Origin of the sequence: Ruegeria jejuensis (assembly GCF_041537905.1) — a bacterium.
Taxonomy (GTDB): Bacteria; Pseudomonadota; Alphaproteobacteria; order Rhodobacterales; family Rhodobacteraceae; genus Ruegeria_C.
The window spans coordinates 1-55036 of record NZ_JBGRUO010000001.1 but is presented as its reverse complement, the minus strand read 5'-3'; the positions used below and the strand labels follow the sequence as shown (position 1 = coordinate 55036).

General features: G+C 61.9%; 57 protein-coding genes and 1 pseudogene (1 of these 58 cut by a window edge). 28 read left to right on the top strand and 30 right to left on the bottom strand.

Annotated elements, in window-relative coordinates; genetic code table 11:
- From speB to speA, 5 genes are all read right to left on the bottom strand, one after another.
- Positions 1-180: the 5' portion of an agmatinase gene (speB, locus tag AB1E34_RS00290; protein ID WP_372570339.1), read on the bottom strand. The gene continues 666 nt to the left of window position 1, outside the view; 180 of the gene's 846 nt are visible here — the first part of the coding sequence; its start codon is at positions 178-180; its stop codon lies off the left edge, out of view.
- Positions 177-1346: a carboxynorspermidine decarboxylase gene (nspC, locus tag AB1E34_RS00285; protein ID WP_372570338.1), complete on the bottom strand. Its 1170-nt coding sequence runs from the start codon at positions 1344-1346 to the stop codon at positions 177-179. The genes speB and nspC overlap by 4 nt, the downstream gene beginning before the upstream one ends.
- Before the next feature lie 98 nt (positions 1347-1444).
- Positions 1445-2659: a saccharopine dehydrogenase family protein gene (locus AB1E34_RS00280; protein ID WP_372570337.1), complete on the bottom strand. Its 1215-nt coding sequence runs from the start codon at positions 2657-2659 to the stop codon at positions 1445-1447.
- Between the two features lie 72 nt (positions 2660-2731).
- The gene (locus tag AB1E34_RS00275; RefSeq protein WP_372570336.1) at positions 2732-3388 is read right to left on the bottom strand and encodes a lysozyme inhibitor LprI family protein; all 657 of its coding nucleotides are present in this window, start codon (positions 3386-3388) and stop codon (positions 2732-2734) included.
- A 5-nt stretch (positions 3389-3393) separates the two neighbouring features.
- Entirely contained in the window at positions 3394-5283 is a 1890-nt protein-coding gene (gene speA, locus AB1E34_RS00270; RefSeq protein WP_372570335.1) for a biosynthetic arginine decarboxylase, read from the bottom strand.
- Positions 5284-5553: 270 nt separating this feature from the next.
- Between speA and AB1E34_RS00265 the strand changes: the two genes are divergently transcribed.
- The 3 genes and pseudogenes from AB1E34_RS00265 to AB1E34_RS00255 all read left to right on the top strand — a co-directional run.
- Entirely contained in the window at positions 5554-6279 is a 726-nt protein-coding gene (locus AB1E34_RS00265) for a hypothetical protein (protein WP_372570334.1), read from the top strand.
- A gap of 96 nt (positions 6280-6375) precedes the next feature.
- Positions 6376-7440 carry a Hint domain-containing protein gene (locus AB1E34_RS00260; protein WP_372570333.1) on the top strand — a complete coding sequence of 355 codons (1065 nt, stop codon included), beginning with the start codon at positions 6376-6378 and terminating at the stop codon, positions 7438-7440.
- Between the two features lie 44 nt (positions 7441-7484).
- Positions 7485-7541: pseudogene (locus AB1E34_RS00255) on the top strand (hypothetical protein); the annotation flags it as partial.
- A gap of 27 nt (positions 7542-7568) precedes the next feature.
- Here AB1E34_RS00255 and AB1E34_RS00250 read toward each other — a convergent pair.
- Positions 7569-8588 carry a ribose-phosphate pyrophosphokinase gene (locus tag AB1E34_RS00250; RefSeq protein WP_372570332.1) on the bottom strand — a complete coding sequence of 340 codons (1020 nt, stop codon included), beginning with the start codon at positions 8586-8588 and terminating at the stop codon, positions 7569-7571.
- A gap of 108 nt (positions 8589-8696) precedes the next feature.
- Between AB1E34_RS00250 and AB1E34_RS00245 the strand changes: the two genes are divergently transcribed.
- Together AB1E34_RS00245 and AB1E34_RS00240 are read left to right on the top strand one after the other, a co-directional pair.
- The gene (locus tag AB1E34_RS00245) at positions 8697-9299 is read left to right on the top strand and encodes a 2-hydroxychromene-2-carboxylate isomerase (RefSeq protein ID WP_372570754.1); all 603 of its coding nucleotides are present in this window, start codon (positions 8697-8699) and stop codon (positions 9297-9299) included.
- Positions 9296-10105: an alpha/beta fold hydrolase gene (locus AB1E34_RS00240; protein WP_372570331.1), complete on the top strand. Its 810-nt coding sequence runs from the start codon at positions 9296-9298 to the stop codon at positions 10103-10105. The genes AB1E34_RS00245 and AB1E34_RS00240 overlap by 4 nt, the downstream gene beginning before the upstream one ends.
- 272 nt (positions 10106-10377) lie before the next feature.
- Here the strand turns inward: AB1E34_RS00240 and AB1E34_RS00235 are convergent, their stop codons facing one another.
- The 3 genes from AB1E34_RS00235 to AB1E34_RS00225 form a co-directional block, all read right to left on the bottom strand.
- Entirely contained in the window at positions 10378-10782 is a 405-nt protein-coding gene (locus AB1E34_RS00235) for a GFA family protein (protein ID WP_372570330.1), read from the bottom strand.
- A 75-nt stretch (positions 10783-10857) separates the two neighbouring features.
- Positions 10858-11301, bottom strand: a complete 444-nt coding sequence (locus AB1E34_RS00230) for a MaoC family dehydratase (RefSeq protein WP_372570329.1) — start codon at positions 11299-11301, stop codon at positions 10858-10860.
- A 105-nt stretch (positions 11302-11406) separates the two neighbouring features.
- A complete protein-coding gene (locus tag AB1E34_RS00225; protein WP_372570328.1) occupies positions 11407-12282 on the bottom strand; it encodes a TIGR01459 family HAD-type hydrolase in 876 nt (291 codons plus the stop codon).
- 142 nt (positions 12283-12424) lie between these two features.
- Here AB1E34_RS00225 and AB1E34_RS00220 point away from each other — a divergent pair, with 142 nt between their 5' ends.
- Positions 12425-13438, top strand: a complete 1014-nt coding sequence (locus tag AB1E34_RS00220; protein WP_372570327.1) for a DUF3500 domain-containing protein — start codon at positions 12425-12427, stop codon at positions 13436-13438.
- Positions 13439-13445: 7 nt separating this feature from the next.
- Here the strand turns inward: AB1E34_RS00220 and AB1E34_RS00215 are convergent, their stop codons facing one another.
- A complete protein-coding gene (locus tag AB1E34_RS00215) occupies positions 13446-14270 on the bottom strand; it encodes a LysR family transcriptional regulator (protein WP_372570326.1) in 825 nt (274 codons plus the stop codon).
- Positions 14271-14350: 80 nt separating this feature from the next.
- Here AB1E34_RS00215 and AB1E34_RS00210 point away from each other — a divergent pair, with 80 nt between their 5' ends.
- Positions 14351-15337: an aldo/keto reductase gene (locus AB1E34_RS00210; protein WP_372570325.1), complete on the top strand. Its 987-nt coding sequence runs from the start codon at positions 14351-14353 to the stop codon at positions 15335-15337.
- 19 nt (positions 15338-15356) lie between these two features.
- Here the strand turns inward: AB1E34_RS00210 and AB1E34_RS00205 are convergent, their stop codons facing one another.
- The 9 genes from AB1E34_RS00205 to AB1E34_RS00165 all read right to left on the bottom strand — a co-directional run bounded on the left by AB1E34_RS00205 (position 15357) and on the right by AB1E34_RS00165 (position 24774).
- Positions 15357-15686 carry a cytochrome o ubiquinol oxidase subunit IV gene (locus AB1E34_RS00205; RefSeq protein ID WP_372570324.1) on the bottom strand — a complete coding sequence of 110 codons (330 nt, stop codon included), beginning with the start codon at positions 15684-15686 and terminating at the stop codon, positions 15357-15359.
- Positions 15679-16311 (bottom strand): cytochrome c oxidase subunit 3, encoded by a 633-nt coding sequence (locus AB1E34_RS00200; RefSeq protein WP_372570323.1) that lies wholly within the window; start codon positions 16309-16311, stop codon positions 15679-15681. The genes AB1E34_RS00205 and AB1E34_RS00200 overlap by 8 nt, the downstream gene beginning before the upstream one ends.
- Positions 16308-18398, bottom strand: coding sequence for a cbb3-type cytochrome c oxidase subunit I (locus AB1E34_RS00195; RefSeq protein WP_372570322.1), 2091 nt, complete (start codon positions 18396-18398; stop codon positions 16308-16310). Before AB1E34_RS00195 ends, AB1E34_RS00200 begins: the two co-directional genes overlap by 4 nt.
- Entirely contained in the window at positions 18395-19354 is a 960-nt protein-coding gene (locus AB1E34_RS00190) for a cytochrome ubiquinol oxidase subunit II (protein ID WP_372570321.1), read from the bottom strand. The genes AB1E34_RS00195 and AB1E34_RS00190 overlap by 4 nt, the downstream gene beginning before the upstream one ends.
- 109 nt (positions 19355-19463) lie before the next feature.
- Positions 19464-20798, bottom strand: coding sequence for an NAD(P)/FAD-dependent oxidoreductase (locus AB1E34_RS00185; protein ID WP_372570320.1), 1335 nt, complete (start codon positions 20796-20798; stop codon positions 19464-19466).
- Positions 20795-21610, bottom strand: a complete 816-nt coding sequence (locus tag AB1E34_RS00180) for an ABC transporter permease (RefSeq protein WP_372570319.1) — start codon at positions 21608-21610, stop codon at positions 20795-20797. Before AB1E34_RS00180 ends, AB1E34_RS00185 begins: the two co-directional genes overlap by 4 nt.
- Positions 21607-22497, bottom strand: a complete 891-nt coding sequence (locus tag AB1E34_RS00175; protein ID WP_372570318.1) for an ABC transporter permease subunit — start codon at positions 22495-22497, stop codon at positions 21607-21609. The genes AB1E34_RS00180 and AB1E34_RS00175 overlap by 4 nt, the downstream gene beginning before the upstream one ends.
- Complete coding sequence (locus tag AB1E34_RS00170) at positions 22497-23624, bottom strand: ABC transporter ATP-binding protein (RefSeq protein ID WP_372570317.1); 1128 nt, start codon at positions 23622-23624, stop codon at positions 22497-22499. The genes AB1E34_RS00175 and AB1E34_RS00170 overlap by 1 nt, the downstream gene beginning before the upstream one ends.
- A gap of 61 nt (positions 23625-23685) precedes the next feature.
- Positions 23686-24774, bottom strand: coding sequence for a polyamine ABC transporter substrate-binding protein (locus AB1E34_RS00165; protein ID WP_372570316.1), 1089 nt, complete (start codon positions 24772-24774; stop codon positions 23686-23688).
- Between the two features lie 153 nt (positions 24775-24927).
- On the opposite strand from AB1E34_RS00165, the gene AB1E34_RS00160 reads away from it, so the two are divergent.
- The 8 genes from AB1E34_RS00160 (at position 24928) to AB1E34_RS00125 (ending at position 31713) form a co-directional block, all read left to right on the top strand.
- Positions 24928-25578 (top strand): GntR family transcriptional regulator, encoded by a 651-nt coding sequence (locus AB1E34_RS00160; protein ID WP_372570315.1) that lies wholly within the window; start codon positions 24928-24930, stop codon positions 25576-25578.
- 167 nt (positions 25579-25745) lie between these two features.
- Positions 25746-27140 carry an aspartate aminotransferase family protein gene (locus tag AB1E34_RS00155; RefSeq protein ID WP_372570314.1) on the top strand — a complete coding sequence of 465 codons (1395 nt, stop codon included), beginning with the start codon at positions 25746-25748 and terminating at the stop codon, positions 27138-27140.
- Between the two features lie 4 nt (positions 27141-27144).
- Complete coding sequence (locus tag AB1E34_RS00150) at positions 27145-28440, top strand: NAD(P)/FAD-dependent oxidoreductase (RefSeq protein WP_372570313.1); 1296 nt, start codon at positions 27145-27147, stop codon at positions 28438-28440.
- Between the two features lie 303 nt (positions 28441-28743).
- Positions 28744-29175 (top strand): hypothetical protein, encoded by a 432-nt coding sequence (locus tag AB1E34_RS00145; RefSeq protein WP_372570312.1) that lies wholly within the window; start codon positions 28744-28746, stop codon positions 29173-29175.
- Positions 29172-29837 (top strand): MotA/TolQ/ExbB proton channel family protein, encoded by a 666-nt coding sequence (locus AB1E34_RS00140; RefSeq protein WP_372570311.1) that lies wholly within the window; start codon positions 29172-29174, stop codon positions 29835-29837. Before AB1E34_RS00145 ends, AB1E34_RS00140 begins: the two co-directional genes overlap by 4 nt.
- Positions 29838-29862: 25 nt before the next feature.
- Positions 29863-30195 (top strand): ExbD/TolR family protein, encoded by a 333-nt coding sequence (locus AB1E34_RS00135; RefSeq protein WP_372570310.1) that lies wholly within the window; start codon positions 29863-29865, stop codon positions 30193-30195.
- Between the two features lie 4 nt (positions 30196-30199).
- On the top strand, positions 30200-30577 hold the full coding sequence (locus AB1E34_RS00130) for an ExbD/TolR family protein (protein WP_372570309.1): 378 nt from the start codon (positions 30200-30202) through the stop codon (positions 30575-30577).
- Entirely contained in the window at positions 30574-31713 is a 1140-nt protein-coding gene (locus tag AB1E34_RS00125; protein WP_372570308.1) for an energy transducer TonB family protein, read from the top strand. The genes AB1E34_RS00130 and AB1E34_RS00125 overlap by 4 nt, the downstream gene beginning before the upstream one ends.
- Positions 31714-31788: 75 nt before the next feature.
- On the opposite strand, the gene AB1E34_RS00120 is transcribed toward AB1E34_RS00125, so the two are convergent.
- Positions 31789-33300: a caspase family protein gene (locus AB1E34_RS00120; RefSeq protein ID WP_372570307.1), complete on the bottom strand. Its 1512-nt coding sequence runs from the start codon at positions 33298-33300 to the stop codon at positions 31789-31791.
- A gap of 192 nt (positions 33301-33492) precedes the next feature.
- Between AB1E34_RS00120 and AB1E34_RS00115 the strand changes: the two genes are divergently transcribed.
- Positions 33493-34548 carry an OmpA family protein gene (locus AB1E34_RS00115; protein WP_372570306.1) on the top strand — a complete coding sequence of 352 codons (1056 nt, stop codon included), beginning with the start codon at positions 33493-33495 and terminating at the stop codon, positions 34546-34548.
- An 18-nt stretch (positions 34549-34566) separates the two neighbouring features.
- On the opposite strand, the gene AB1E34_RS00110 is transcribed toward AB1E34_RS00115, so the two are convergent.
- Positions 34567-35835, bottom strand: coding sequence for an MFS transporter (locus AB1E34_RS00110; protein WP_372570305.1), 1269 nt, complete (start codon positions 35833-35835; stop codon positions 34567-34569).
- Between the two features lie 188 nt (positions 35836-36023).
- On the opposite strand from AB1E34_RS00110, the gene cyoA reads away from it, so the two are divergent.
- From cyoA to AB1E34_RS00080, 6 genes are all read left to right on the top strand, one after another.
- Positions 36024-37094, top strand: a complete 1071-nt coding sequence (cyoA, locus tag AB1E34_RS00105) for a ubiquinol oxidase subunit II (protein ID WP_372570304.1) — start codon at positions 36024-36026, stop codon at positions 37092-37094.
- Positions 37095-37112: 18 nt separating this feature from the next.
- Complete coding sequence (cyoB, locus tag AB1E34_RS00100) at positions 37113-39146, top strand: cytochrome o ubiquinol oxidase subunit I (protein ID WP_372570303.1); 2034 nt, start codon at positions 37113-37115, stop codon at positions 39144-39146.
- A complete protein-coding gene (cyoC, locus tag AB1E34_RS00095; RefSeq protein ID WP_372570302.1) occupies positions 39146-39778 on the top strand; it encodes a cytochrome o ubiquinol oxidase subunit III in 633 nt (210 codons plus the stop codon). Before cyoB ends, cyoC begins: the two co-directional genes overlap by 1 nt.
- Positions 39775-40134: a cytochrome o ubiquinol oxidase subunit IV gene (gene cyoD / locus AB1E34_RS00090; protein WP_372570301.1), complete on the top strand. Its 360-nt coding sequence runs from the start codon at positions 39775-39777 to the stop codon at positions 40132-40134. Before cyoC ends, cyoD begins: the two co-directional genes overlap by 4 nt.
- Entirely contained in the window at positions 40131-40829 is a 699-nt protein-coding gene (locus AB1E34_RS00085; RefSeq protein ID WP_372570300.1) for an SURF1 family protein, read from the top strand. The genes cyoD and AB1E34_RS00085 overlap by 4 nt, the downstream gene beginning before the upstream one ends.
- Before the next feature lie 150 nt (positions 40830-40979).
- Positions 40980-42557 carry an FMN-binding glutamate synthase family protein gene (locus AB1E34_RS00080; RefSeq protein ID WP_372570299.1) on the top strand — a complete coding sequence of 526 codons (1578 nt, stop codon included), beginning with the start codon at positions 40980-40982 and terminating at the stop codon, positions 42555-42557.
- Here the strand turns inward: AB1E34_RS00080 and AB1E34_RS00075 are convergent.
- The 6 genes from AB1E34_RS00075 to AB1E34_RS00050 form a co-directional block, all read right to left on the bottom strand.
- Positions 42554-42763, bottom strand: a complete 210-nt coding sequence (locus AB1E34_RS00075) for a hypothetical protein (RefSeq protein ID WP_372570298.1) — start codon at positions 42761-42763, stop codon at positions 42554-42556. The genes AB1E34_RS00080 and AB1E34_RS00075 overlap by 4 nt on opposite strands.
- Positions 42760-43818, bottom strand: a complete 1059-nt coding sequence (locus AB1E34_RS00070) for a threonine aldolase family protein (RefSeq protein WP_372570297.1) — start codon at positions 43816-43818, stop codon at positions 42760-42762. Before AB1E34_RS00070 ends, AB1E34_RS00075 begins: the two co-directional genes overlap by 4 nt.
- Entirely contained in the window at positions 43818-44288 is a 471-nt protein-coding gene (locus tag AB1E34_RS00065) for a YcgN family cysteine cluster protein (RefSeq protein ID WP_372570296.1), read from the bottom strand. Before AB1E34_RS00065 ends, AB1E34_RS00070 begins: the two co-directional genes overlap by 1 nt.
- Positions 44285-45217 (bottom strand): bifunctional riboflavin kinase/FAD synthetase, encoded by a 933-nt coding sequence (locus tag AB1E34_RS00060; RefSeq protein ID WP_372570753.1) that lies wholly within the window; start codon positions 45215-45217, stop codon positions 44285-44287. The genes AB1E34_RS00065 and AB1E34_RS00060 overlap by 4 nt, the downstream gene beginning before the upstream one ends.
- Before the next feature lie 327 nt (positions 45218-45544).
- A complete protein-coding gene (locus tag AB1E34_RS00055) occupies positions 45545-46378 on the bottom strand; it encodes an amidohydrolase family protein (protein WP_372570295.1) in 834 nt (277 codons plus the stop codon).
- A 41-nt stretch (positions 46379-46419) separates the two neighbouring features.
- Entirely contained in the window at positions 46420-47145 is a 726-nt protein-coding gene (locus tag AB1E34_RS00050; protein WP_372570294.1) for a GntR family transcriptional regulator, read from the bottom strand.
- An 89-nt stretch (positions 47146-47234) separates the two neighbouring features.
- Between AB1E34_RS00050 and AB1E34_RS00045 the strand changes: the two genes are divergently transcribed.
- From AB1E34_RS00045 to AB1E34_RS00025, 5 genes are all read left to right on the top strand, one after another.
- Positions 47235-48755, top strand: coding sequence for a D-arabinonate dehydratase (locus AB1E34_RS00045; protein WP_372570293.1), 1521 nt, complete (start codon positions 47235-47237; stop codon positions 48753-48755).
- Complete coding sequence (locus AB1E34_RS00040) at positions 48755-49492, top strand: SDR family oxidoreductase (protein WP_372570292.1); 738 nt, start codon at positions 48755-48757, stop codon at positions 49490-49492. Before AB1E34_RS00045 ends, AB1E34_RS00040 begins: the two co-directional genes overlap by 1 nt.
- A gap of 21 nt (positions 49493-49513) precedes the next feature.
- The gene (locus AB1E34_RS00035; protein ID WP_372570291.1) at positions 49514-50356 is read left to right on the top strand and encodes a fumarylacetoacetate hydrolase family protein; all 843 of its coding nucleotides are present in this window, start codon (positions 49514-49516) and stop codon (positions 50354-50356) included.
- A 108-nt stretch (positions 50357-50464) separates the two neighbouring features.
- The gene (locus tag AB1E34_RS00030) at positions 50465-51697 is read left to right on the top strand and encodes a lytic murein transglycosylase (RefSeq protein ID WP_372570290.1); all 1233 of its coding nucleotides are present in this window, start codon (positions 50465-50467) and stop codon (positions 51695-51697) included.
- Positions 51698-51733: 36 nt separating this feature from the next.
- A complete protein-coding gene (locus AB1E34_RS00025) occupies positions 51734-52333 on the top strand; it encodes an HAD family hydrolase (RefSeq protein ID WP_372570289.1) in 600 nt (199 codons plus the stop codon).
- A 15-nt stretch (positions 52334-52348) separates the two neighbouring features.
- On the opposite strand, the gene AB1E34_RS00020 is transcribed toward AB1E34_RS00025, so the two are convergent.
- Positions 52349-53311, bottom strand: a complete 963-nt coding sequence (locus tag AB1E34_RS00020) for an acetyl-CoA carboxylase carboxyltransferase subunit alpha (RefSeq protein ID WP_372570288.1) — start codon at positions 53309-53311, stop codon at positions 52349-52351.
- Between the two features lie 125 nt (positions 53312-53436).
- Here AB1E34_RS00020 and AB1E34_RS00015 point away from each other — a divergent pair, with 125 nt between their 5' ends.
- Positions 53437-54270: an AraC family transcriptional regulator gene (locus tag AB1E34_RS00015; protein WP_372570287.1), complete on the top strand. Its 834-nt coding sequence runs from the start codon at positions 53437-53439 to the stop codon at positions 54268-54270.
- Position 54271: 1 nt separating this feature from the next.
- Here AB1E34_RS00015 and AB1E34_RS00010 read toward each other — a convergent pair whose 3' ends face one another.
- Together AB1E34_RS00010 and AB1E34_RS00005 are read right to left on the bottom strand one after the other, a co-directional pair.
- Positions 54272-54868, bottom strand: a complete 597-nt coding sequence (locus AB1E34_RS00010) for a LysE family translocator (protein WP_372570286.1) — start codon at positions 54866-54868, stop codon at positions 54272-54274.
- A gap of 45 nt (positions 54869-54913) precedes the next feature.
- Positions 54914-55036, bottom strand: a 123-nt coding sequence (locus AB1E34_RS00005) for a transposase (RefSeq protein WP_372570752.1), incomplete at its 5' end; no start/stop codon positions are given.

The window sequence follows — 55036 nt, the reverse complement described above, 5'->3', positions numbered from 1 at the left end:
GGGTTCGTGACCCCGGCAAAGCCGTTCCAGCTCGTTTGAGGCCTCGATGATCGCCTCGGGGCCGCGCGCGGTGCCTGCGCCGTAGGATACCGTGCGCTCCAGCGGTACCGGGATCACCCGGAACCGGGCGGCCTCGCCACGCTCAGTCTCGGTCAATTCGCTGTCCAAAAAGATGCTCACGAGAGGCGCTCCTTGAAATCGTCATAGCCAAACTGTTTCACGACCCGCAGATCGTCGGTCTCGGAATTCCACAGCGCGATGGCGGGCAGGGGGACGCCGTTGAACGTGTTGGTCTTGACCATGGAGTAATGCGCCTGATCGAGAAAGGCGAAGCGCTGTCCGACCTGAAGGGGCGTGTTCCATGTGTAATCCCCGATCACATCCCCGGCGAGGCAGGACGGCCCGCCCAGGCGATAGGTATGGCCTGTTTCGGCCTCATCCATCAGCGCCGGGCGGTAGGGGGCCTCGATCACGTCGGGCATGTGGCAGGTGGCCGAGATATCGGTGATCGCAAGGTCCATGCCATTGACCGGCAGGTCGAGGATTTCGCCCACCAGAATGCCCGCATCCAGCGCCACCGCTTCGCCGGGTTCCAGATAGACATCAACGCGGTATTTTTCGCGGATTGTGCGGATGAAGGTGATCAGCGCCTCGCGGTCATAATCATCCCGCGTGATATGGTGGCCACCGCCGAAATTCAGCCATTTCAGATTACCCATGAACGGGGCGAGTTTTGGTTCCACCGCCGCCCATGTCCGTGCCAGAGGCGCGAATCCCTGTTCGCAGAGCGTGTGCATGTGCAGCCCGTCCACCCCGGCAAGCGTATCAGTGGTGAGCCGAGACACCGGCGTGCCAAGCCGGGAGCAGGGCGCGCAGGGGTCGTATTTGGGCACCTCGCCTTCGGAATGTTCGGGATTGATGCGCAGCCCGACCTGCACGCCTGCGGACTGGGCCCGGGCAAGAAACCGGTCCTTCTGGGTCGGGCTGTTAAAGATGATGTGATCGGACAGGGCGAGGATTTCGTCGATATCGCTGTCCTTGTAGCCAGCGCAGAAGGTGGCGACCTCGCCGCCATATTCCTCGCGCCCCAATCGAGCCTCGAAAATGCCGCTGGCGCAGGTGCCGCCCAGATGTTGGCGGACAAGCGGGGCCAGCGCAAACATGGAAAACGCCTTGAGCGCGCTGAGAACATGCGCGCCAGAACGGGTGCCGATATCGGCAAGGATCGTCAGGTTCCGTTCGACAGCCTTTTCATCGACAACGAAACAGGGCGAGGGGACACGCGAAAGGTCGAAGGTCCGAAAGGCGCCAGCATCACCAGCCTGTGTGGTCATCATGTCGGACATGTCCGGCGTCTCCGTTTAGTGGAGAGGCCGGGGGCGCTGCCCCCGGACCCCTGCCGTATTTGTAACAAGAAGAAGGGACGAACGCCTCGTTACCTGTGTCAGAAATTCACCGGGCCGTCGAGTTCGTGGACCTGCCAGGGCAGCCCATGGGTGTTGAGCATGTCCATGAAATCATCCGGGTCGAGCTGTTCCATGTTCCAGACGCCCGGTTGCACCCAGTTGCCTTTTAGCACCTGCGCCGCGCCGATCATGGCCGGGACCCCGGTGGTATAGCTGACCGCCTGGCTGCCCACCTCGGCATAACATTCCTCGTGATCGCAGATGTTGTAGATGTAATAGGTCTTTTCGCCCGAGCCGTCCTTGGCCTGACCCGTGGCGATATCGCCGATACAGGCCTTGCCCTTGGTTTCCGCGCCCAGATCACCGGGATCGGGCAGCAGGGTTTTCAGGAACTGGATCGGAATGATTTCCTTGCCGTCATGCATCACCGGATCGATGCGGGTCATGCCGACATTCTCAAGCACTTTGGCGTGCATGATATAGGCGTCCCCGAAGGTCATCCAGAAACGGGCGCGCTCGATCTCGGGGAAGTGGGTCGTAAGCGATTCCAGTTCCTCGTGATACATCTGGTACATGTTCTTGGGGCCGATGGCGGGAAAGTCGTATTCGACCTTGGTGGTCATGGCCGGGCTGGTCTGCCAGGCGCCGTTTTCCCAGTGACGGACCTCGGCCAGAACCTCGCGTAGGTTGATCTCGGGGTTGAAATTGGTGGCAAATTCCTGGTCGTTGCTGCCGCCATTGGCGTCCAGCACATCGATCTGGCGGATCGTGTCGAGCTTGTGTTTCTTGAGCCATGTGGCAAAGACCGAGGTGACACCGGGATCAAAGCCCGAGCCGAGAATGGCGGTCAGACCGGCCTCTTTGAAGCGGTCCTGATAGGCCCATTGCCAGTGATATTCGAACTTGGCCACGTCTTCGGGTTCGTAATTGGCGGTGTCCAGATAGTGGCAGCCCGCCTCAAGACAGGCATCCATCAGCACCAGATCCTGATAGGGCAGGGCGAGGTTCACGAGGATTTCGGCCCCGGTTTCGCGGATCAAGGCGACGGTGGCAGAGACGTCATAGGCATCGAGCGCGGCGGTCTTGATCTCGACGCCGACGCGCTCTTTCACCGCCGCCGCGATGGCGTCGCATTTCGACTTGGTTCGGCTGGCCAGAGTGATTTCGGTGAAGATGTCGGAATTCATCGCCATCTTGTGCACAGCCGCGTGGGATACGCCGCCCGCGCCGACAACCAGTGTTTTTCCCTTCATCTATTCCTCTTTTCTAAAGGTCTTTGCGGTGCAAAGAGGTTAGGCCGGCGCCAGATGGCTCGGCGTTGCGTATCAATTTTTTCGAGCCGCGGTTGGCTGACAAGTCAGAATCGCACCTTTTCCATCCTCATAGGCAGAGGCAGCGCCTCCGTCGAGATACCGAAAGCGGCGCCCGGTTTCGGCGTCGTGAAACGCGATGGCCCATTGTCCCGCTGCGTCAAGCTCGGTGGCGGTTAGGACGCTGCCCAGCCCCGCACGAGAGAGATACATCATCTCGGGTTCAGTTCGAATGGCCAAGTACCAAAACCCGCCATTCTCGGCACCGCAGTTAAAGGTAATCGGACCGCTCGTGATATGCTGACCCAGATATGCGGTCTCGCTGTTATGGGCTATGGCTGCAAGTTGCGCGGCGTAGCTTTTGATCAGGCAATCCGGGGCTGCGGCGTCGGTTTTGGCGCAGATATCGCGCTGGGCAAGCCAGGTTTTCTGGCTGTCATAGAGGGCCTGACCGGCATCGCCATCGCTTGCGGATTTGTCGATCATTGCAGCGCTGTAGACCGTGCTCATTTCACGATCAAGCGCCGACAAAACCGGGTCACCGCAGATGGCGGTTTCAACCGGTGTTTCAGCCTTGAGGCAATCAAAGGACGGGCCATCCGCTGGAACAGCTGTCGGGATCGCAGCAAAAAGCGCAATCGCCGCGTATCGTGTCATACTCCTCTGGGTCATCGCCCTCACTCGTAGTAGGTATAGCCGTTGATGCTGTCGCGATAGGCGCTCATCAGGGTTCTGCGGTCCTTGGATTGCAGAGTACCGGTTGAAATGGCCTCGTCCACCATTTTGCGGAAGGCGGCGACGCAATCGGCGGGGTCGAACTCCACATAGGACATCACTTCGGAGATCGTATCGCCCTCTTGTTCATGCAGCAGGTCGAACCCGCCATCACCCCGCAGGTCGATGGTCACCACATTGGTGTCGCCAAAGAGGTTGTGCAGATCGCCCAGCGTTTCCTGATAGGCGCCGACAAAGAAGACGCCCATGTAATACTCGTCCGTCTCGGGCAGGGTATGCACCGGCAGGCTGGGCGAAACGCCATCGGACAGGATGAACCGGTCGATCTTGCCATCGCTGTCGCAGGTGATATCGCTGAGCACCGCGCGCCGGTCCGGGGCCTCGTTCAGCATCTGCAAGGGCACGATCGGGTGCAGCTGGTCGATCGCCCAGACATCGGGCAGCGACTGGAACAGCGAGAAATTGCAGTGATATATATCAGCGAGGGTCTTTAGCTCGTCATCGACATCGGTTTCACCCTCGGCTGCCGCCACCAGCGCCTTGATCCGCGCCATCAGCGACAGGTAAATGCGTTCGGCCCGCGCCATCTGGCGCAGATCCACATAGCCGCGGCGAAACAGCGCGCGCAACTCGTTGCGGTAGAAGGAGGCATCGTTCCAGCATTCCTGCAACCGCTCTGCACTCAGGTATCCGTTCACGGCGGCCAGATCGGACAGCAGGTGGTGATCGTCGGGTTCCACCTCTGGCGCGCTGGGCGCGTCATAAAGTGTGCTTTCCAGCACGTTGAACACCAGCATCGATGAGGTCGCCACCACCGCGCGCCCGCTTTCGGTGACCAGCGTCGGGTGGTCGATTCCGGCCTCGTCCATGGCATAGCCCACGGTTTCCACCACATTGGCGCAATATTCCTCGACCGTGTAGTTGATCGAGTTCTCGGTGGCTTTCTTTTCGCCGGTATAATCCACGCCCATGCCGCCACCCAGATCGAGATGGGTCAGCGGCACGCCCTCGCGGGTCAGTTCGGTGAAATAGCGGCAGGCCTCGCCCACCGCCCGGCGCACATCGTTCACATCCGGCACCTGACTGCCCAGATGCGAATGCTGCAGCTTCAGGCAATGGCTCAGCCCGGCATCGCGCAGCTTGTCGACCACCGCCACCAGTTGATCGGTGTTCATGCCAAAGGCGGAACGATCGCCCGAGCTTTCCTCCCATTTACCGCTGATCTGGTTGGTCAGTTTCACGCGCACGCCCAGCAGCGGCTCGATCCCCAACTCCTTGTAGACCTCGATGACGGTATCGGCCTCACGCGGGCTTTCCAGCACGATCACCGTGTTGAAACCGATCTTGCGGCTGAGGATGGCAAGCTGGATGAATTCGGCATCCTTGACGCCGTTGCACACGATCAGCGCCTCGCGCGCCAGACGATGCGCCAGCGCGATCACCAGTTCCGGTTTCGAGCCCGCTTCCAGCCCATAGCTGTATTTCTTGCCAAACTCGACGATCCGGTCGATCACCTGCGCCTGCTGGTTGACCTTGATCGGGAAGACACCGCGATAGCTACCCTTGTAGCCCACCCGCGCGATCGCCTCGGCGAAGCTTTCGTTGATATGTGCGATCTCGTTTTCCAGATAGGAACTCACGCGCAGGATCATTGGCGCCTTGATGCCGCGCTGGTCCAGATCCTGTAGGATACCCGGCAGGCTGATGGCGGGGGTTTCGGGGGAGAGCGGGTTCTTCAGCCCGATCTCACCGGCATCGGTGACCACGATCAGCCCCTTGCCCCATTTGTCCACCGCATACACGGAATGCGCTGGGTCCTGATTCTGTTGCAACTCGCGCGTTCCTTCTGTTCAGCGGCCATCTTGCCCGCGCGTTTAAGCGAGGGAGAGCGATTCTTCCAATACCCAAACCACGGGCAGCGCGCGTCAGTCTTGCGGCCTCCGACCCGGAAAAACTGCGCAAATAAGGCAGTTATGGGGCGCTTATTGGTGCTGACCCTGCGTCAATCTTCGCAGCTGTTGCCAAAATACACTAGTGAGAGGTCAACCATTCCTTTAGAAAACTGAGGTCCAAAGGGGGCACAACAGAATAGGGAATTGAATATGTTGCGCCGTTTCATTGCCCCTTTGGCGGTAATCTTCCCGCTATGCGCTGCTGCGCAGTCAGAAGTGCCCCTCACCGGCAGCGATGCCGTGATCACCGTGTCACGAAATGCTCAGGATGTCGGGCTGCTTTATCCTCTCGACGACCTGGCGCGCATCGCGCCGCCAAAATCGGAAGCGACCTGGTTCAACCCTCTGCAGAAGCTCGGCTTGCGAAACAAGAACGAGCCGACAGAGCCGGAACTGTCCAGGCAAGCAGCCACTCGCGCCGAGGTGGATGAGACGGTTGCGGCGGCTGACCCCGTAACCACCACCACCGAATCCGCAGGCTGGTTCGCCAAGCTGCTCAAGCGCGACGATACGGCCACGACACTGCGCTTCCGGCCTTTCGCCAAGCTGCGCGCGCGGGACACCACCGACCAACAAGACCCCGCAACGCAGTTCACATTGGGCGGCAACCGCTCGGGCGCGTTGCTGGCACCGGATGGCGAGGCGGGTATGAACTACAACGCCTTTCTGGGGGCCGATCTGGGCTCTGGCGTCAGGCTGAGCAATGATGTCGCGCGCAACTCGGGCGTTCTGAGCCTGCTGGAGGCAGAGCCAAAGCATGACTGGCCGGGCAAAGCACCTTCTGCCGCCTATGGGCCAGCCTCGCGCGGGCATGGCATCGACACGGGCAAGGAAGAGCCCCGGATGGCGCCTCTGGGCATAAAACTGAGGTTTTGAGGGCACGTCGCCCCATTCCCTGACACGAAAAGCTTTGTCAGACCGATCTGTGCTGTTAACCTTTTGTGAATAACAATAACAGCAGGCAATCAGGCAATGGATACGGGCTTTAGCGGCACGTTTGTCATCTCCTGGGCACAGACGGAACTTGATGGCCTCACGGCCGCACCACTGGAAACACTGACGGTCGGGGCGGTTTGGTCATGGCGCGGCGAGGCCGTGCGGGTGGATGAACCCAATGGTCTGTGTGACACAGGGCAGGCAGGCGATAACGACGCAGATCGCAGATACGCAGCACAACAGGTGCAGCGGATGGTTGGTGCGGCGGTCGAGCAAAACACCAACATGGGCGTCGCGGATTCGGCTGATCCGCTGATGGATCGCAGTTTTGTGGTCAGTGACGGAGCGCGGTGTTTTACCGCCACGCTGATCGAAGCCGGCGATACAGCACGGCCGCTTCTGATGTTCCATGACGGGCTGCCGCCACGCAATGAGGACCTCCATGTCGTGCAGCACAGGTTCGACGCCTGGCCGGGACCAAGCATAACCCCGGTCGCAGGTGGCGTCATCTGTTTCACTCCCGGCACGCGAATTCGCACGCCCGACGGGTTCCGTCTGGTCGAGGACTTGCGGGAGGGCGATCTGGTGCAGACCCGCGACAGCGGCGCGCAGAAGGTCCAATGGATCGGCCAGCGCCGGATGAGCGGCGCGCGGCTCTTTGTGATGCCGGACCTGCGCCCGATCCGTTTCGCCGCCGGAGCGTTTGAAACCGACCGGCCCGATGCGGAACTTCTGGTCTCGCCCGAACACCGGATGCTGTTGAAAGGACCCGCCGCGCAGGCGCTGTTCAACACGCCCGAAGTGCTGGTGCCCGCGCGGCAGCTGGTCAACGGATCAAGCGTCCGCGTGGATATGGGCGCGCGCGAGGTGACCTATGTGCACCTGCTGCTGCCCGCGCATCAGATCATCTGGGCCAACGGTGTCGAAACCGAGAGCTTTCACCCCGCCAGCGCCGCGCTTTCGGCCCTGACCGAGCAGGACCGGGCCCGTTTGCTGCAACTCCGGCCCTCGCTGGAGAGCAACCCCCACAGCTACGGCGATTTCGCCCGCCGCCCGCTTTCGGACAGTGAGGCAGCACTGTTGCGGCACGAGGTCGCTTAGCCCGACCCCTGCTGCCGCCCGAGCTACGCTAAAATGCCGACAGCCTGACGATGGCCTCGCACGTGGTGGCGGCCAATTTCCAGAGCGTCGCGCAGGCCAATGGTTACTGGAGGGTCCGACCCGCAGGGTCAGTCCATGTGGTAGAGCGACTCGTAGATCGGGGTCAGCGTCTTGTCCTCGAACAGCGAGGAGACCGAGGTGCCGTTCCAGATGTTCAGGATCGCCTGGGTGAAGATCGGCGCGGTGGGCACCACGCGGATATTGCCGGCCTTCTGGATTGGCTTGGTCGGCTGGATCGTGTCGGTCAGGACCAGCGATTTCATCACCGAATTGGTCACCCGTTCCACTGCCGGGCCGCTCATCACGCCATGGGTGATGTAGGAATGGACCTCCTTCGCGCCCTTGTCCATCAGCACCTGCGCCGCCTTGCAGAGCGTCCCGGCGGTGTCGCAGATATCGTCCACGATCAGGCAGATCTTGTCTTTGACGTCACCGATCACGGTCATCTCGGCCACTTCACCGGGGTTTTCGCGGCGCTTGTCCACGATCGACAGCGGCGCGTTGATGCGCTTGGCTAGCTCGCGGGCGCGGGCCACGCCGCCCACGTCCGGCGATACCACCATCAGCTCGTCCATCTGATCCTTGAACTGCGTCTTCACATCCAGCGCAAAGATCGGGCTGGCATAGAGGTTGTCGACCGGTATGTCGAAGAAGCCCTGAATCTGCGCCGCATGCAGGTCCATGGTCAGCACCCGCTCGATCCCGGCACCGGTCAGCATGTTGGCAACCAGCTTGGCCGAGATTGGCGTGCGGGCCTTGGTGCGGCGGTCCTGGCGGGCATAGCCGAAATAGGGGATCACCGCAGTGATCCGATCCGCTGACGACCGGCGCAGCGCGTCCGAGATGATCAGCAGCTCCATCAGGTTGTCATTGGCCGGGTTCGAGGTCGGCTGGATGATGAACATATCCTCACCGCGCACATTTTCGAACACTTCGACAAAAATCTCGCCATCGTTGAAGCGTTCCACCCGCGCCTCGACCGGGGCCTGATCAACGCCGCGATAGAGGCTCATCCGCCTGGCGATTGCATCGGCCAAAGGTTTGTTGGCGTTCCCAGCGATCAGCTTGGGTTCGGTCGGTGTCGGCATATGGAGAATCCCCGAGGCAGCGGTGTCATGTGTGACAGATTCGTGATGTTGACACCGCTTAGCATGGGCTTACCGTCCGGCAAAGAGAGCGTGATGGAGAAAATGACGATGGCCGACATTGACTATTTTTTTGCGACATTGTCGCCATATGCCTACCTTGCAGGGACCCGGTTGGAAGAGGTCGCCGCCAAGCATGGGGCGACCATCGCCTACAAGCCGATGGATATCGTGGCCCTGTTCGGGCGTACCGGCGGCAGCCCGCCCAAGGACAGGCACATCTCGCGTCAGGAATACCGCCTGCAGGAGATGCGCCGTCAATCTGACAAGCTTGGGATGGCGTTCAACCTGCAACCGGCCCATTGGCCCACCAACGCGGCCCCCTCGTCTTATGCGATCATCGCGGCGTCCAAGGCGGGTGGCGGTGATCTGGGCGGGCTCTGCCATGCGATTCTGCGCGCCTGCTGGGCCGAGGAGAAGGACATCGCCGATGATGCGGTGATCCGGGAGTGTCTGGAGCAGTCCGGGTTCGATCCGGGCCTTGCCGATAGCGGCCTGCTGGTCGGGGCCGAGACCTATGCCGCCAATCTGGAAGAAGCGGTCGAGCGCGGCGTGTTCGGCGCGCCGTTCTACATCACGTCGGATGATCAGCGCTTCTGGGGACAGGACCGGCTGGACGATCTCGACCGGCATCTGGCCGGGCAGGCGAAGTGACAGTCCTGCCGGCCGTGGCACAGGGGCTTCATGTGCGGCGGCTTGGGCGTGGCGCGCGCCAGGTGCTGGGGTTTCACTGCACCATGGCCCATTCCGGCGCGCTGCGCGGGCTGGCCCAGGGCCTCGGACCCGATGTCGCGGTGACCGCGCCCGACATGCCCTCCCATGGGCGCAGCCCGGATTGGGACGGGCAGGGCAGTGTTCTCGACCGCATGATCGAGGCCGGTATCGCGTTGCTGCGTGAACCGATGGACCTGATCGGGCATTCCTTTGGCGGCGTGGTCGCCCTGCATCTGGCGGTTCAGCGCCCCGATCTTGTGCGCAGCCTCGTGCTGTTCGAGCCGGTCTTCTTTGCGGTCGCCAAACAGGATCGGCCCGAAGACACGGTGGAGGACGCCAGAAGCATGCAGCCGGTGCATGACGCGCTGGCCGCCGAAGACCCGGAAACCGCGGCGCGGCTGTTCAACCGGCTTTGGGGGGCAGGGGGGACCGCATGGTCCGATCTTGCCGAGACGACCCGCGCGGCCATGACGCGTGGCGTGGCGATTCTGGCCGATGCCAATGCCCAGATCACCCGCGACCCCCACGGGTTGCTGCGCCCCGGTGGGCTGGACGATGTGGCAGCACCGGTGCTGCTGCTACGCGGGGCGCATTCACCGGCGATCACGGCAACGGCCAATGAGGGGCTGGCCCGGCGTCTGCCGGATGCGGTCAGCCTCGATGTGGAGAATACTGGCCACATGGCCCCGCTGACCCACCCGGCCCGCGTGGCCGACGCGATCAAACGGTTCTGGTCGCGCGGCTGAGGCGCAACGCGCGCCCGGGTTACCCCATGCAAACCTGCCATCGGGCAGTGTGTCGGCGATCGATCCTTCACCTGCACCCTTCGGGGCCTGCGTGTCGTAACAGACGTGGAACCGGACCCTTTGGCAGGGGTCTCGACCGACCGGTTGGCCGAGCGGGGGTGACGCCCCGTTTCCGAACTCCGCAAAGGTGGCGCCACCGATACTCTCTCAGACAGGTTGCCCCGACGGGCTCAACCGCCCCGGCAAAGCCGGTGGTGGGCAAAGTCGTATCACTACTGCTCGTCGAAGGCTTCAATCTTTGAGAGATCATCCAACCAGCCAGCAGCCGAACGGGTCCAGAACTGCCGCAGGGGAACAAACTCGGTAGCCTGATCCAGCGCACCAACCCGAACGCCTATCACGCGCGGTGGCGCATCATCGGATGTCGCATAGATCGGAGCACCGCACTCCGCGCAGAATGCCTGCTGTCTGATGGCACCACTTGCCCCGGTTTTGCGATAGATCCGCGGCGTGCCCGAGGTCAGTCTGAAATCGTCCTCAGGAACCGGCACCACCACCCGAAAGGGCGAGCCGGAGAGGCGTTGACAATCAGAGCAATGACAAATCCGCGTGCGCTCCGGATCGGCCTCCGCCTCAAACCTGATCGCGCCGCAATGGCAGCCACCCTTTACCCGCATGTCACCCTCCTGCCAGACCGGTCAGCGGACATCATTGCTGGCAGGGAGGTATTTGCAAGGTTTGAACGGGCGCGATCAGTCGAACTTGCGGCTGGGGGCCAGGACCATGGCTTCGCCGATCAGAACCTTCTTGCCATCCACCGCGCAGTGGCAATCCAGCTTCACGCGGCGCTTGGAATGGTCGATATCGACAACCTTGACCTCGGCATAGACCATGTCGCCGGGGCGCACAGGGGCGAGGAATTTCAGCGACTGGCCCATATAGACCGTGCCGTGACCCGGAAGCTGCTCGCCGATCACTGCCGAGATCAGGCCCGCCGTCAGCATCCCATGGGCGATGCGCCCCTCGAAGATGGTGTCGCGGGCATAATCGTCATCCAGATGCACCGGATTGCGGTCGGTCGAGACCTGCGCGAACATTTCGATGTCCTCGTCGGTCACGACTTTGCGCAGATGGCGGCTCATGCCCATCTCGATATCTTCGATACAAATCGTTCCGCGCGGCAGGTTGTCCAACATGTCACCCTCGTCTTCCGCCACCATGGCGGTAATTAACTGGCGTGATTCTGATCACGTGAGCAACTTTATTACTTCGCACTTGCAGAAAATCAAGACAATTCTGCGCTAGCGAAGAAATCCGATCGTGTAGGTGGGATTGGACATTTCGCGGTTCAAATAGGCCGCGAGCGCCTCGGGGTCGGGATCGTGATGGGTGTTGGTCTCGGTTGCGGCCAGACCACCGCTGATGAAAAGCGAATCGATCCCTTCGCCCATCCCTCCGGCGATATCGGTCAGCACACCGTCACCAATGGCGAGGATTTCGCTATCCGGAATGTCATGACCCAGGCTTTGCAACCGGCGCCGGGCAAGATCATAGATCGGCGGGTGCGGCTTGCCGAAATAGAGGCTTTCGCCGCCCATTTCGGTGTACAGCTTGGCCAGCGCCCCGGCACACCATTCCCGCACTTCACCGCGATCCACGACGATATCTGGATTGGCGCAGAGCAGCTTCATCCCCATCTGCTTGGCATAGAGGAAATCGGCCCGGTTCACATCCGGGTGGGCCATCGGGTCGAAGGGGCCGCAACAGACAATCCCCTCGGCCTCGCGCAGCGGCACGCGTTCGATCTCGATGGGATTTTCCAGGATGTGCAGCGGCTCGAAAAACCCTTCGTCGCGCTGCCAGTCACCCATGAAATAGACCTTCTGCCCCACAGCGCCCCGGAACATCGCCGAGCGCGCCGAATCGCCGCTGGTGGCGATGGTGTCATAAGAGTCACGCGGCACGTTGAACCCTTCGAGCTGGGTCATGACGCCGGCGCGGGGCTTGGGCGAGTTGGTGACCAGCACCACGATCCCGCCGCGCGCGCGATAGGCTTTCAGCGCTGCAACCGCATCGGGAAAGGCGGTCACCCCGTTATGGACGCAGCCCCAGAGGTCGACGAACAGCGCGCGGTACCGGTCGGACACGTCGCTCAACGAGTGGATAATCTGGCTCATGGGGTCTCCTGCGCTACATCTTCATCGGGATATGCCCGAACCCGGCGGCGATGACCACAGCTTTGCGGGATCGCGGTGCTTTGATCGGAAGGCGGGGAAAACCGGGCTATACTCAGAGCAAGGCCATCACGGAGGGTTTCGTATGAGCGTCGACCGTCGCATGTTTCTTGCAGCAGGTGCTGCTGCCACTGCCCTGCCATTTGCCGGAGCTATTGGGGCCACGCCCTCGGGGTCAGAGATGCGCGAGCGCGCGCAGGCGTTGCTGACCGCACTGGATGAGCCGCAGCGCGCGGCGGCGCTGTTTGGGTTCGATACGTCCGACCGGCTGGCGTGGAACTTCATGACCGGGTCGCGCCGTGCGCCGGGGCTGGCGCTGGAACAGATGACGCCGCCGCAAAAGGATCTGGCGCTGGATCTGCTCACTACCGGGACCAATGCGGCCGGCCTTGAGAAGGCAATGAACATCATGCTCCAGCAGGACATCCTGCGTGATGAATGGGGCAAGGGGTCGGCGGATCGCAACCGCGAGCGGTTTTCCGTGCAGATATACGGCACGCCCTCAGCCTCGGGCGCTTGGGGCTGGCGGTGGGAGGGGCATCACCTGTCGCTCAGCTTCACCCTGCTGGACGATCAGGTGATCTCGACCACGCCAAGCTCGTATTCATCGGAACCCAACACCGTGCCATCTGGCCCCTATCAGGGCCTTGTGGTGCTCAAGGAAGAAGAGGCGCTGGCCCGCGCGCTCTATGGTGATCTGAGCGACACGGCGCGTCAGGCGGCGCTGGTCTGGCCACGCTCGCCCGGCAATATCCTGTCCAATGGCGGGGCAGAGAGCGATCTGGCGGCAGAGGGCGCAGGCATCGCCCTGGGCGATCTGTCACAAGGGCAGGCCGATCTGGCCGCCCGGCTGGTTGAGGTCTATACGACCGAGATTCTGCCCGCGCCGCTGGCCAGCGCACAACAGGGCCGACTCGCGGGCGAAGACATGACGGCGCTGCGTTTTGCCTGGGGCGGGGCCGATCTGGATGGGTCGATCTATTACCGGCTGACCGGGCAGAACCTGCTGATCGAATTTGCCAGCCTGCGCAATCAGCCGCTGCACCTGCATGCGGTGTTCCATGATCCCGCGCGCAATTTCGGGCGGCATATGATCTAGGCCCTCGCTAGCCTCCGGGGTGATGCAGGTCGCGCAGCAGCGCCTCGACCCGCCGGATCACCGTGCGCACCTCAGGGGCGAAGCGTTCGTCATCATGGGTGACCAGCCACTGATCATGGGTCAGCGCGTCGATCGGGTCCGAGATGCGGGTCAGACCGTCACTGTCGTCCCCGATGAAACAGGGCAGCACAGCCCGTGCCACGCCCGCCCGCGCGAGGTCGAGCGCGTTGCGCGGACCTGTCACTTCGATTACCGGCTGCCCGGCACTGGCCTGCGCGACCCACCGGGCCGAGGGCGTCTGGCCCATGACACGCGCCCAGGCGGTGATCTCGGGCCCGGTGGCGTAGGTCGCGAAATCCACCCTGCCGATCCGGCGGCAGGCCAGCCCGATCTGGTCGGGGCGGTGGTTGCGGATACCGATCACCGCGTCGCGGCGGCGGATATCCAGCACGTGATCTGCCGAGATGAAGCGGATGGCCACATCCCCGCCGGCAATCGCCTGCGCTTTGCGGCAGAGCAGATGGGTCATCCACGTCCCGGCAGAAAGCTTGACCAGCGGCTTGCGTTCTTTGCCCGCATCTGTGAGCGGCACGATGCGGCTTTCGACCTCTGAGAGTTTGGCCAGCAGCGCCTCGCCTTCTGCGGTCAACGCGTATCCGCGCGGCAACCGAACAAATAATTCAGCTCCCAAGCGTTTTTCCAGGGCCACCATGCGGCGTCCCAGTGTTGGCGCGCTTTTGCTGGTTGTTTCCGACGCTGCCGCCAACCCGCCGCCCCGCGCCACCGCAAGGAAGAGGCGCAGATCGTCCCAATCCATCATCGTTTCATTCATGAAATGATGATTACAGTATCATTCGTGGATGTTCCAGAACCATGCGGGCAGGCTGTGGCAAAGAAAAGGAGAGCACAGCGATGACCCTGTTTGAACCGAACACGACCCTGATGGGCATGGGATGCTGGCCGATTGGCGGCGCGATGTTCAATGGCGACACATCTCTGGGCTATTCCCGCAGCGATGATGGTGAGGCGATCCGCGCGATCCATGCGGCGCTGGATGCAGGGATTCACCTGTTCGACACAGCCGCCGCCTATGGGGCAGGCCATGCCGACCGGCTTTTGGCGCAGGCGCTGCGGGGGCGCGGTGAGGCGATGATCGTCAGCAAAATCGGGCTCAAGATCGACGAAGCGAGCAAGCAGGTGACCGACGCCGACACTGACCCGGACCATGTGATGCCCGCGATCGAACGCTGCCTCGATCGGCTGGACCGCGACTGTATCGACATTCTGTTGTTGCATGTGAATGACATGGACGTCGCGCTGGCAGAACCGCTTTTCGACCAGATGGAACGGGCGCGGGCGGCGGGCAAGATTCGCGGTTACGGATGGAGCACCGACTTCACCGCCAGTGCCGAGGCGATGGCGGATCGCGACGGTTTTGTTGCGGTCGAACATGCGATGAATGTCTTCCTTGACGCGCCAGGGATGCGCGCGGCCCTGGAGTCGCACAGCCTGACGCCGCTGATCCGCTCACCACTGGCCATGGGGCTTTTGGGCGGAGGTTATGGCGCGGGCAGCGTGCTGCCGGGCGATGATGTCCGGGCGGGTGATCAGAACTGGGTCGCCTATTTCCGTCAGGGACGTCCGAACCCGGACTTTCTGACGCGCCTTGATGCGGTGCGCGAATTGCTGCAATCGGGTGGGCGCAGCCTTGTCCAAGGGGCGATCTGCTGGCTCTGGGGGCGCTCGCCCGCCTGTATCCCGCTGCCCGGCGCGCGCAACGCGGCGCAGATCACCGATAGCGCGGGCGCCCTGCGCCATGGTCCACTGCCCTCTGCGGTGATGGATGAGATCGAAACCCTGCTGCCCCGTGACGTGGAGTTAGAGGACCGGGCGCGTTAGGCATCTGGTCGCGCCGGGTCTACATCTGCATGCCCATATGCATCCGCATATGCAGATCGCCCAGAATCCAGACCGTGCCCAGAATGATGATCAGCAGGACCATGGTCGAGAACAGGATCAGGTCCAGATCCTCGCGGCTCTCGCGGCGGCGGTCGATATGCAGGAAATAGGCCAGTTGCACGATCAGCTGCAGCAGGCCCAGCACCCCGATGGCGAGATAGACGAACCGCGTCTGTGGCCCGTAGAGATGGCCGATCCCAAACGCGGTCATGGTCAGGGCCAACGCGAACAGAAAGCCTCGGATATAACGGGCGCGCTCGCGCGCGTGCATGGCGTGTTTGTCATCCATAAGCCAGCCCTCCGAAATAGACGATGGTGAAGATGCCGATCCAGATCAGGTCGAGGAAGTGCCAGAACAGGCCGAACCGCATCAGTCGCGATTTGATCTGATCGGTCACCCCGATCACCCGCATCTGGATCATCAGCACCACCAGCCACAGGCACCCGGTTGCCACATGCAGCCCGTGCAGCGGCACCAGCCCATAAAAGGCCGACAGGAAGCCGCTGCGCTGGGGCACGCCGCCCTTGGCTGCTATGTTCATGAAATCCATGATCTCCAGCGTCAGGAACCCGAGCCCCAAGAGCAGCGTCACGACCAGCCAGAAATACACGCGCCTTAGACCCAGATGGTATTTCAGCGCCAGCGAGGCGAGCCCCACGGTCATGGAACTGGTCAACAACAACACGGTCTGGGCAAAGAGGCTGCGCAGGTCAAACAGGTCATGCGGCCCCGGTCCGCCCGCTTGCGCGTCGATCATGGTGATATAGATCGCGAACATCAGGCCGAAATAGACCAGGTCGCTCATGATGAAGACCCAGAAGCCGAACTGCACCGTCTCGACCCGCTGCTGATGCTTGGGGTCGATGTCGCCCAGGTTGATACCGGGATAGGTCTGGCTGTCGGAATGGCTCATGTCGCGCCCTCCATGTCGGGCCGTGCATAGCCCAGATTGGCGGGCGCGGCCTCGTCATCGCGATCCACGGCGGGGGTGCGCGCGACCAGATCCAGCCAGGCTTCGTGATCCTTCTTGATCCGGGCGGCGGGGATGACGTGCTCGGTCTCTGTGTCGAAGCTCCAGATGATGATGATCAGCAGCATCGTGACCGAGACCAGCAGCGCCAGCCACCAGATCCACCAGACCAGCGCAAACATCCAGACCCCGCTGAGCACACAGAGCAGGAAGCCGATGGGGGTGTTTTTCGGCAGCTCGATATCATCATAGCCGGTGGGTTTCAGATAGGCGGTGCCAGCTTCCTTCGCCTCGGCAAAGGCGTCGCGGTCGCGGACCTGCGGCAGGACGGCGAAATTATAGGCAGGCGGCGGGGCCGGGATCGACCATTCCAGCGTGCGCCCGTCCCAAGGGTCGCCCACCGGCACCCGGTTCTGCGCGCGGTCGCGGATGCTGACATAAAGCTGCACCAGCACCGACAGCAGCGCCGACAGGATGATCAGCGCGCCGATCACAGCGACGATCATATAGGGGTGGAAACTGGGGTCCTCCCAGCTGAACGACCGGCGCGGCATGCCCATCAGGCCCACGAAGTAAAGCGGCATGAAGGTGAACAGAAAGCCCACCACCCAAAGCACCACGGAAATGCGGCCCCAGCGCTCGTTCAGGCGGAACCCGAAGGCCTTGGGGAACCAGTAATTGACGCCCGCCAGCATCGCAAACAGCACGCCGGGCAGCAGCACATTGTGGAAATGCGCCACGAGGAACAGCGTATTGTGCACCTGGAAATCAATGGTCGGGTTGGCGAGGATCACGCCGCTCAGGCCGCCGATCACGAAAAGGATCAGGAAACCGATGCCGTAGAGCATCGGCACGGACAGGCGGATGCGGCCGCGATACATGGTGGCCATCCAGTCATAGACCTTCACGCCCGTCGGGATCGCGATCAGCATGGTGGCCACGCCAAACACCGCGTTGATCAGCGCGCTCTGGCCCATGGTGAAGAAATGGTGCAGCCAGACGGTGAAGCTGAGCACCGCGATCGACATGGTGGCGATCACCAGCGAGACATAGCCATAGAGCTTCTTGGCCGAGAAGGTGGCGAAGACCTCGGAATAGATGCCATAGGCGGGCAGCACCAGCAGGTAGACCTCGGGGTGGCCGAACAGCCAGAACAGGTTGGCGTAATTCATCATGTTGCCGCCAAGGTCATTGGTGAAGAAATGAAAATCCAGATAGCGGTCAGCGGCGAGCAGCAGGGCTGCAACCCCCAGCGGCGGCATGGCAAAGATGATCAGGATCGAGGAACAGATCACCGTCCAGCAGAACATCGGCAGCCGCATGAACCCCATCCCCGGCGCGCGCATCTTGTAGATTGTCACCGCGAAGTTGATCCCGCTGAGCGTGGTGCCTATCCCCGAGACCACGATGGCCCAGATCCAGTAATCCGGCCCAACACCGGGGTTGAAGGCCGCGCCGGTATAAGGGGGGTAGGCCGTCCAGCCACCGGTCGAGAACTCGCCCACCACCAGCGACACCATCAGCATCATCCCGCCCGAGACGGTCAGGCCGAGGCTGATCTGGTTCATCACCGGAAAGGCCACATCGCGGGCGCCGATCTGAAGCGGCATGATGAAGTTGATGAAGCCCACCACAAAGGGCACGGCGACAAAGAAGATCATGATCGTGCCATGGGTGCTGAATAGCTGGGCGAAATGGCCTGCCTCCAGAAACCCGTCGCCGGGGCCGGCGGCCTGCTGGGCGCGCATCACCACGCCCTCCAGCACGCCCCGCGCCAGCATCACCAGCGCAAAGACGATATACATGATGCCGATCTTCTTGTGATCGGTGCTGGTCAGCCAGTCGCGCCAGAGCGGCCCCCAGAGCTTGAAATAGCTCAGCAGGAACAGCACCGCCGCCGCGCCAAGCACCAGAATGGCACCGGCGGCATTGGCGACGATCTCGTTCACGCCGGGGCTTTTGATCAGGGCGGCGATGGGCAGGGCGTCCCAGGTCAGGCGACCAAAGAGGGTGGACTCGACAGAGCTCATTGGGTGGCCTCCTGCCCATAGCTGGTGGTGCCCGGCTGATCGGTGTCAGGCAGCGCCGCGCCGCTGTGGTAGCGATGCACGATCTTGTCGAAGAGCCCGGCATCGGGCAGCGTGAAATAGAGCGCAGTGTCAGGCATGTCGGGGGTGCCAAGGGCCTGCTGCACCTCGGCCCGGTCGCTGCGCTGGGCGAGGATGCGATAGGTGTCGTCATCCAGCGCGCGGCCTGTGCTGCGCACGGTCTCGACCCAGCTTTGGAAATCATCCTCGGCCATCACCACCGCGTCGAATTTCTGACCCGTGAAGCCGCGCCCGTTATATTGCGTGTTTTCGCCCTGCATCCGGCCCGGCTCGCTCGCGGCCAGATGCAATTGGGTGGTCATGCCGGGCATGGCGTAGATCTGCCCGCCAAGGGCGGCGATCAGGAAACTTTGCATCACCGTGTCGGTGGTCAGTTCCATGGCGACCTGCCGGTCCACCGGCATGCCCATCTCGCCAATGGTGGCGATGCCCAGCTCGGGATAGATGAACAGCCATTTCCAGTCGAGGCCGACCACCTGCACCTCAACTGCTGGATCGGTGCCGAAATTGGCGGCGTAAGGATCAAGCCGATGGGTCGCTTTCCATAGATAGACCGACAGGATCGCCACGATCAGCACCGGCACGGTCCACATGGTGGTTTCCAGCAGCGGCGAGAATTCCCATTTGGGCCGATAGGCGGCGGAGGAGTTCTTGCGCCGCCGATAACGCAGCACGATCAGCGGGACCAGCGCCAGCACCGGGATCACTGCGATCATGATCAGGGCAGTGGCGCGGATCAGATGATCCTTCTGGGCCAGTGCGACGGGGCCTTGCGGGTCGAGAAAGCTGTTGCTGTCGGCCAGCGCGGGCATCGCCGCGAGCATGACTGCCGAGACAACCAGAACTGGCAAGGCCGCAAAGGGCCGGGCTGATGTCATCACGCTTACCCGCCTTACTATGTCACTGATCCATTTGGACTATCGGGGCAGGGGGGCAGATTCTCAAGCTCTTTTCTCAGGCAGATTGCAATCGGGACCCGCAGGCGTGTCAACTGCGCCGGTCCATCAGGCCATACCACCCATAGATGAGCGGCAGGATCGCGCGGCGCCAACGGCCCAGCTCGAACCGGCGCAAGCCCCGTGTCATGAGCGCGGGTGTGGCTGGGCCGCGCCCGGTGATCTGTGCCGCCAGCAACGCGCCCGCATAGCTGCCCATTGCCACCCCGTTGCCGTGATAACAAAGCGCGGCCCAGGCACGCGTCATGCCGGGGACCGGACCGGCAAAGGGCGTCAGATTGCGCGACAGGCAGATCAGACCGGACCAGTGATGCGTTATCTCGACATCCTTCCATGCCGGGAAGAACCGGTCGAAATCTGCGCGCGCCTGCAGCAGCGTTGCCGCGTCGCCGCCTTCCGTGCAGCGCCACGCGGCGCGCAGGCCAAAGAGCATGCGGTTGTCGGGCAGCAGACGGAAATAGTGCAGCAAATGGCGGCTGTCATAACACATCTGTCGGCTGGTCCAGCCTTGGGCGGCAAGTTCACCCTCGGTCAACACGCGGGTGGTGATGATGGCTGAGGGCACCGGCAGATACCGCCCGCCGAGCCAAGGCGGCAAGGTTTCGGAACTATAGCCATTGGTAGCGATGATCAGGTTTGTCGCCCGCACCTCGCCCTGCGCCATTTGCAACAGGTGCTTGCCATCCGGCGCCGTATTCAGCCCCGTCACGGCGCTGCTGCCATAAAGGCGCACACCCGCAGCCTCGACTGCCCGCGCCAGCCCGGAGACGTATTTCATCGGGTTCAGTGCAAAGCCGACAGGTATCGTCAGGGCGGCGTGAAATTCCGGGCTGGTCAACCCGTGTGATGCCAGGGCCTCGCGCGGCAGGAATTCGGCCTCGATCCCGTAGATGTCGCGGATTGCCCCGGCTTCGTCGCGCATCCTTGCCGCTGCGCTTGGCGAATGCGCCAGACGTGTCTCGCCCCGTGAGTGACTATCCGCATCGATCCCATACTCGCTCAGCCGGGCGCGTACGAAATCGACCGCCTCCCGTTCAGCGTGCAGATAGGCCAATGCCCCGTCGCGGCCAACCTGTCGCGACATCGCGGTGAATCCGGAGGCTGAGCCGCCCAGGCAGCAAAACCCGCCATTACGCCCCGAAGCGCCCCAGCCGGGCTGTTCAGCCTCAAGCACCACCACATCCTGACCCGCCTGCGCCAGATTCAAAGCGGCGTTCAGCCCGGTATAGCCCGCGCCGATGATGGCGGTGTCGCAGCTATGCCCGCCGGAAAGCGATGCGTAGTGCGGTGGGGAGGCCGTGGTGGGCCAGTAGCTGTTCGCGATGGGTTCCGGCCCATAGGCGCGATCCTCGAAGAGGCGCGTCATGTTTGCGTGGCCAACTGCTCCTCGCGCCTGCGCTGCAGAGCGGCGCGTTTGGTGACCAGCGACGCGATGATGACGCCCACGGCAACGACGGCGATCATAAGGGTCGACAGCGCGTTGATCTCGGGGCTGACGCCCAGCCGCACCGACGAGAAAATCTTGATCGGCAAGGTGGTCGAAGACGGACCTGAGGTGAAGGACGCGATCACCAGATCATCCAGCGACAGGGTGAAGGCCAGCAGCCAGCCGGAGATCACCGCAGGTGCGATGATGGGCAGGGTGACCAGTCGGAACGCCTCGGCCGGGGAACAGCCCAGATCAAGGGCCGCCTCTTCCAGAGAGCGATCGAATGTGACGAGGCGCGAGGAGACGACGACCGAGACATAGCACATCGAAAAGGTCGTATGCGCCAGCACGATGGTGAAGATGCCGCGATCCAGCCCGATGCCGATGAACAGCAAGAGCAGCGACAGACCGGTGATCACCTCGGGCATCACCAAAGGGGCATAGATCATGCCGGAAAACAGCGTGCGGCCAAAGAACCGCCCGCCGCGCACCAGCACATAGGCCGCCATCGTACCCAGCACCGTGGCGATGGTCGAGGAAAACACCGCCACCCGCAGCGTGACCCAGGCAGCATCCAGAAACGCCTCGTTCTGGAGCAATTCGCCATACCATTTGGTCGAGAACCCCGCCCAGACCGTCACCAGCTTGCTTTCGTTGAAGCTGAAGATGATCAGAATCACCATCGGCAAGTAGAGAAAGGCAAAGCCCAGCGTCAGCGATACCACGTTGAACCAGCTCAGGCGCGTCATTGATCAGCCTCCTGCTGTTTCTGCTGGTTGCGCTGGAACAGCACGATCGGGATCACCAGGATCAGCAGCAGCAGCACCGCCACGGCAGAGGCCACCGGCCAGTCGCGGTTGGAGAAGAACTCCTCCCACAGCACCTTGCCGATCATCAGCGTGCCCGATCCGCCCAGCAGTGAGGGGATCACAAATTCCCCCAGCGCTGGGATGAAGACGAGGAAGCAGCCCGCGATGATGCCGGGGCGCGACAGGGGCAGGGTGACCAGCCAGAAGGCCATCAGCCGCGAGCAACCCAGATCTTCGGCGGCCTCGATCAGCGATCCGTCCAGTCGATCAAGCGCGGCATAGATCGGCAGGATCATGAAGGGCAGGTAGGTGTAGACGATGCCGATATAGACGGCGGTGTTGGTGTTTAGGATGGTCAAAGGCGTGTCGATGATACCGATCCACAGCAGGAACTGGTTCAGGAACCCTTCATTGCTGAGGATACCCATCCACGCGTAGACCCGGATCAGGAACGAGGTCCAGAAGGGCAGGATCACCAGCATCATCAGCGTGGCACGCCATTCCTCGGGGCTGCGCGCCATGCCATAGGCGATGGGAAAGCCGATCAGCAGGGTCAGGATGGTTGAGCAGGTGGCGATCCAGAGGCTGCTCAGATAGGCCTTCCAGTAGAGGTCATCCTCGGTCAGCCAGACGAAGTTTTCCAGATCGAGCCCGGCAAAGAAGTTTTTGATGCCAGCCCAGCCCTCCGAAAGGTCCAATGTGGGCGTGTAGGGCGGGATGGCCAATTCGGTATCCGACAGCGATATCTTGAGCACGATCACGAAGGGGATCAGGAACAGGACCAGCAGCCAGGCATAGGGGACGGCGATCAGGAAGAACCGCCGCATCAGTTCGCCAGCAGGACGCCCGCCGTGGCGGTCCAGGACAGCCAGACGGGGTCTTCCCATGTGAAGGAGCGGCGCGAGATGCGGCGGGTATTGGCGGTCTGCGCCTTGATCACAACGCCATTGGGCAGTTCAACGTGATAGGTCGACAGGTTGCCCAGATAGGCGATGTCCAGCACCTTGCCCTGCACCACGTTTGCGGCACTCTCGGGGCGTTCCGCGCTGATCGTCACCTTCTCGGGCCGGATCGCCAGATGGCAGGTTTGTCCGGCGGAAAACGACTTGGTGGAGTTTGCGATCAGTGGCGGCTGGCCCTCGGTCCAGAACAGGCGGTACCCTTCGCCCTCTCCGGGGTTGGCCTGCCCTTGGATGATGTTCACGTCACCAATGAAATCGGCCACATAAACCGAGTTCGGCGATTCGTAGATACGGTCGGGCGTGTCGGCCTGAATGATGCGGCCATGATCCATCACCGCGACGCGGCTGGCCACGGTCATCGCCTCTTCCTGATCATGGGTGACGATCACGAAAGTAGTGCCGGTGGTTTCCTGAATATCCATCAGTTCGAACTGTGTGTCCTGGCGCAGCTTCTTGTCGAGCGCGCCCAGAGGTTCATCCAGCAGCAGCAGTTTCGGCGCCTTGGCCAGCGAGCGCGCCAGCGCCACCCGCTGCCGCTGTCCGCCGGAAATCTGGTGTGGCTTGCGGCGGGCGAACTGTTCCAGTCGGGTCAGTTTCAGCATCGCCTCGACCCGTTCCTGCAGGTCATGTTTGGGCATCTTGTCGCGTTTCAGCCCGAAGGCGATATTGTCCCAGATGCTGAGATGGGGAAACAGCGCGTAAGACTGGAACATCATGTTCACCGCACGCTGGTTGGGTGGCACCGGCGCGATGTCCTGGCCGGCCAGTTCGATCACGCCGCTGGTGGGTGTTTCGAACCCGGCAAGCATCCGCATCATGGTGGTCTTGCCGCAGCCCGAGGGGCCCAGCAGGGCAAAGAACTCTTTCTCGAAGATATCCAGCGACAGATCGTCAATGGCCGTGAAGGCGCCGAATGACTTGGTGACGTTCTTGAACCGGATCAACGGTTGGGCCTGGGGATCTTCCCAAGGGGCGAAAGCGGAGGCGTCCACGGCAAGTCCTTGTTCTGAAAGAAAACGGCGGGGCGCTGCCTGCGTCCCGCCGGGGTCCAGCTCAGGTGCCGGATTTGACCTTGGTCCACATCCGCGTCACCACCCGCTGAACCTTGGACGGGTAGGGCGACTTGGTATAGAGCTTTTCCAGCGTCGCATCATCGGGATAGATCGCGACATCCCCGATCACGTCTTCGGCCAGAAACTCCTGTGACGCCTTGTTGCCATTGGCGAAATAGACGTAGTTCGAGGCCGCAGCCATGTTTTCAGCATCCATGATGAAGTTCAGAAATGCGTGCGCACCGTCGGGATTGGGCGCGTCGGTGGGAATGGCCATCTGATCGAACCACATCAGCGAGCCCTGCGTGAAGGGATGATAGGCGATCTCGACACCGTTATCGGCCTCGACCGCGCGATCGCGCGCCTGCAGCACGTCACCCGACCAGCCGACAGCGACGCAGATATCGCCATTGGCCAGCGCGTTGATGTATTCCGAGCTGTGGAACTTCTTGATATGCGGCCGCACCGCCATCAGCGGGGCTTCGGCCTTGCCGATCACGTCCGGATCGGCGCTGTCCGGGTCTTCACCCAGATATTGCAGCACCATCGGCACGATCTCGGTCGGGGCATCCAGGAAATAGACCCCGCACGCGGCCAGTTTCTCCATATTGGCCGGGTCCAGCACCAGATCCATGCTGTTGAGCGGCGCATCCTCGCCCAGCACTTCCTTGACCTTGCCGACATTGAGCCCGACGCCCGTTGTACCCCACATGTAGTTGATCGAGTATTCATTGCCCGGATCGTATTGCGATGTCCGGTCCTCGATCATGTCCCACATGTTGCCGGCATTGGGCAGCTTGGATTTGTCGAGCTTCTGAAACGCGCCCGCCGAGACCTGCCGCTGCAGGAAATCGCCGGTTGGCACCACGACATCATAGCCCGAGCCGCCCGCCAGCATCTTGGTTTCCAGAACCTCGTTGCTGTCGAAGACGTCATAGATCAGGTCATAGCCTGTCTCTTCCTCGAATTTTTTCAGCAGGTCTTCGTCGATATAGTCAGACCAGTTATAGACACGTACCTCTTCGGCCCAGGCCGCAAACGGCGCCAGAAGCGCGACGGCTGCGAGGGCGCCAGTGATCTTTCTTGGCATTCAATCCTCCTGTTGGTCACGATGGGCATGGCGTCGGATTTTGATCAAAACCGATTCTTTTTCATCCCCGGGGAACAGTATGATAGTTTTTTGACAGTTGAGTAGAGAGAATTGATGCCCCACCCCAATCGATCTCAGAAGAAAGATCAAAAAATGAACCGGCTTGTTGGAAAACGGCCCGAACATGAGGCGATCTATATTCAGGTTAAGGAACTGATCCTGTTTGGCGAGGTCGTGCCGGGCCAACCGCTGACGATCCATGGTCTGGCCGACATGATCGGCGCGGGAATCACTCCGGTGCGCGAGGCGATGCGTCGTCTGACCGCCGAAGGGGCGCTGGCGGCCCGCGAAAACCGCCGGGTCGAAGTGCCGGTGATGACGCCCGACAGGCTGGCCCAGATCGATCTGGTGCGCCTGACGGTCGAACCCAAACTGGCTTTCATGGCGGCAACGCGGGACGCTGCGGCGATCATACAGGATATGGAGCGGCTGGATGCGCGGGTCGATCAGGCCATCAAGGGCGGCGATATCCGGGGCTATCTTGAGGCGAACTTTCGGTTCCATTTCACGCTCTATGACGCGGCAGAGGCGCCAATCCTGCGGCGGATCACCGAGTCGCTATGGTTGCAGGCCGGCCCCTCGCTGCGGGTTGTCTGTGGGCGCTATGGCACGTCGAACCTCAAAGACCTGCACCAGCAGGCGATCGCGGCCCTGCGCAGCGGTGTGCCGCAGGAGGTTGCCGACGCGATCGAAGGGGACATCCGGCAGGGGATGGATTTCGTGCGCCAGTCGATGGACGGTTAGGTCGGAGCACCCGGTTATCCCGCTGATCGCGAGGTGGATTGACGCAGGCTCATAATTTGATCAAAATCCAACGGTCTCACCTGACTTCATCCTCGCGGGATCAACCCGGACCGGTGGCCGCCACAAGGCCATCCCCGGATTGAACGCCATAGCTCAAGAGATCCGACATGACGACAATGGCCAATCATCTGCCCACCGCAGAGCTGCAAGCGCTGGACGCGGCGCATCACCTTCACCCGTTTTCTCACAATCAGGACCTGGGCCAACAAGGCGCCCGCGTGATCAAGAGCGCAAAAGGGGTCTGGCTGAAGGACAGCGATGGGAACGAGATCATCGACGGAATGGCCGGGCTGTGGTGTGTCAATATCGGCTATGGGCGCGACGAGTTGGCCGATGTGGCTGCCCGGCAGATGCGGGAACTGCCCTATTACAACACGTTTTTTCAAACCACGCATACACCGGCCTTGATGCTGGCTCAGAAATTGGCCGAGCTGACACCGGGCGATCTGAACCATGTGTTCTTTTCGACCGGCGGGTCGGACGCCAATGACACCAATATCCGCCTGGTGCGCACCTATTGGGCCGAGAAAGGCCAGCCCGAGCGCAATGTGATCATCTCGCGCTGGAACGCCTATCATGGCTCGACCATCGGCGGCACCAGCCTGGGCGGGATGAAGGGGATGCACGGTCAGGGCGGTCTGCCGATTCCGGGGATCGAGTTTATCGACCAGCCAAACTGGTGGGCGGAGGGTGGCGAGATGACGCCCGAAGAGTTCGGTCTGGAACGCGCGCGCCAGTTGGAGGCCAAGATCAAGGAGGTCGGCCCTGACAAGGTCGCGGCCTTTATCGGTGAACCGGTGCAGGGTGCTGGTGGCGTGATCATCCCGCCCGAGAGCTACTGGCCGGAAATCCAGCGCATCTGCCGCAAATATGGCATCCTCCTGATTGCGGATGAGGTGATCTGCGGGTTTGGCCGTACCGGCAATTGGTTCGGCTCGCAAACATTCGGCATCCAGCCGGATATCATGACACTCGCCAAGGGGCTGAGCTCGGGCTATCAGCCCATCGGGGCCTCGGTGGTGACGAGCGAGATCGCGCAGGTCTTGTCGGGGACAGATTTCAATCATGGCTACACCTATTCCGGTCACCCCGTCGCCGCTGCGGTGGCGCTGGAAAATCTGCGGATCATGGAAGAAGAAGACATTGTCGGTCACGTCCAGAACGTTGCCGCGCCCTATCTGAAAGAGAAGTGGGAGGGGTTGCTGGATCACCCGCTTGTGGGTGAGGCGAAGATCGCGGGCATGATGGCCTCGATCGCGCTGACGCCGGACAAGGCCAGCCGCGCGCCCTTTGCCTCAGAGCCGGGCGTCGTGGGCCATATCTGCCGCGACCGCTGCTTTGCCAATAACGCCATCATGCGCCATGTGGGCGACCGGATGATCATCTCGCCGCCGCTGGTCATCACCCCGGACGAGATCGACATCCTGATCGCGCGGGCGCGCCTGTCGCTGGATGAATGTCTGGCGCAGCTTGAGGCGGATGGCTTGAACCGGGCGGCCTGAGTTTGTGGACCTGCTGAGCGCCAATGACCGGCCGGGGGAATACCCTGCCTCTTACTACGCGGCGACCGCCCGACCGCTGGACCCGTTCGAGCCTGCACGCGGCGCGCTGAGCTGTGATGTCTGCGTGGTGGGCGGTGGCTTCACCGGGTTGTCGGCGGCGCTGCATCTGGCCCGGCGCGGCTATGACGTGGTGCTGCTGGAGGCGCAGCGCGTCGGCTTTGGCGCATCGGGGCGCAATGGCGGGCAGGTGGGGCAGGGCCAGCGCGTGGAGCAGGACGCGCTGGAGGAGATGCTGGGCAAACCCCATGCGCGCGAGCTGTGGCGGATCGCAACGCAATCGGTTGATCTGGTGCGCGCGCTATGTGCCGAGGTGGATATGCCGTTCCATGACGGGATCATCCATGCCGATCACCGCGCGCGGTATGTGCCCCATAGCTGGGAGTATGCGGACAAGCTCAATACCGAATATGGCTATGACAAGATCCGGCCTCTGGACGGCGAGGAATGCCGCCATCTGGTGAACTCGCCCGCCTATCACGGCGGCACCATCGACATGGGCGCGGGGCATATCCACCCGCTGAACTTCGCCTTTGGCCTCGCGCGTCTGGCGGTGCTGTCGGGGGTGCGGATATTCGAACGTTCCAAGGTTCAGGAACTGGATTCGGGCACCCCGACGCAGTTGCGCACCCCGGACGCGACTATTTCCGCGCGCTATGTTGTGCTGGGCTGCAATGGCTATCTGGGAGGTCTGCAGCGCGAGGTGGCGGCGCGGGTCATGCCGATCAACAACTATATCGTCGCCACCGAGCCGATGACGCCGGACCAGCAGGAAGACCTGATCCGAGGCAATGTTGCCGTGGCTGACAGCAAGTTTGTGGTGAACTATTTCCGGTTTTCCGCCGATCACCGGCTGCTGTTTGGAGGCACCGAAAGCTATGGCTACCGCTTCCCGGCGGATATCGCTGCGAAAGTGCGCAAGCCGATGCTGGAGATTTTCCCGCAACTGCGTGAGACCCGGATCGACTATGCCTGGGGTGGGACGCTGGGCATCACCATGAACCGGATGCCGCATTACGCGCGGCTGCGCGGGAACATCCTGTCGCTGTCGGGGTTTTCCGGACATGGGGTGGGCATGGCCACGCTCTCGGGCCAGATCGCCTGTGAGGCCATCACCGGACAGGCCGAACGGTTCGACCTGATGGCGCAGGTGCCGACTGCCCGCTTTCCCGGCGGTGCGACGCTGCGCTCACCGCTGCTGGTACTGGCGATGCTTTGGTACAGCCTGCGCGACAGGCTGTAGGAACGGGTCTCGGGGGAAGCGCGGTGCGATCTTCATAAGGCTCATACGCAATGGCGAAGGTCGGTTTGAAGCGCCTATCGGACCAGCTGAGGCCGTTCAGGGCAGCCCAGCTCCGTTTCGAATACTCGCGGCGAGTCGCCACTCAATGTGGCCAAAATCTGCCTGAAACCACCCTTAGGCTCCGGCCATATCACAATAGTCTCAACGACCCTTTGATGTGAATACCGTGTCAGGTAAGAGAGGGGACAGCCAGCAAGACATTGCGGGTGTTCGAATTCAGCGCAAGCAATTGGGTGCCGGTCAATGATGCTTCTCCGTTTCGCTCTCGTTTTAGTGGCAAGCCTGCTTCCTTTGGGGCTACGCGCGCAGTCTGGCGACGCTCCTGCCTCGACGCTTTCAGTGGAACTGAACGCCGTACAGGACGTTGGCGAGGCGTGCCGATTGTCCTTCCTCGTGGAAAACCTTACCGGAACAACCATCGATGAAGCGGTCTTTGAGACCGTGATTTTTGATACGGCGGGTGGTGTTGTAACCCTTTCGCTTTTTGATTTTCGTGACCTGCCGGTCGGCCGCCCGCGTGTGCGCCAGTTTGACCTCCCCGGAATGACCTGCAACGCCGTGGGCCGCGCATTGATCAATGGCGCAAGATCATGCGTTGTAGATGGCGCCGAGAGCGATGTTTGCCAGGAGGCTCTGTCGCTAACTAGTCGGGTCGATATGGAGTTGCTTGGATGAACTTGCTGAATTCTCTTCGTGAAATTCTTGCCCTTGGCGGGCCTGTTGTCGCAATCCTGCTTTTCATGTCCGTGCTGACCGTGGCGGTTACACTTTACAAGCTGTGGCAGTTTGCAGCCTGCGGAGTGGGGCGGCATCGGGTTTTGTCGCAGGCCCTGCAGGATTGGGATGCCGGAGATCGCAGCGCGGCGCGTGAGCGCCTGTCAAAGAGCAGAAGCTATCTTGCGCCTATCGTGGCAGCGGCGATGGATGCGCGGGACGCGCCAAATCTGGATGACCGTTTGGATGCAGAGGCAGGGCTGGCGCTCGCCGGGCTTGAGCGTGGCTTCCGTCTTTTGGATACAGTTGCTCAACTCGCACCTCTCCTTGGTTTGTTCGGAACGGTTTTGGGGATGATTGACGCCTTCCAGAGCCTTCAGAGTGCCGGTGCCTCGGTCGATCCGTCGCTGCTCGCGGGGGGGATCTGGGTTGCCCTGGTGACAACTGCCGTGGGCCTCGCCGTGGCAATGCCGACCTCGATGGTTTTGTCCTGGTTCGAAAGCCGCACAGCGCGGGAACGGGTCTTTGCTGACAAGGCATTGCGGACGGTCTTGGTGCCGGGCCAGCCCATTCAGGAAACGGTGGACGCCAATCAGCCGCTGGCTGCGCATGGGCATGCGTAACACAGCCCCCTTTGTCCGACGCCGGATGTCGATGACGCCGCTCATAGACGTCATTTTTCTTCTCTTGCTGTTCTTCATGCTGTCCTCGACGTTTTCGAGGTTTGCAGAGATCGAACTGAGCAGTGCAGTCGCAAGCACATCAGCACCAGACAAGCCCACTGAGCGGATATTTGTTCAGATTGGTGCCGAACGACTCACTATGAATGGAGTCCCGGCAACGTTGGACGACCTGTCTGCGCAGATCGAAACGGGGCAGGTTCTGGTCAGCCTGGATGCGGATACGTCGGCACAGCGGCTTGTCGATCTTTTGGTCCGGTTGCGCGGGCGCGAAGGTTTGACCGTGACCGTGCTGGAGTGAACTCATGATCCGCGCCACGCGCCCAAGCCGCAAACGCGATTCGACAATTCCCCTGATCAACGTCGTCTTCCTGATGCTGATCTTTTTCCTGATCGCCGGGACCGTCGCACCGCCAATCGATCCCGATCTGGAACTGGTGGATACCTCGGAACTGGAAGGGCGCGAGCCACCCGACGCGCTGGTGCTGAACAGGGAAGGCGCGCTGAGTTTTCGCGGCCGTCCAATCGATCCCGAAACATATATGGCGAGCCATGACGCGGGACCGGTAAGGATCGTGCCGGATCGCGACGCTTCGGGCCCGCGGTTGATGGAAATCACAGGAGCACTCCGCAGGCTGGGCGCGTCCTCGGTGTTCCTTGTGACCGAACAGGCCCTCAAATGATCCGCAGGTCTGCATTCGTCGCCGTGGCGGCCCTTCTTGTTTCGGTTTTGGGGCACCTCCTGTTTCTCAGTTTCACTGCCGCTGATTTGGTGGAACCGCAGGCAGGGGTCAGCCCGAGCGATGCGGTGGAACTGGGATCTGCTTTCGAAGATTTTGCCGATGCCCCGCCAGAGCCGGTTCAACCGGAAGCCGCCGAGGTGCCCGAGCCCCCGGTGGAGGACACGGTTGAACCCGAGCAGGCAGAGATTCCGACCAGCGACGCGCTTGTGGCGTCGGCTGATCCGCAGGATGTGTCCTCACCCGATATCGGCTCGCAACCGGATGCGCCCGAAGCGGAGGTGAGCGAACCTGTGGAGCCGTCGGATGCGGAGTCTGGCGCGTCCGAAGAGAGCACCGTTGCATCGGTCGAACCCGAGACAGCAGTTGAAACGCCTCAGGAGCCTCCCGCAGCCGGGGTCGAGGCCGCTGACGTGCCTGACGCGGACGCGTCATCTCCCCCCGAGCCAGAGGTATCGGTCGCCCTGTCCGCACCGGATTCCGCTGTGGTCCCGGTGGTTCCGTCAGAGAGCGGGCTGATCAGTGCAGAAACCCCTGAGACAATTGTCGAACCTTTGGAGGATGGCGCGGAAATCACGACAGAAAGTGAATCGCAAGAGTCCGAGCAGGCTGTGGTTGTTTCGAAACGCCCGCGCCTTCCAAGCCGCAGACCGTCTGCCGAACCACTAGGCACACTCAACGGCTTCAGTAGCTTTGACAACCTGCTCAATCCCCAACAAACCGTGGACTCCCCGCTGACCCTATTTCAAAGGGATTCCGTTGATGCCTTCGCCAGTAGCAGGACGCAAAGCCGGTCCGGTGGCCGCGGGCCGGGGAACTCCAACGTCACCAATTATGCGGGTCAGGTTCTGGTTCATTTGAACCGCGCACCGGCCGTGTATGTGCGGGTCCGTGGCTTTGCGCAGGTGTTTTTTGAAATCAACCCTGACGGTTCGCTGGCATGGGTGGATATCGTGGATAGCTCGGGGTCACCCGAACTTGAGCGGGCCGCCAAAGAACAGGTTCGACGCGCCGTTCCATTTCCGCCGCCGCCGCAGGGGGTAAGCCGCAAGCTTTCGTTTTATTATCAAAACGGCTGATCCGGGAACAAACCTGAGCAGACCAAACTACGGATGTTCAAACTCACGCCTGTGGCCTGCGCATCGTTGCGAGGGCTACTCCAGGCAGCCGCTCTCGGCCCAGTAGCGCAAGTTGACCTTGAAATCGCCGCCATAAGGATGAGACTTTTCAACACTCTCGGAGGAGGGATTGGCCGCATAGGTCTGCGCCTGGACACACAGCGCTTCGGGTGTCCATTGGTGGCATCCCGAGCAGGTCTGTTCTTTCCACAGCTCCTCTGGCAGCCCCTCCATCGGCGGGTAATGCGGCGAGCCTCGCACCAGTTCGGCTATGGTCTTGCCCAGTATCCGGTCATTGCCGAAGGTCAGCCGCCCGTTCAACGTGACCACTTCGCCCGGTTGTTCAGCAGCGGCGGGTGCTGCTGCCTGGGCTTCGGCCTTGCGCGTCACGGTTTGCGCCTCAAGCTCCAGCGCCGCGACCCGTTCCGAGGCCTGATCGGCAAACACGCCGCCGGGATAGCTGTCGAGATAGGTCTGATAGGCATTCACGGTGTCATCCGAGGCGGCCAGATCGAACATCAGCCGCTCGGTATCATCGACCTTGGGCGTGGTCGGGTCCGGTACCTCGGCGACCTGCGGGTCTTCCTGAGCGGGTTCTGGTTCAGGGCTGGTGAGTGTTTCCGAAAACGAGCTCGCCATCACCTGCTGCAGCCGCTCGCGCGCCAGTTTGGCATAGCGGCTGTCTGGAAAGGCGCGCAGGAACAGCATGATCTGCACCGGGTCTTCGGAGTCCTTGATCGCGCCCCAGGCAAGATCTTCGGTCTCAAAACTGGGCACTGGGGTTTGCTGGGGTGAAAAGGAAAATTCCTGCGTCAGCGACGAGGTGTCCCAGGGGGTCTGCAGCCCGCGCGTCTGAGACAGCACATCGACGCGCACCTTCTTGAACAGCTGTTCAATGGGCATTCCGGGTTCTTCGATATGGGTGGCCAGGCTGAGCGTGAAGGGGCTGTTGCCAGTATCACCATCCAGCGCAACGCCGCCGGGATCGGTGGCATAGGCCAGGAAGGTGCCGGTGGGGGCCTTCATCTCGGCCAGGCCGTTGTCATCCATATCCGCCAGCTCTTCGAACGGGTTGTTCCGGCAGGCATCCAGAATGACGATATTGGTCTTGTTGCGGGCCGAGGCCATCTGATGCAGGACCGAGCGCGCCTCAACCGCCATCAGGTCCAGATCGGCGGGATCGCTCAGCGACACATCCACCGGCAGCAGATAGTTCGAGCCAAAGGACTGCACCCCGTGCCCGGCGTAGAAAAACAGACCCACCGACTGGTCGCCACCCTTGCGCAGGTCGCGTCCGAACTGTGCGATGGCGCGCTTCATCTCGACCTGCGTGCTGTCGGTCAGCAGCCGGACCTCGAACCCCATCTTTTCCAGCTTTTTCGAGATCAGCCGCGAATCATTGGCCGGATTGTCCAGCGCGGTGACCGACCCGTAGGCCGAATTGCCGATGACAAGCGCGATGCGCGGATCAGCAAGCGCGGACCCGGCCCAGCACAGGGCGACCAACGCAGCCGTAACCTTCAGCAGGCGGATGAATTTCTGTTCCATTTTCATGCCCCGACAACCATGGATGCCTCGACTGACGGTTGCAACCGGAATGTCCCGGACCGGCCTGTCAGCTCAGGGGCATATCCTGGCGAATTGCTCAATACATCCACATTAACGCCGCCTTTTGGGCTTTATTGTGGCCTTTACCTGACTTATCCCTGATTCCATCTCAACTTTTACGGGAAAGTGACCATGCAGGCAGTATCCGCGTTCCGAACCGCTCTGACATTGGGGGGCATCCTGCTGGGCAGTGCCGCCTTCGCCCAAAGCGCCGATCCTTTCGAACATGGCTGGGAGCTGGACGCAGAAGCGTCTGAATTGCGCTTTCTGTCGGTCAAGAAGAACTCCAAGGCCGAACATAGCGGGTTTGCCAGTTTTTCCGGTGTGATCAATGAAAGCGGCGCGGCCGAGATCCGGGTGCAGCTTGATAGCGTCGATACCAAGATCGACCTGCGCAACGTGCGGATGCGGTTTCTGTTCTTCGAAACCTTCAATTTCCCCGAGGCGGTGATAACAGCACAGCTACCCGCCGACCAACTGACCGATCTGCATGAGGTGCGGCACAAGATCATCGATCTGCCCTATACGATGAACCTGCACGGCGTCACCCAGGAGCGCAGCGCGCAGGTGGCGATCACGCTGGTCGACAACGACCGCGTGGCGGTTGCCAACACTGCGCCCATCGCCATCCCGCTGACCGACTTCGCGTTGGAAGAAGGGCGCGGCAAGCTGCAGGACGCCGCAAATGTCGACATCCTGCCCTTCGGCTTCGTCAGCTTCGGTTTCGTTTTCGACCGCGCCCGTCCCGGCACGCAACCGCAGCTGCAACTGGCCGCCGCGACGCCGAGCGAGACGGCGCTGGAAACCAAGGGTGACCTGGATCGTGACGCCTGTGTCGGGCGGATGGAAATCCTGTCGCGCACTGGCAACATCTATTTCAACTCGGGCAGCGCCCGGCTGGATCGGGCCTCATTGCCGCTGCTGTCCAACCTGCATGACATCATCAGCCGCTGCCCCGATTTGCGGATCGAGGTTGGCGGTCATACCGATCGCGATGGGTCCGAGGCGGCGAACCGGGTGCTTAGCGAGCGGCGGGCGCAGGCGGTCACCAACTATCTGGTGGCCCAAGGCATCGGACAGGAACGGCTGATCACGGTCGGCTATGGCGAAAGCCGCCCGGTCGTGTCGAATGACACCGCTGAGGGCAAGCGCCGCAATCGCCGGATCGAGTTCGTGCCGGTCAACTGAGGCGAGGCCAGAGCCGCCTCAGTCCGCCTGTGCGGCCTTGAGGCGGTTCAACTGGTAGAGCGCAAAGAAGGTCACGACCACGCCCGAAATCAGATACAGAGCCGAGGCCCAGAGACCAAACGCCACGGTCAGGCCAAGCCCGACCAGCGGCGCAAAGGCAGCGCCGGTGATCCAGGACAGGTTGGTGGCCATCGCCGTGCCGGAATAGCGGAACTCGGGGTCGAAGCGGTTGCCCACGATGGCGCTGGCCTGCCCATAGGCCAGCCCGAGCACCACAAAGCCAAAGATGATGAAGATCGCTGGCGCGCTGTTCAAGGTGTCGATCAGCAAGCTCAGCACCACGATCAGTCCGGTGCTGATCACCAGCACCATGCGCTTGTTCATGCTGTCGGCCAATACGCCCGAGCCCATGACTGCAAGGATCGCCAGCGCACAGCCGATCAACTGGATGATCAAAATGCGCGAGATGTTCTGATCACCATAGAGCAGCTCATAAGCCAGCGGGAACACCGTCACCATGTGAAACAGCGCGTAGCTCGCCAGCGGCACCATGGTCGACAGCAGAATCTGACGCCACTGGGTGTGCAGCAGCGGGCCCAGCGGGGCTGATCGGGTGACCTTGGGATCAACACCCAGATCGGCGTTCAGCAGTCGCAGCCGGGCAAACAGCGACACCACATTCACCGCCATCACCGCAAAGAAGGCAAAGCGCCAGCCCCATTTGATGAATTCCTCATCGGTCAGGAAATCGGTCAGCACAAAGAACAGCGAGGCGGCCACGAAGAACCCGATCGGCCCCCCCAATTGCGGCACCATCGCATAGAGCCCTTTGCGATGCGGGGGCGCGACATGTTGTAGCTGCAGGGTCAGCCCATCCCAGGCGCCGCCCAGTCCGATCCCCTGCAGAATGCGAAAAACGGCCAGCAGCACGGGCGCCAGCCAGCCGATTCTCTCATAACCCGGCAACAGCCCGATCGCGACGGTTGCACAGCCCAGGATCATCAGTGCCAGCGTGACCTTGGCGGCCCGCCCGATCTTGGCCTGGACCCAGCGTCCGGTCAGGCTGGCCACGGGCCGCGCAAGGAAGGCGAGCGAGAAAATGGCGAATGAAATCAGTGTCCCGGTTGCCGGATCAAATGTCGGAAAGAACACGCGGGGGAACACCAGCGCCGAGGCGATGGCATAGACGAAGAAGCCGAAGAAATCGGTGACACGCGCCATGATGACCGTGATCACCACCTCGTCGATGGTGGCGCGTTCGATATGGCTTTGGTCGGTGGCGCTCATCGGGCCGTCCTCCACGTCTCGTCCTCAGGGTCTTTTACACCGAAAGGCGCGCTGGCAAAAAGTGACCGGGTGAGTCACCTTTTGTCGCATTGCGACACCGGTCCTCTCGGATCACAACATTAGATTACACGCTATGGGGCAAATTTCCCTTTGCCAACGACTCGTTCCGCATATGCTATGGAAAGATCATGAAACGCGCAGTTCATATCGTGGCTTTGTTTTCCTGCTTCCTGCTGGCGGGGTGCGATCTGGTTGTGCTGTCACCTGCAGGCGATGTGGCGCAGCAGCAGGGTGAGCTGATCATCTACGCCACCGTTCTGATGCTGATCGTGATCCTGCCGGTCATGGCACTGACCGTGTTCTTTGCGATCAAGTACCGCGAATCGAACAGCAAGGCGAGTTATGAGCCCGAGTGGCATCATTCCTTCAGCCTCGAGATCGTGATCTGGTCAGTGCCGTTGGCGATCATCATTTGTCTCGCCGGGCTGACCTGGGTCGCAACCCACCGGCTGGACCCTTATCAGCCGCTGCGCCGGATTTCCGAGGAACAGCCGATCAACCCGGACGTGAAGCCCCTGATCATCCAGGTGGCCTCGATGGATTGGAAATGGCTGTTCATCTATCCCGAACAGGGCATTGCGACCGTGAACGAGGTGGCGGCCATCGTGGATCGCCCGATCGAGTTCCAGATCACCTCGGCCACGGTGATGAATTCCTTCTATATCCCGGCGCTGGCGGGGCAGATCTACTCCATGGCTGGGATGCAGACCGAGATGAACGCGGTCATCAATGAACCGGGCGTCTATGACGGGTTCTCGGCCAATTATAGCGGCGCGGGCTTTTCGCAGATGCGGTTCAGGTTCCACGGGATGGACCAGACCGGGTTTGACGATTGGGTCTCCAAGGTCGGCGCCAGCGCGCAGGATCTTGATACCGACACGCTGGAGGCACTGAACCAGCCGAGTATCTCACATCCGGTAACCTATTACGGAACCGTTTCGGAGACGGCCTGGGACCGCCTCGTCAACAATTGTGTGGATAGCGAAAGCCTGTGCCGGAACGACATGATGATGGTCGACGCGCTGGGCGGCGGCGGGCTGGAGGGGCTGTGGAACCGAGAGATGTTCCGCGGCATCTGCTCGGCCGAAGACCCCGGCGCCTTCATCGCCATGCTGCGGCCCGAGATGCGCCTGCGCGGGGATGAGATCGTCACCGTCATGTCGCTGTTGCCCGACGCCACCCCCGACCCACGACACTAGCAGGAAGAGAGACCTCAGATGGCGACATCATCCGATCCCCATGGTCTGGCCTCCGGCAGCGTGGATATCCATCCTTTCTGGGGCAAGCTGTCTTGGGACATCTTCCCGTTTTACGAACCCATCGTGCTGGGCACTTTCATCGGTGTGGCCATCCTGGGCCTCGCCGTTCTGGGCGCGATCACCTATTTCCGGCTGTGGGGCTATCTCTGGAAGGAATGGTTCACCTCGATCGACCACAAGAAGATCGGCATCATGTATATGGTGCTGGGCCTGATCATGCTGCTGCGCGGGTTTGCCGATGCGCTGCTGATGCGAGGCCATCAGGCGATGGCGGCCAGCGGCTCCGAAGGCTATCTGAACGCCCATCACTATGACCAGATATTCACCGCCCATGGCGTGATCATGATCTTCTTTGTGGCGATGCCATTTGTGACCGGATTCATGAACTACGTGATGCCGCTGCAGATCGGCGCGCGCGATGTGGCCTTTCCATTTCTCAACAATTTTAGCTTCTGGCTGACTGTTTCCGGCGCAATCCTTATCATGATCTCACTTTTTGTGGGAGAATTCTCGACGGCGGGCTGGCTTGCCTATGCGCCCTATTCGGGACTGGAATACAGCCCCAGCGTGGGCATGGATTACTACCTCTGGGCGCTCAATATTGCCGGTGTGGGCACCACGCTTTCGGGCATCAACCTGGTGGTGACCATCGTCAAGATGCGCGCGCCGGGCATGACCTATATGCGGATGCCGATTTTCACCTGGACCGCGCTGTGCACCAATATCCTGATCGTTGCGACCTTTCCGGTGCTGGCCGCCACGCTGGCGCTGCTGACCGCCGACCGCTACCTGGGTACGCATTTCTTTACCAACGAGCTTGGCGGCAATCCGATGATGTATGTGAACCTCATCTGGATCTGGGGCCACCCGGAGGTTTACATCCTGATCCTGCCCATCTTCGGCATCTTCTCCGAGATCGTGCCGACCTTCACCGGTAAGCGGCTGTTTGGCTATACCTCGATGGTCTACGCCACCTGCGTGATCATGATCCTCAGCTATATCGTCTGGCTGCACCATTTCTTCACCATGGGGGCGGGGGCCAATGTGAACTCGTTCTTCGGGATCACCACGATGATCATTTCGATCCCGACAGGGGCCAAGATCTTCAACTGGCTCTTTACCATGTATAAGGGCCGCATCCGGTTCGAGACACCGATGCTGTGGGTCATGGGCTTCATGCTGACCTTTGTGATCGGGGGCATGACCGGTGTGCTGCTGGCGGTGCCCCCCGCCGATTACGTGCTGCACAACTCGCTCTTTCTGGTGGCGCATTTCCATAACGTGATCATCGGCGGCGTGGTGTTCGGCGTCTTTGCCGGGATCATCTACTGGTGGCCCAAAGCCTTCGGGTTCAAGCTGGAGCCGTTCTGGGGCAAGGTCAGTTTCTGGTGCTGGCTGATCGGCTTCTACCTGGCCTTCATGCCGCTTTACGTTCTGGGCCTGATGGGCGTCACCCGCCGCCTCAGCCAGTTCGAGGATACGTTCTATTCGGTCTACTTCGTTGTCGCCCTGATCGGCGCATTGTTTGTGGCCGCAGGCATCGGCGCGTTTCTGGTTCAGATCGTTCAGTCGATCCGCAAACGCGAGGAGTTGCGCGATGTCTCCGGTGACCCGTGGAATGGCCGGACCCTGGAATGGTCGACCTCGTCCCCGCCGCCCTATTACAACTTTGCCTTCACCCCGCGCGTTCATCAGATTGACGCTTTTGCGCAAATGAAGCGCGAAGGGTTCACGCGGCCAACCACTGGCTTCGTGCCGATCCACATGCCCCATTCGACGGCAACCGGCGTGGTGCTGGCCGCAATCCTGACGGTGATGGGCTTTGCGCTGGTCTGGCATGTGTTCTGGCTGGCGGCTGCCAGCTTCGCCGCCGCGCTGCTTTATGGGATCGGTCACACGTTCAACTATGACCGCGATTATGACATCCCCGCTGATGAGGTACGTAGCATCGAGGATCAGCGCAGCGCGCAACTGGCACAGGCGGCGGAATGATGACGGATAGCGCTGTGAACGACGCCGAGAAATTCTACGTCCTCGACGACCCGCATCACGACGGGGATCACACCCATGAGCCGCCAACGATGCTGGGCTTCTGGGTCTACCTGATGAGCGATTGCCTGATCTTCGGCATCCTTTTTGCGGTTTACGCGGTGCTGGGCCAGAACTATGCCGCCGGGCCGTCGCCCGCCGATCTCTTCGATATCGAGATGATCCTGGTGGCCACTTTTGCGCTGCTCTTCTCCTCGGTGACCTTCGGCTTTGCAGTGCTGCGAATGGATCGCGGCGATCTGCGCGGTACGATCTTCTGGCTGGTGATCACGGGGCTCTTCGGGGCGGCGTTCCTCTATCTGGAGTACGAGGAGTTCAGCCATCTCTGGCATCTGGGCGCGACGCCCATGGCCAGCGCATTCCTGTCATCTTTTTTCTTCCTTGTGGGCACGCATGGTCTGCACGTGACTGCCGGTACGATCTGGCTGATCGTGCTTCTGGTGCAATTGTCACAGCGCGGCTTGACGACCGCCAACACGCGCCGGGTGATGTGCCTGAGCCTGTTTTGGCACTTCCTCGATCTGATCTGGATCGGGGTCTATTCGCTCGTCTATCTCACCGGAGTCCTGCTATGAGCCATCCTGTCAAAGACGCGGGCCACGGATCGCTGCATTCTTACCTGGTGGGGTTTGCCCTGTCGGTGATCCTGACGCTGATCCCGTTCTGGCTGGTGCTGGGCGATGTGATGGACAACAAGGTCTGGGCGGTGGTGTTCATCTTCACGCTCGGTGGGCTGCAGATGCTGGTGCATATCCATTACTTCCTGCATGTCTCGCTGAAGGTGGACGAGGGCTGGCAGGTCATGTCGATGGTGCTGACCATCTTGCTGCTGGTCATCGTGCTGGCCGGGTCGATCTGGGTCATGTTCAACCTCGAAGAAAACATGATGCCCGCCCATGATCAGATCGAACGGGCGCGCGACTTGAGATGATCGAGCAGCGGGGCAGGCCCGTCTGGCTGACGGTACTGCTGCTTGGTCTATGTGCTGCTCTGATCGTCACCTTCATCCTCTTGGGCAACTGGCAAATGCGCCGCCTGACCTGGAAAACGGACCTGATCGAGGCGGTCGAAAGCCGCGCCTTTGGTGATCCAGTGGATTTGCCCGAAGCGTTCGAGCCCGACGCGCATAGTTATCTGCGTGTCAGGGCTCCGGGGCAGTTCGACATGGACAAGCCTGTGCTGGTCAAGGCGGTGACCGGGCTGGGGCCGGGTCATTGGTTGATGATGCCGCTATTGGCTGACGGTCGCACCATCTGGGTCAATCGCGGTTTTGTCCCGTCTCAGGCGCAGGACCCGGCGGGCTGGGCAGCGCCCGTCACGCCCGTCACCGGCCTGCTGCGGCCGAGCGAACCCACCGGCACGCTGCTGGAGCGCAACGATCCCGGCGCGGGGCGCTGGGTCTCGCGTGATGTTGAGGCCCTGTCAGAAGCGCTGGGGCTGGGCAAGACCGTGCCCTATTTCATCGATGCAGATCACAACGCAGAGCAGGCAGGCTGGCCGCGCGGCGGGCTGACCCAACTCAGTTTCCGCAACACCCACCTGTCCTATGCGTTGACTTGGTATGCGATGGCGGCGCTGCTGTTCGGGGCAGTGGCCTATCTCACTATCGCACGGTTGCGCCGGTGAGGGCGCGCGGCACGGCCCGCGCGCCTCATGTGGTCGCAACGCTGTGACCTCTGAAATTGTTGCCATCCCGACACTTACGCGTAACGATGCCCCTCAGTGTTGATACCGCAGCGGCCCCCACGGGTCATGCCACGCAAAAAGGACGGATGAATGGTACGCAAGATCTTTTACGTGGTGGCGGTGTTGGGGCTGCCGCTGGTGCTGCTGCTGGGCTGGCTCTGGTCCCCGGCCTATTGGCTGCTGGTCATTCTGATCCCTTATGTCATCGTCGGGATCTACGATCTGACGACCACGCGGCACAACATCCTGAACAACTATCCGGTTCTGGGCCATTTCCGCTATGCGCTGGAATTTGTCAGCCCCGAAATCCGGCAATACTTCGTGGAAACCAACGAAAGCGGGCGGCCCTTCAACCGGATCACCCGCGCGCTGGTCTATTCACGCGCCAAGGGGCAAGCCGACACGCTGCCCTTCGGCACTCAGTTCGACCTTCTGAAAGTCGGCTATCACAGCACCAACCACTCGCTTGCCCCCAAAGAGGTCGATGTGTCGGAAGAACGCGTGATGCTGGGCGGGCCGCAATGCGACAAGCCCTATCTGGCGTCACGCCTCAATGTCTCGGCGATGAGTTTTGGTGCGCTCAGCTCAAACGCGATCCGGGCGCTGAATGGTGGCGCCAAGGATGGCGGTTTTGCCCATAACACCGGCGAAGGCGGGCTCAGCCCTTATCATCTGGCCGAAGGTGGCGACATCATCTGGCAGATCGGCACGGGTTACTTTGGCTGCCGTACCAAGGAAGGTGGCTTCGACAAGGACAAGTTCGCCGAAAAGGCCAAGAAGGACGTGGTCAAGGCCATCGAGATCAAGCTGAGCCAAGGCGCCAAACCCGCCCATGGCGGGGTGTTGCCCGCCGCCAAGGTCGATGAGGAAATTGCCGAAATCCGCGGGGTGGAGCCGAACAAGGACGTGATCTCACCCCCGGCTCATTCGGCCTTTGACGGGCCAACCGGGCTGATGAACTTCGTTCAGCACCTGCGCGAGATGTCGGGCGGCAAACCGGTCGGGTTCAAACTGTGTATCGGCAACCGGTCGGAATTCATGTCGATCTGCAAGGCGATGCTGGAGACCGGCATCCTGCCCGATTTCATCACCGTGGACGGGGCCGAGGGCGGCACCGGCGCAGCCCCGGTGGAGTTTACCAACAGGCTGGGCGTGCCGCTGAACGAGGCGCTGATTTTCGTCAACAATTGCCTTCGCGGCATCGGCGTGCGGGACAATATCCGGGTGATCGCCTCGGGCAAGGTGGCCTCGGGTTATGACATGATCGAGAAATTTGCGCTCGGGGCCGATATGTGCAATTGCGCGCGGTCCATGATGTTTGCGATTGGCTGCATTCAGGCGTTGCATTGCAACACCAACCGCTGCCCCAGCGGCGTGGCCACTCAGGACCCGATACGCGCACGCGCCGTCAACGTGCCGCAGAAACGGGTGCGCGTGCATCGCTTTCACGACGCCACGCTGGAGAGCTTTCGCGAACTGTTGGGCGCGATGGGGCGCGAGACAGTGGCCGAGCTAACGCCCGCCGATATCCGCCGCCGCAACGCCAATGAGCGCGAAGAAAGCTATGCCGAACTCTACAATCATCTGGACGAGGGCGCGCTGTTGGGCAAGAAAATCCCGCCGGAATTTGCCGCCGACTGGGCGCGTGCCTCGACCGAGCGGTTCTAGCGACGCAGCGCGGCGATCAGGAACAGCACCCCAAATGCCCAGGGCAAGGCGGCGATCATCAGAAACTCGTCGTCCCAGAAATCGCGGAACTCGACCCCGCAATTTGGTGAATTGCTGAAAGCGCAGCCATAGGCTGCGAGCCAGCCCCAGAACAGGATCGGCGCGGCGATCAGAACCACGGCGAGGCAATAAAACAGGGCTTTCACCCGGCGAGTGCCATCTGTTCTGTAACCAGATCCAGAAACCGGGTGATCTCCGACTCGGGCTGTGACCAGTCGCAAACCAGCCTACACCCCAGCAGCGCCTTTTCGTTCGGGCCGTCCAGTTCTGCCCCTTCCATGTGATAAACGGCACCAGCGGCTTTCAGGCGCCGGTGGACGCGGCGGGGCAGGGTGGCGAAGATCATGTTGGCCTGCGGCTCATACATGAAGCCCGCACCTGCCGCGCGCAGACCTTCGGCCAGGCGGGTGCAGGTGTCGTTGGCCATACGGGCCGAGCGCAGCCAGAGGTCATCGCGCAGATAGGCGGCCATCTGGGCCGACAGGTAGCGGTGCTTCGACAACAGGTGCCCGCCGCGCTTGCGGCGCAGTTCGAATTCCAGCGCCTTGGCGGGGTCGAACAGAATGACCGCCTCGACGCCCATCAGCCCGTTCTTGGTGCCGCCAAAGCTGACCACATCGACGCCCGCTTTCCAGGTCATCTCGGCGGGCGAGCAGTCGAGCGCCACCAGCGCGTTGGCAAAGCGTGCGCCATCCAGATGCAAGGGCAGGCCATAGCCCCGCGCCATGTCGCCCAATGCATTGATCTCGTCCACGGTATGAAGCGTCCCGCATTCGGTCACTTGCGTGATCGAGACCGGTCCGCGTTGCGGCCCCTGCACGCCGCGATTTCCCTCGGCCTCGATTGACGCGCGCAGCGCTTCAGGGCTCATCTTGTCGTCGCACTCGACCAGCGTCAGCTTGGCACCGCTGAAGAACTCGGGCGCATTGCATTCGTCCCGATGGATGTGGGACACCGGCGTGCAGAACACCGTGTCCCAGGGATCAGCCAGCGTCGCCAGCGCCAGCGCATTGGCAGAGGTGCCGTTGATCACCAGATAGACCGCCGCCTCAGGCGCTTCGAACAGGGAGCGGAGACGGTCGCGCACCTCCTCCATCAGGTCATCGGCGCCATAGCCCATCTGATAGCCCTGATTGGCCTCAGCCAGCACTTGCAGCACCTCTGGATGAACCGGGCCCGAATTGTCGGAGGCAAAGAACATCAGGTTGGCTCCTCAATGATGTGGTCTTCCCACTCGTCCTCGGGGGTTTCAAACTCGGACACTGTCCAGCCGCGCACCGAGACGCCTGCCTTGTGCACGCTTTCGGCGGTGCCCGAGATCAGCGGGTGCCAGTCATAAAGCGGCTTGCCCTCCCAAAGCAGTCGATAGGCGCAGGTCTGCGGCATCCAATAGGCGTGGCTGTCCAGATTGTCGGGGCGCAGAACGATACATTCCGGCACGAATTGATGGCGGATGTCATATTGCGCGCAGCGGCAGCTCTCATCATCCAGCAACCGACAGGCGACGCGGGTCAGCGCCACGACACCGCTGTCTTCGTCTTCCAGCTTGTTCAGGCAGCACTTGCCGCAGCCATCACACAGCGCCTCCCATTCCTTCTGGGACAGTTTGGTGAGCGGCTTGCGCTCCCAGAACTGGGGCGAGAGCCCTTTGCGGTCGATCGGGTCGCTCATAGCGCTGCCAGGATATCGCGCGCCTGCGCGCAATCGGCGCCCATCTGGGTGATGAGTGCGTCCAACCCGTCGAATTTCATCTCGGGGCGCAGATACTCGACCAAACCGACCGACAGGGTCGCGCCATAAAGATCGCCTGAGAAGTCGAACAGGAAGGTCTCGATATTGGGCTGTTCACCGTCGAACATGGGTCGCACCCCGACCGAGGCCGCGCCGTGATAGCTGCCCGCATGCGGGCCCTCCAGCACATCGACCAGCACCGCATAAACGCCGAATTTCGGCAGGTGCAGCCCGTCCATGGACATGTTTGCGGTCGGATAGCCCAGCTCGCGCCCGCGCTGCTCGCCGCCGATCACCTCGCCTTCGATCCGGTGCCAGTGGCCCAGCATGGCGGCGGCCTCGCGCGGCTGGCCTTGACTCAGCGCGTTGCGGATCGCGGTCGAAGATACGACCTTGTCGGATTGCGCCATCAGCTGCGCGATGGTGACGCCAAAACCCATTTCGCGGCCAAACCGGACCATATCATCGGCATTGCCGCTGCGTCCCTTGCCAAAACAGAAATCGGCCCCCACCACCACATGGCGCACGCCCAGCCCGTCGGCCAGCACATTGCGGGCGAATTCCTCGGGTGACAGCCCGGCGAGGCTGGCGTTGAAATTCAGCTCGTAAAGCCGTTCGATCCCCAGTTTTTCCAGCCGGTGCGTCCGCGAATTGGGCCGCATCAGGCGAAAGGGCGGGGCGGCGGGGGCGAAATATTCGCGCGGATGTGGCTCAAATGTCAGCACGCCCAGCGGCGCCTCAGGCGCGGCGGCACGGGTCTGTGCAATGACTGATTGATGGCCCAGATGCACCCCGTCGAAATTTCCGATCGCAACGCTCGCGCCGCGATCTTCTGGGGTGACGAACTGATGATCCCGGATGATGTGCATAGCACGCATCCGTACAAGCAGAGCGGGGGCGGTTCAAGCGTGCTTTGACGAGGCAACGCGCGCGCCGCTAACCGGATGCAAACCACGCCGGTACAAGGTGGCCGCGATCGATCCTTCACCTGCGCCCTTCGGGGCCCAGCGTGTCGTAACAGACGTGGAACCGGACCCTTTGGCAGGGGTTTTGACCGACCGGTTGGCCGAGCGGGGGTGACACCCCGTTTCCGATCTCCGCACCCGGTGGCGCCACCGATTACTTTTCTGACATGTTCCCTCAATCGGGATGAACCGCACCGGACCTGCCGGCGGCGGGCCCTGGCCAATGCAACATCACCCGCGCAGCCGATAGGCCCGCAGCGCATTTCCGCCAAGGATTGCCGCGCGTTCGGATGTTGAAAGGTCCGCGATGAGCGCATCCGTTGTTTCGACCCAACGCGCATAGCTGCAGGCCAATGTGCAGACCGGCCAGTCACTGCCCCAGATAAGGCGTTCGGGGCCGAAGCTGCGAAGCAGGTGATCCACATAAGGCTTGAGCGCATCCGGCGTCCAGTCCGGCGCGGCTTCGGTGACAAGGCCCGAAAGCTTGCAATATGCCGATGTTTCGCTGGCCAATGCCGCGATATCACGGGCCCATTCGGAAAAAGAGCCGTCTCGTATTGCGGGCTTCGATCCGTGATCGATGACCACGCACATATCCTGGTGGCGCTCAAGCAACCGGCGCAGACGGGGCAGATGCTGGGGCAGTGTCAGAGCGTCCAGCGTCAGATCCTGCGCGATTAGCGCCTTGAAAGCAGGCGCAAGATCGTCCCGCAGCATCCAATCGGGATCCGCGATGTCCTGGATCATGGGCCTGAGGCCGATCAGGGCAGGGTGCTTGGCGAGACTCTGGATGGTTGCCGGGGCGTCTGGGTGCTCAAAATCCATCCAGCCGACCACGCCTTTGATGAACGTGTTCAGATCGGCCAGAGAGAGCAGGAATTCCGTTTCCGCAATACTCGGCGCGGCTTGCACCAGAACGGTAGCGTCTATACCCGCTTTGGCGATCAGCGGGGTGAGGTCGGACGGCGCGAAATCGCGATAGATTGCGTCCAGCTCGGGCGTGAGCCAGCCATAATCGCCACGCGAGAGTGTCCAGAAATGTTGGTGCGCGTCGATACGCATCATGCGGCGATCCTCTGTTGATTGCGATGTCCCTGTCCCGGCCATCAGCGGCCTCCGGTTTTTGAGGCGAACAGGTCTTGGCGATCCTCTGCCAGATGTGCGATCCGTGGCATGAGTTGTCCCAGATGGTGGCGCATCCGATCTTGCGCGCTGATTGGATCGCGGTCTCGGATTGCCTCAAAAATGGCGCGGTGTTCAGCCAGAGTTTCGGCCATGCGACCCGGCGAGGGCAACAGCAATATCCGCGCGCGCGTCACCTGAAGAGAGACCTTTTGCGCCACATCCGTCAGGCGCGCAAACCCGGTATATTGCATGATCTGCGCATGAAAGGCCTCGTCAGCCTCATAGAAACCCTCAAAATCGCCATCTTCGGCCAGCAGCGCCTGCAGGCGCAGGGTGCGGTTCAACTGGGTCAACTGGGTTTCGGTCCGGTCCTGTGCGACCTTGCCCACGGCCGCGATTTCCAGCGCCTCGCGCAGGAATGCGCCCTCTCGGATTTCGGACATCGAGAAATAGGCTACGCGGGTGGCTGATTGCGGGATCACCTCGACCAACCCCTCTTCGGAGAGCCGGGTGATGGCGTCGGAGACGGGGGCGCGCGAAACGCCCAGCCGCGCGCAGATCGCCGGTTTGCGCAGCACCGCGCCGGGCGGAAAGTCGAGCGACAGGATCGCCTGTTTCAAGGTCTGATAGACCTGTTGCGACAGCGGTCCGTCCTGCGCGGCTATGGCGCTGAGCCGTGTCATGTCGATATCAGGGATCAGGGTCATGCGGCCTCATCGGAATGCTAACATGTTAGTTGACAGGTGATGCCTGTCAAGCTAGCAAAAACTCACCGCCAGCAGCGAAAGGACCCGTCATGGGGGGCACCGCCCGCGATACGATACGCCTGCACCCGCAGGACAATGTGGTGATCGCCTTGCGCGACCTGCCCGCCGGGACATCGGTGGAGGGCTCCGCCTTGTCTGCGCCGGTCAGCCGGGGGCACAAGATCGCGGTGGTTCCGATCAAAGAGGGGCAGGTGGTGCGGCGTTACGGCCAGATCATCGGGACGGCGAAATCGGATATCGCGCCCGGCGATCATGTGCATGTGCACAATCTGGGCATGGGCGCGCATCAGCAGGATTACGCATTCGCCAGCCAGAACGATCCATTGCCGACCATCGACGATCCGCGGGTCTTTCAGGGCTATCACCGGGCCGATGGCAAGGTGGGGACACGCAACTATATCGGTATCCTGACCTCGGTGAACTGCTCGGGCTCGGTGGCGCGCTTCATCGCCGAGGCGGCCGAGAAAACCGGCCTGCTGGAGGATTTTCCCAATGTAGACGGGATCGTGCCCATCGTGCATGGCACCGGCTGCGGCATGTCGGCCCGCGACGAGGGCTATGACACGCTGTTCCGCACCCTGTCAGGATATGCCCAGCACCCCAACTTCGCGGGTATCTTGCTGATCGGGCTGGGCTGCGAGGTGATGCAACTGTCTGATCTGGTGGGCGGCCGCCCGATCCGGGCCGATGGCGTGCTGCGCTACATGACGATTCAATCCGAAGGCGGCACCCGCAAAACCATCGCGCGCGGCTTGGAAGAGCTTCGCGGCATCGCCGCCCAGGCCAATCAGGCGGTGCGGGCACCTGCCCCGGTGTCAGAACTGACGGTCGGGCTGCAATGTGGTGGCTCGGACGGCTATTCCGGGATCACCGCGAATCCGGCGCTGGGCCATGCGTCGGACCTGCTGGTGCGTCATGGCGGCACGACGATCCTGTCGGAGACCTCGGAGATTTACGGCGCCGAACATCTGCTGAGCCGGCGCGCGGAAACGCCTGGCATCGGCGCGGCGCTGATCGACCGCATCCGTTGGTGGGAGGCGTATACCGAACGCAATGGCGGAGAGATGGACAACAACCCCAGCCCCGGCAACAAGCGCGGCGGGCTGACCACCATTCTGGAAAAGTCGCTGGGCGCGGTGGCCAAGGGCGGCACCGCCCCGCTGAGCGGCGTCTACAAATTCGGCGAGATCGTGGACCGCAAGGGGTTCGTCTTCATGGACAGCCCCGGCTTCGATCCCTGTTCGGTGACCGGCCAGATCGCCTCAGGTTCCAATCTGATCGTCTTTACCACCGGGCGCGGCTCGGTGTCGGGATTTCAGCCGACGCCCTGTATCAAGCTGGCGACCAATTCCGAGATGTATGCAAGGATGGCCGAGGACATGGACCTCAATTGCGGCGACATCGTCAGCGAAGGGGTCAGCATCGAAGACAAGGGTGCCGCGCTTTTCGAGTTGCTGATCCGGGTGGCGTCGGGTGAGCATACCAAGAGCGAGGAATTGGGGTTCGGGGGCGTCGAATTCGTGCCCTGGCAAATCGGAGCGGTGATGTAATGGGACGACTTTCTGGAAAACGGGCGCTGGTGACAGCAGCGGGGCAGGGCATTGGCCGGGTATCGGCGGAGCTTTTTGCAGCCGAAGGGGGCGAAGTGTTGGCCTGCGATATCAACGCGGCAACGCTGGCAGAGTTGGAGCCCATAGATGGCATCACGCCGTTCCGGCTTGACGTGACCGACGCCGATGCTGTCCGGGATGCGGTAGCGCGGATTGGGCCGGTCGATATCCTGTTCAACTGCGCGGGATTTGTGGCGGTAGGGACGATCCTTGACTGTGACGAGGAGGACTGGGCGTTCAGCAACGACCTGAACGTCACCGCCATGTACCGGCTGTGCCGGCTGGTGCTGCCGGGGATGCTGGAACGTGGCGCGGGAAGCATCGTGAACATGTCCTCGGTCCTGTCCTCGATCACGGCAGCGCCCAATCGGTTCGCGTATGGCACAACCAAGGCGGCGGTGATCGGGTTGACCAAATCAATCGCTGCCGATTTCGTGACGCAAGGCATCCGCTGCAACGCGATCTGCCCCGGCACGGTCGACACGCCCAGCCTGCATGACCGGCTGCGCGCCACGGGCGATTACGACAAGGCGATGGGCGAGTTTGTGGCCCGCCAGCCGATGGGACGGTTGGGCACCGCGGAAGAGATCGCCAGGCTCGCGCTTTATCTGGCGAGCGATGACAGCGCCTATACCACCGGGCAGGCCTTTGCCATCGATGGCGGCTGGAGCCTCTGACATTTCAAGAAGGGATCACCGATGAAACTTCTACGCTATGGCCCGGTCGGGTCGGAACGGCCCGGTTTGCTGGCTGAGGATGGCAATATCCGCGACCTGTCGGGTGAGATTGCGGATCTGAGCGGAGATGCGCTGGGCGATGCGGCACTCGATCGCTTGCGGGCGTTGGACGTCGCCTCGCTGCCGCTGGTCGAGGGGCAGCCACGGATCGGTGCCTGTGTGGGGCAGGTGGGTAAGTTCATCGCCATCGGTCTGAACTATGCCGACCACGCCGCTGAGGCAGGGATGGAACTGCCCCCCGAGCCGATCGTTTTCTTCAAGGCGACGTCGTCGATCTGCGGACCCAATGATCCGATCGAGATCCCGCGCGGCTCGCAAAAGACCGATTGGGAGGTCGAGCTGGGCATCGTGATCGGCAAACATGCCAAATATATCAGCGAGGACGACGCGCTGGATCATGTGGCGGGCTTTTGCACCATCAATGATGTGAGCGAACGGGAATTCCAGATCGAGCGCGCCGGGCAGTGGGTAAAGGGCAAATCCGCCGATACGTTCGGCCCGATCGGCCCCTGGCTAGTGACACGCGATCAGGTGCCCGACCCGCAGGACCTTGCAATGTATCTGGAGGTGAACGGCACGCGGTATCAGGACGGCTCGACCCGGACCATGCATTTCGGCGTGCGCAAGATCGTGTCCTACCTGTCGCATTTCATGAGCCTGCATCCGGGCGATGTGATCGCCACCGGCACACCGCCGGGCGTTGGCATGGGGCTGAAGCCACCAGTCTATCACAAGCCAGGTGACCGGGTGGAACTGGGCGTCGCGGGGCTGGGCGTGCAGGTGCATGACGTGGTGGCCGGATAGGGCCGCCTGCGCGGGCTGGCATTTCGTTGCCACAGGGGGAATGCCGCGCTGGTTTGACCGCTGCGAAGCCGCTATCGTGTGAAAAACACCAGAGCAGGCGAGAGTGGTATGATCGACAGGCGTTTCTTTTTGTCCGGGCTGGGCGCGGTGGCGCTGGCAGGGTGCGATACCCCGGCTTCGACCCAAAGCAGTCCACAGCGGATGCGGTCGGTGCCCAATGCGGGCTATGACGCATGGGTGGCGAATTTCAGGGCCCGCGCGCCCTCGCGTGGCATCTCGCAGCCAACGCTGGAACGCGCCTTTCAGGGCGCGGGCTATCTGCCCGGCGTGATCGAGCGTGACCGCAACCAGACCGAATTCAAGCGCTCGCTGGAGGATTATCTGGCGATTGCGGCCTCGGATGAACGGGTGAGTACAGGCAAGCAGAAACTGCGTGCCCATCAGGCGGTGCTGACCCGCATCCAGCAGCAATATGGCGTCGAGCCGGAATATGTCACCGCGATCTGGGGGCTGGAAAGTCGCTATGGCGCGCGGCGTGGCGATATTCAGGTTGTCTCTGCCTTGTCGACACTGGCCTATGACGGGCGGCGCGGGCAGTTCTTTGAAAGCCAGTTGGTTGCCGCGCTCAAGATCCTCCAGAACGGCGACACCACGCCTGACAAGATGACCGGTAGCTGGGCCGGCGCGATGGGGCATACGCAATTCATTCCGACCTCATATCTGGCCTATGCGGTGGATTTCACCGGCGACGGGCGGCGCGATATCTGGGATGACGACCCGACCGACGCGTTGGCCTCGGCGGCGGCCTATCTGCGCCGTTCGGGCTGGACGCCGGGCCAGCCCTGGGGCGTTGAGGTGCAATTGCCGCCCGGCTTCAATACCGGGCTGACCGGGCGCGGCAGCAAACGCAGCCCCGGCGATTGGGCCGCAATGGGCGTGCGCGATGTGAACGGGCGCGCGGTGCCCGATTACGGCGCGGCTTCGGTGATCCTGCCAGCAGGGCCAAGCGGGCCTGCCTTCATGATCTTCAAGAATTTCACGGTGATCACCCGCTACAACAACTCCAACAGCTACGTGATCGGGATCGGGCATCTTGCCGACCGCATCAAGGGTGGCCCGCCGATCCAGGGCAGTTTCCCGCCCGATGCGCAGGGCATGACGCTCAAGGACCGCAAGGAGCTACAGTCGCGCCTGACTGCCGCCGGGTATGACACTCAGGGTGCTGATGGGGTGATCGGGTCAAATACCACATCCGCCATCACGGCCTATCAGCGGGCCAAGGGGTTGCCGGTTACGGGGCAACCCTCAAGCGCGCTGCTGCAAATGCTTCGGCGCGGATAGCCTGCACCCTGTGACATCTTTCAACAGGATCATTTCATGAAGAACGTTATTTTCGACTTTGGCAACGTGCTGATCAGATGGCGGCCCTATGCCGCGTTGCACATGCACTTTTCCAGCGAGGCCGAGATGCTGGCGTGCTTCGAACAGATTGATTTCTTTGGCTGGAATGCCGAACAGGATCGCGGCCGCAGCTGGGAGGATGGGCTGGCCATTGCCGCGCGCGATCATCCCGACCACGCCCATATCTTCCATGCCTATTCCAACGGGTTGGACGCCGCCCATGGTGAACGCGTGCCGGGCATGTCGGATCTGGTGGAATCCCTGCACCAGCGTGGCGTGGGGCTATACGGCCTGACCAACGCGGCAGAGGCCTCGTTCCAGGCGGTGAAGAAGACCGCGCCGGAAATCGGATATATGCGCGATGTCGTGGTTTCGTCGCGAGAGGCGCTGATCAAGCCCAGCCCCGAGATTTTCGAGCTGTGCCTGAGTCGGAACGGTATAGAAGCCGACGAAACCCTATTTGTCGATGACAGCGCCACAAATTGCCGAGGCGCCGAGGCGCTAGGCATCAGGGCGCATGAGTTCAAAGATGCCGCCGGGTTGGAGCGGGACCTGCGCGCGCACGGCTTGTTGTGAGTGGGGTCGGCAGGCTCAGGCGGCCAGCCCCTTGTTGCCGAGGTCGAGGAATTTCTGGCGACGGTCCTTGATCAGCGCGTCGCGATCCTTGCCCGTCAACTCGCCCAGCATATCACCGATGGTGCGACCCACGGCCTCGATCGTGGCGGTCCTGTCGCGGTGGGCGCCGCCGTGCGGTTCGGAGATGATCCGGTCCGCCACGCCGAGATTGTGCAGGTCCTGCGCCGTCAGGCGCAGCGCCTCGGCGGCTTCGCGCATCTTCTCGGCATCCTTCCACAGGATCGAGGCGCAGCCCTCGGGGGAGATTACCGAATAGACGGAATGTTCGAGCATCGCGACGCGGTTGGCGGTGGCAAAAGCCACGGCCCCGCCCGAGCCGCCCTCGCCGATGATCACCGAGACCAGCGGCACGCCGATACGCAGGCACATCTCGGTCGATCGCGCGATGGCTTCGGACTGGCCGCGTTCCTCGGCGCCTTTGCCGGGATAGGCGCCGGGCGTATCCACCAGCGTGATCACCGGCAGGCCAAAGCGGCCCGCCATGTCCATCAGGCGGATCGCCTTGCGGTACCCTTCGGGGCGGGCCATGCCGAAATTGCGTTCGATCCGGGATTTGGTGTCGCTGCCTTTCTCATGGCCGATCACCATCACCGGCTGGTCATTGAACCGCGCGAGCCCGCCCATGACCGAATGGTCATCGGCAAAGTTCCGGTCGCCTGCCAGGTGTGTGTATTCCTGAAACAGCGCCTCGATATAGTCCTTGCAATGCGGGCGATCCGGATGGCGCGCCACCTGGCATTTCCGCCAGGGCGTCAGATCCTTGTAGAGATCGGTCAGCATGGCAGCGGCCTTGGCGTCCAGCGCTGCCGCCTCGTCGGCCACGTCCATCTCTTCGTTGGCGCGGGCAAGCGCGCGCAGCTCTTCTGCCTTGCCTTCGATTTCGGCCAGCGGTTTTTCGAAATCCAGATACTGGGTCATGACGCCTCTTCTGCGCTGTGTTTGCCGATATATGGCCCGAGGGGGGACGGGATGCAACTCAGCAAGATTTGTGACATGGGCTCGTGGCATGTGGAAGGGGCAAGGACAAGGGAGCACCGCATCACATGAGCAAGGCTTACGAAGACAGGGTCCTGCGTGTGCTGGGCTACATTCACGACAACCCTGCCGGGGACCTTTCGCTGGATGTTCTGGCCGATGTTGCGGCGATGTCGCGCTTTCACTGGCACCGGGTGTTCCGGGCCATGACCGGCGAGACCTGCGCCCAGGCGGTGCGACGCATTCGCCTGCACCGGGCGGCGGGCTGGCTGCTGCAGACCAGCAAGCCGCCCGAACAGATCGCCGGTGATGTCGGCTATCCCAACCTCAAATCCTTTGCGCGGGCCTTTTCCGAGGCCTATGGCGCGAGCCCTTCGGCCTTTCGCAAGGCCGGGCGCCTGACGCCTGCCCATCCACAGTTCAGAACCGGAGACTATCCCATGTATCCTATTACCACCCGTACCGAACCCGCCCGCCGGATGATCGGCCTTGCCCATAAGGGTGCCTATATGGAGATCGGCAAGAGCTTTGAAAGTTTCGGCGCGATCTGCGAGGCGCGTCAGCTCTGGCCAGATGTCGGTCCAGTGCTGGCGCTTTATCTGGACAGCCCCGACGAGGTGCCGGAGGACGACCTGCGCAGCTTCGCCGGTGGCGAGTTCCGCGGCGCAGACGTGCCCGACGGGATGGAAGAACGGCGCATCCCCGGCGGCAAAACCGCTGTCCTGACCTATAAGGGGCCGTATTCCGGCATCCATGCGGCCTATCACTCACTGTTTGGCAACTGGTTGCCGGAGTCGGGGGAGGAGCCCGCAGACCAGCCCTGCTATGAGATTTATCTCAACGATCCGCGCGAGACCGCGCCCGAAGATCTGCTGACCGAGATTTGTCTACCTTTGAAGTAGCTCAGTTGGGCCAGAGCACCGGGTAGAGCGAGGCGACCAGCAGCGCTGCCATCATCCCGTTGAACAGTCGCAACTGGCGCGGGTTTCTTAGGAACCGTGCCAGTTGCTGGCCAAGTACGGTCCAGGAACTGATACAGGGCATGTTGACCGCCCCAAAGATCGCAGCCACCAGCAGGATCGCGGGGATCGAGCGGTCCGGAGCGTAGACGCTGATCGCAGTCAGCGCCATCGCCCAGGCCTTGGGATTGACCCACTGAAACGCTACCGCTTGCAGAAAGCGCATCGGCGTGCCGGCCTCGGCCTGGCGGTCGATGGGCGCGGCGGTTGCGATTTTCCACGCGAGATAAAGCAGGTAGGCCACGGACAAGGTCTTCAGGATCACGTAACTCACCGGGAACCTGTCGAACAGGCCCAGCAGCCCGGCGCCCACCAGCACGATCATCAGGGTAAAGCCGATCCCGACCCCCAGCATATGCGGGATGGTGCGGCGAAAGCCGAAATTGGCCCCCGATGCCATCAGCATCAGGTTGTTGGGGCCGGGTGTCACCGACGAGACGAAGGCAAATCCGACAAAGGCAAGCAGCAGGTCGTAGCTCATGCCGACAAAGATTGCGCCATCTGACTAGGCTCCAGACTCATTGATTTACAGCCAGAATAGGACTGTAGCAGCGAGAGCGATGGCCGAGAGGAATACCTTTGGGCATCTGTCATATCGGGTGGCGACGCGCCGCCAATCCTTCAGGCGTCCGAACATGATCTCAATGCG

What these genes read in the sequence shown, in the direction of transcription:
- AB1E34_RS00200 (WP_372570323.1), bottom strand. Translation starts at nt 16,311, where the DNA reads ATGAGCCATTCCGACAGCCAGACCTATCCCGGTATCAACCTGGGCGAC.
- AB1E34_RS00215 (WP_372570326.1), bottom strand. Translation starts at nt 14,270, where the DNA reads ATGAATGAAACGATGATGGATTGGGACGATCTGCGCCTCTTCCTTGCG.
- AB1E34_RS00035 (WP_372570291.1), top strand. Translation starts at nt 49,514, where the DNA reads ATGAAACTTCTACGCTATGGCCCGGTCGGGTCGGAACGGCCCGGTTTG.
- AB1E34_RS00055 (WP_372570295.1), bottom strand. Translation starts at nt 46,378, where the DNA reads ATGATGCGTATCGACGCGCACCAACATTTCTGGACACTCTCGCGTGGC.
- AB1E34_RS00025 (WP_372570289.1), top strand. Translation starts at nt 51,734, where the DNA reads ATGAAGAACGTTATTTTCGACTTTGGCAACGTGCTGATCAGATGGCGG.
- AB1E34_RS00265 (WP_372570334.1), top strand. Translation starts at nt 5,554, where the DNA reads ATGTTGCGCCGTTTCATTGCCCCTTTGGCGGTAATCTTCCCGCTATGC.
- nspC (WP_372570338.1), bottom strand. Translation starts at nt 1,346, where the DNA reads ATGTCCGACATGATGACCACACAGGCTGGTGATGCTGGCGCCTTTCGG.
- cyoB (WP_372570303.1), top strand. Translation starts at nt 37,113, where the DNA reads ATGGCGACATCATCCGATCCCCATGGTCTGGCCTCCGGCAGCGTGGAT.
- AB1E34_RS00050 (WP_372570294.1), bottom strand. Translation starts at nt 47,145, where the DNA reads ATGACCCTGATCCCTGATATCGACATGACACGGCTCAGCGCCATAGCC.
- cyoC (WP_372570302.1), top strand. Translation starts at nt 39,146, where the DNA reads ATGACGGATAGCGCTGTGAACGACGCCGAGAAATTCTACGTCCTCGAC.
- AB1E34_RS00145 (WP_372570312.1), top strand. Translation starts at nt 28,744, where the DNA reads ATGATGCTTCTCCGTTTCGCTCTCGTTTTAGTGGCAAGCCTGCTTCCT.
- AB1E34_RS00070 (WP_372570297.1), bottom strand. Translation starts at nt 43,818, where the DNA reads ATGTTCTTTGCCTCCGACAATTCGGGCCCGGTTCATCCAGAGGTGCTG.
- cyoD (WP_372570301.1), top strand. Translation starts at nt 39,775, where the DNA reads ATGAGCCATCCTGTCAAAGACGCGGGCCACGGATCGCTGCATTCTTAC.
- AB1E34_RS00155 (WP_372570314.1), top strand. Translation starts at nt 25,746, where the DNA reads ATGACGACAATGGCCAATCATCTGCCCACCGCAGAGCTGCAAGCGCTG.
- AB1E34_RS00250 (WP_372570332.1), bottom strand. Translation starts at nt 8,588, where the DNA reads ATGCCGACACCGACCGAACCCAAGCTGATCGCTGGGAACGCCAACAAA.
- AB1E34_RS00180 (WP_372570319.1), bottom strand. Translation starts at nt 21,610, where the DNA reads ATGACGCGCCTGAGCTGGTTCAACGTGGTATCGCTGACGCTGGGCTTT.
- AB1E34_RS00160 (WP_372570315.1), top strand. Translation starts at nt 24,928, where the DNA reads ATGAACCGGCTTGTTGGAAAACGGCCCGAACATGAGGCGATCTATATT.
- AB1E34_RS00130 (WP_372570309.1), top strand. Translation starts at nt 30,200, where the DNA reads ATGATCCGCGCCACGCGCCCAAGCCGCAAACGCGATTCGACAATTCCC.
- AB1E34_RS00225 (WP_372570328.1), bottom strand. Translation starts at nt 12,282, where the DNA reads ATGAGCCAGATTATCCACTCGTTGAGCGACGTGTCCGACCGGTACCGC.
- AB1E34_RS00230 (WP_372570329.1), bottom strand. Translation starts at nt 11,301, where the DNA reads ATGTTGGACAACCTGCCGCGCGGAACGATTTGTATCGAAGATATCGAG.
- AB1E34_RS00080 (WP_372570299.1), top strand. Translation starts at nt 40,980, where the DNA reads ATGGTACGCAAGATCTTTTACGTGGTGGCGGTGTTGGGGCTGCCGCTG.
- AB1E34_RS00245 (WP_372570754.1), top strand. Translation starts at nt 8,697, where the DNA reads ATGGCCGACATTGACTATTTTTTTGCGACATTGTCGCCATATGCCTAC.
- AB1E34_RS00220 (WP_372570327.1), top strand. Translation starts at nt 12,425, where the DNA reads ATGAGCGTCGACCGTCGCATGTTTCTTGCAGCAGGTGCTGCTGCCACT.
- AB1E34_RS00040 (WP_372570292.1), top strand. Translation starts at nt 48,755, where the DNA reads ATGGGACGACTTTCTGGAAAACGGGCGCTGGTGACAGCAGCGGGGCAG.
- AB1E34_RS00140 (WP_372570311.1), top strand. Translation starts at nt 29,172, where the DNA reads ATGAACTTGCTGAATTCTCTTCGTGAAATTCTTGCCCTTGGCGGGCCT.
- AB1E34_RS00125 (WP_372570308.1), top strand. Translation starts at nt 30,574, where the DNA reads ATGATCCGCAGGTCTGCATTCGTCGCCGTGGCGGCCCTTCTTGTTTCG.
- AB1E34_RS00280 (WP_372570337.1), bottom strand. Translation starts at nt 2,659, where the DNA reads ATGAAGGGAAAAACACTGGTTGTCGGCGCGGGCGGCGTATCCCACGCG.
- AB1E34_RS00185 (WP_372570320.1), bottom strand. Translation starts at nt 20,798, where the DNA reads ATGACGCGCCTCTTCGAGGATCGCGCCTATGGGCCGGAACCCATCGCG.
- AB1E34_RS00120 (WP_372570307.1), bottom strand. Translation starts at nt 33,300, where the DNA reads ATGGAACAGAAATTCATCCGCCTGCTGAAGGTTACGGCTGCGTTGGTC.
- AB1E34_RS00020 (WP_372570288.1), bottom strand. Translation starts at nt 53,311, where the DNA reads ATGACCCAGTATCTGGATTTCGAAAAACCGCTGGCCGAAATCGAAGGC.
- AB1E34_RS00010 (WP_372570286.1), bottom strand. Translation starts at nt 54,868, where the DNA reads ATGAGCTACGACCTGCTGCTTGCCTTTGTCGGATTTGCCTTCGTCTCG.
- AB1E34_RS00135 (WP_372570310.1), top strand. Translation starts at nt 29,863, where the DNA reads ATGTCGATGACGCCGCTCATAGACGTCATTTTTCTTCTCTTGCTGTTC.
- AB1E34_RS00110 (WP_372570305.1), bottom strand. Translation starts at nt 35,835, where the DNA reads ATGAGCGCCACCGACCAAAGCCATATCGAACGCGCCACCATCGACGAG.
- cyoA (WP_372570304.1), top strand. Translation starts at nt 36,024, where the DNA reads ATGAAACGCGCAGTTCATATCGTGGCTTTGTTTTCCTGCTTCCTGCTG.
- AB1E34_RS00045 (WP_372570293.1), top strand. Translation starts at nt 47,235, where the DNA reads ATGGGGGGCACCGCCCGCGATACGATACGCCTGCACCCGCAGGACAAT.
- AB1E34_RS00065 (WP_372570296.1), bottom strand. Translation starts at nt 44,288, where the DNA reads ATGAGCGACCCGATCGACCGCAAAGGGCTCTCGCCCCAGTTCTGGGAG.
- AB1E34_RS00030 (WP_372570290.1), top strand. Translation starts at nt 50,465, where the DNA reads ATGATCGACAGGCGTTTCTTTTTGTCCGGGCTGGGCGCGGTGGCGCTG.
- AB1E34_RS00060 (WP_372570753.1), bottom strand. Translation starts at nt 45,217, where the DNA reads ATGCACATCATCCGGGATCATCAGTTCGTCACCCCAGAAGATCGCGGC.
- AB1E34_RS00190 (WP_372570321.1), bottom strand. Translation starts at nt 19,354, where the DNA reads ATGACATCAGCCCGGCCCTTTGCGGCCTTGCCAGTTCTGGTTGTCTCG.
- AB1E34_RS00175 (WP_372570318.1), bottom strand. Translation starts at nt 22,497, where the DNA reads ATGCGGCGGTTCTTCCTGATCGCCGTCCCCTATGCCTGGCTGCTGGTC.
- AB1E34_RS00235 (WP_372570330.1), bottom strand. Translation starts at nt 10,782, where the DNA reads ATGCGGGTAAAGGGTGGCTGCCATTGCGGCGCGATCAGGTTTGAGGCG.
- AB1E34_RS00115 (WP_372570306.1), top strand. Translation starts at nt 33,493, where the DNA reads ATGCAGGCAGTATCCGCGTTCCGAACCGCTCTGACATTGGGGGGCATC.
- AB1E34_RS00260 (WP_372570333.1), top strand. Translation starts at nt 6,376, where the DNA reads ATGGATACGGGCTTTAGCGGCACGTTTGTCATCTCCTGGGCACAGACG.
- AB1E34_RS00165 (WP_372570316.1), bottom strand. Translation starts at nt 24,774, where the DNA reads ATGCCAAGAAAGATCACTGGCGCCCTCGCAGCCGTCGCGCTTCTGGCG.
- AB1E34_RS00015 (WP_372570287.1), top strand. Translation starts at nt 53,437, where the DNA reads ATGAGCAAGGCTTACGAAGACAGGGTCCTGCGTGTGCTGGGCTACATT.
- AB1E34_RS00275 (WP_372570336.1), bottom strand. Translation starts at nt 3,388, where the DNA reads ATGACCCAGAGGAGTATGACACGATACGCGGCGATTGCGCTTTTTGCT.
- AB1E34_RS00205 (WP_372570324.1), bottom strand. Translation starts at nt 15,686, where the DNA reads ATGGATGACAAACACGCCATGCACGCGCGCGAGCGCGCCCGTTATATC.
- AB1E34_RS00195 (WP_372570322.1), bottom strand. Translation starts at nt 18,398, where the DNA reads ATGAGCTCTGTCGAGTCCACCCTCTTTGGTCGCCTGACCTGGGACGCC.
- AB1E34_RS00085 (WP_372570300.1), top strand. Translation starts at nt 40,131, where the DNA reads ATGATCGAGCAGCGGGGCAGGCCCGTCTGGCTGACGGTACTGCTGCTT.
- AB1E34_RS00210 (WP_372570325.1), top strand. Translation starts at nt 14,351, where the DNA reads ATGACCCTGTTTGAACCGAACACGACCCTGATGGGCATGGGATGCTGG.